This window comes from Sphingobacterium faecale, from assembly GCF_016746095.1.
In the GTDB taxonomy this organism is placed as follows: Bacteria; Bacteroidota; Bacteroidia; order Sphingobacteriales; family Sphingobacteriaceae; genus Sphingobacterium; species Sphingobacterium faecale.
In genome coordinates this window covers 1-57,671 of record NZ_JAERTY010000017.1, presented here as the reverse complement: position 1 = coordinate 57,671, position 57,671 = coordinate 1, and the positions used below count along the sequence as shown (strand labels likewise).

Annotated in this window: 47 protein-coding genes (1 of these 47 running past the window's edge); 26 read left to right on the top strand and 21 right to left on the bottom strand. The window is 40.5% G+C overall.

The features are described 5' to 3' along the window. The 3 genes from JKG61_RS22115 to JKG61_RS22105 all read left to right on the top strand — a co-directional run. Positions 1-550 carry the end of a hypothetical protein gene (locus JKG61_RS22115; RefSeq protein WP_202105184.1) on the top strand. 1,448 nt of this gene lie to the left of the window's left edge, so 550 of the gene's 1,998 nt are visible here — the last part of the coding sequence; its start codon lies off the left edge, out of view; it ends in the stop codon at positions 548-550. A gap of 270 nt (positions 551-820) precedes the next feature. Next, positions 821-2,116, top strand: a complete 1,296-nt coding sequence (locus JKG61_RS22110; protein WP_202105183.1) for a purple acid phosphatase family protein — start codon at positions 821-823, stop codon at positions 2,114-2,116. Positions 2,117-2,696: 580 nt separating this feature from the next. After that, the gene (locus JKG61_RS22105; RefSeq protein ID WP_202105182.1) at positions 2,697-5,228 is read left to right on the top strand and encodes a tetratricopeptide repeat protein; all 2,532 of its coding nucleotides are present in this window, start codon (positions 2,697-2,699) and stop codon (positions 5,226-5,228) included. Positions 5,229-5,432: 204 nt separating this feature from the next. Here the strand turns inward: JKG61_RS22105 and JKG61_RS22100 are convergent, their stop codons facing one another. Genes JKG61_RS22100 through JKG61_RS22080 form a run of 5 tightly spaced genes read right to left on the bottom strand, consistent with a single transcriptional unit; the run spans position 5,433 to position 14,624 of the window. Further along, a complete protein-coding gene (locus JKG61_RS22100) occupies positions 5,433-6,926 on the bottom strand; it encodes a xylulokinase (protein WP_202105181.1) in 1,494 nt (497 codons plus the stop codon). 10 nt (positions 6,927-6,936) lie between these two features. Beyond that, positions 6,937-8,601 carry a glycoside hydrolase family protein gene (locus JKG61_RS22095; RefSeq protein WP_202105180.1) on the bottom strand — a complete coding sequence of 555 codons (1,665 nt, stop codon included), beginning with the start codon at positions 8,599-8,601 and terminating at the stop codon, positions 6,937-6,939. A 27-nt stretch (positions 8,602-8,628) separates the two neighbouring features. Next, entirely contained in the window at positions 8,629-9,402 is a 774-nt protein-coding gene (locus JKG61_RS22090) for a hypothetical protein (RefSeq protein WP_202105179.1), read from the bottom strand. A gap of 39 nt (positions 9,403-9,441) precedes the next feature. Then, positions 9,442-11,256 carry a RagB/SusD family nutrient uptake outer membrane protein gene (locus JKG61_RS22085; RefSeq protein ID WP_202105178.1) on the bottom strand — a complete coding sequence of 605 codons (1,815 nt, stop codon included), beginning with the start codon at positions 11,254-11,256 and terminating at the stop codon, positions 9,442-9,444. Between the two features lie 20 nt (positions 11,257-11,276). Further along, positions 11,277-14,624: a TonB-dependent receptor gene (locus tag JKG61_RS22080; protein ID WP_202105177.1), complete on the bottom strand. Its 3,348-nt coding sequence runs from the start codon at positions 14,622-14,624 to the stop codon at positions 11,277-11,279. A 182-nt stretch (positions 14,625-14,806) separates the two neighbouring features. Here JKG61_RS22080 and JKG61_RS22075 point away from each other — a divergent pair, with 182 nt between their 5' ends. The 5 genes from JKG61_RS22075 to JKG61_RS22055 all read left to right on the top strand — a co-directional run bounded on the left by JKG61_RS22075 (position 14,807) and on the right by JKG61_RS22055 (position 20,461). Further along, positions 14,807-15,379: an RNA polymerase sigma factor gene (locus JKG61_RS22075; RefSeq protein ID WP_202105176.1), complete on the top strand. Its 573-nt coding sequence runs from the start codon at positions 14,807-14,809 to the stop codon at positions 15,377-15,379. A gap of 4 nt (positions 15,380-15,383) precedes the next feature. Next, positions 15,384-16,367, top strand: coding sequence for a FecR family protein (locus tag JKG61_RS22070; RefSeq protein WP_202105175.1), 984 nt, complete (start codon positions 15,384-15,386; stop codon positions 16,365-16,367). Between the two features lie 10 nt (positions 16,368-16,377). Then, entirely contained in the window at positions 16,378-17,943 is a 1,566-nt protein-coding gene (locus JKG61_RS22065) for a glycoside hydrolase family 32 protein (RefSeq protein WP_202105174.1), read from the top strand. A gap of 51 nt (positions 17,944-17,994) precedes the next feature. Next, entirely contained in the window at positions 17,995-19,311 is a 1,317-nt protein-coding gene (locus tag JKG61_RS22060; protein ID WP_202105173.1) for a sugar porter family MFS transporter, read from the top strand. Between the two features lie 160 nt (positions 19,312-19,471). Beyond that, positions 19,472-20,461: a transglutaminase domain-containing protein gene (locus JKG61_RS22055; RefSeq protein WP_202105172.1), complete on the top strand. Its 990-nt coding sequence runs from the start codon at positions 19,472-19,474 to the stop codon at positions 20,459-20,461. Positions 20,462-20,472: 11 nt separating this feature from the next. Here the strand turns inward: JKG61_RS22055 and JKG61_RS22050 are convergent, their stop codons facing one another. From JKG61_RS22050 to JKG61_RS22015, 8 genes are all read right to left on the bottom strand, one after another. Then, entirely contained in the window at positions 20,473-21,519 is a 1,047-nt protein-coding gene (locus JKG61_RS22050) for a hypothetical protein (RefSeq protein WP_202105171.1), read from the bottom strand. 508 nt (positions 21,520-22,027) lie between these two features. Beyond that, entirely contained in the window at positions 22,028-23,683 is a 1,656-nt protein-coding gene (locus tag JKG61_RS22045; protein WP_202105170.1) for a redoxin domain-containing protein, read from the bottom strand. Beyond that, on the bottom strand, positions 23,676-25,109 hold the full coding sequence (locus JKG61_RS22040) for an FG-GAP repeat domain-containing protein (RefSeq protein ID WP_202105169.1): 1,434 nt from the start codon (positions 25,107-25,109) through the stop codon (positions 23,676-23,678). The genes JKG61_RS22045 and JKG61_RS22040 overlap by 8 nt, the downstream gene beginning before the upstream one ends. Positions 25,110-25,146: 37 nt before the next feature. After that, a complete protein-coding gene (locus tag JKG61_RS22035) occupies positions 25,147-26,532 on the bottom strand; it encodes a RagB/SusD family nutrient uptake outer membrane protein (protein WP_202105168.1) in 1,386 nt (461 codons plus the stop codon). Between the two features lie 9 nt (positions 26,533-26,541). Further along, positions 26,542-29,826: a SusC/RagA family TonB-linked outer membrane protein gene (locus JKG61_RS22030; protein WP_202105167.1), complete on the bottom strand. Its 3,285-nt coding sequence runs from the start codon at positions 29,824-29,826 to the stop codon at positions 26,542-26,544. Positions 29,827-30,046: 220 nt separating this feature from the next. After that, the gene (locus tag JKG61_RS22025; protein WP_202105166.1) at positions 30,047-31,192 is read right to left on the bottom strand and encodes a FecR family protein; all 1,146 of its coding nucleotides are present in this window, start codon (positions 31,190-31,192) and stop codon (positions 30,047-30,049) included. Positions 31,193-31,350: 158 nt separating this feature from the next. Continuing rightward, positions 31,351-31,956 carry an RNA polymerase sigma factor gene (locus JKG61_RS22020; RefSeq protein WP_202105165.1) on the bottom strand — a complete coding sequence of 202 codons (606 nt, stop codon included), beginning with the start codon at positions 31,954-31,956 and terminating at the stop codon, positions 31,351-31,353. Between the two features lie 239 nt (positions 31,957-32,195). Continuing rightward, positions 32,196-32,981 (bottom strand): lipase family alpha/beta hydrolase, encoded by a 786-nt coding sequence (locus JKG61_RS22015; protein WP_202105164.1) that lies wholly within the window; start codon positions 32,979-32,981, stop codon positions 32,196-32,198. A 441-nt stretch (positions 32,982-33,422) separates the two neighbouring features. Here JKG61_RS22015 and JKG61_RS22010 point away from each other — a divergent pair, with 441 nt between their 5' ends. Next, entirely contained in the window at positions 33,423-33,776 is a 354-nt protein-coding gene (locus JKG61_RS22010; RefSeq protein WP_202105163.1) for a hypothetical protein, read from the top strand. Positions 33,777-33,825: 49 nt separating this feature from the next. Beyond that, a complete protein-coding gene (locus tag JKG61_RS22005) occupies positions 33,826-34,095 on the top strand; it encodes a DUF6088 family protein (RefSeq protein WP_317192431.1) in 270 nt (89 codons plus the stop codon). A 174-nt stretch (positions 34,096-34,269) separates the two neighbouring features. Here the strand turns inward: JKG61_RS22005 and JKG61_RS22000 are convergent, their stop codons facing one another. From JKG61_RS22000 to JKG61_RS21990, 3 genes are read right to left on the bottom strand one after another with little or no spacing between them, the layout of a single operon-like run. After that, the gene (locus tag JKG61_RS22000; RefSeq protein WP_202105161.1) at positions 34,270-34,908 is read right to left on the bottom strand and encodes an alpha/beta fold hydrolase; all 639 of its coding nucleotides are present in this window, start codon (positions 34,906-34,908) and stop codon (positions 34,270-34,272) included. 11 nt (positions 34,909-34,919) lie between these two features. Continuing rightward, positions 34,920-35,237: a hypothetical protein gene (locus JKG61_RS21995; protein WP_202105160.1), complete on the bottom strand. Its 318-nt coding sequence runs from the start codon at positions 35,235-35,237 to the stop codon at positions 34,920-34,922. Positions 35,238-35,250: 13 nt separating this feature from the next. Then, on the bottom strand, positions 35,251-35,595 hold the full coding sequence (locus JKG61_RS21990; RefSeq protein WP_202105159.1) for a hypothetical protein: 345 nt from the start codon (positions 35,593-35,595) through the stop codon (positions 35,251-35,253). Positions 35,596-36,060: 465 nt separating this feature from the next. On the opposite strand from JKG61_RS21990, the gene JKG61_RS21985 reads away from it, so the two are divergent. The 10 genes from JKG61_RS21985 to JKG61_RS21940 all read left to right on the top strand — a co-directional run bounded on the left by JKG61_RS21985 (position 36,061) and on the right by JKG61_RS21940 (position 49,796). Beyond that, entirely contained in the window at positions 36,061-36,270 is a 210-nt protein-coding gene (locus JKG61_RS21985; protein WP_202105190.1) for a PD-(D/E)XK nuclease family transposase, read from the top strand. After that, positions 36,267-36,464 carry a hypothetical protein gene (locus tag JKG61_RS21980; RefSeq protein WP_202105158.1) on the top strand — a complete coding sequence of 66 codons (198 nt, stop codon included), beginning with the start codon at positions 36,267-36,269 and terminating at the stop codon, positions 36,462-36,464. The genes JKG61_RS21985 and JKG61_RS21980 overlap by 4 nt, the downstream gene beginning before the upstream one ends. A gap of 261 nt (positions 36,465-36,725) precedes the next feature. Next, entirely contained in the window at positions 36,726-37,325 is a 600-nt protein-coding gene (locus JKG61_RS21975; RefSeq protein WP_202105157.1) for an RNA polymerase sigma factor, read from the top strand. A gap of 66 nt (positions 37,326-37,391) precedes the next feature. Next, on the top strand, positions 37,392-38,546 hold the full coding sequence (locus tag JKG61_RS21970; protein ID WP_202105156.1) for a FecR family protein: 1,155 nt from the start codon (positions 37,392-37,394) through the stop codon (positions 38,544-38,546). Positions 38,547-38,768: 222 nt separating this feature from the next. Further along, positions 38,769-42,218 carry a SusC/RagA family TonB-linked outer membrane protein gene (locus JKG61_RS21965; RefSeq protein ID WP_202105155.1) on the top strand — a complete coding sequence of 1,150 codons (3,450 nt, stop codon included), beginning with the start codon at positions 38,769-38,771 and terminating at the stop codon, positions 42,216-42,218. Between the two features lie 8 nt (positions 42,219-42,226). Continuing rightward, positions 42,227-43,741, top strand: a complete 1,515-nt coding sequence (locus JKG61_RS21960; RefSeq protein WP_202105154.1) for a RagB/SusD family nutrient uptake outer membrane protein — start codon at positions 42,227-42,229, stop codon at positions 43,739-43,741. Between the two features lie 2 nt (positions 43,742-43,743). Beyond that, the gene (locus tag JKG61_RS21955) at positions 43,744-44,820 is read left to right on the top strand and encodes a hypothetical protein (RefSeq protein ID WP_202105153.1); all 1,077 of its coding nucleotides are present in this window, start codon (positions 43,744-43,746) and stop codon (positions 44,818-44,820) included. Beyond that, the gene (locus tag JKG61_RS21950; RefSeq protein ID WP_202105152.1) at positions 44,817-45,971 is read left to right on the top strand and encodes a TlpA family protein disulfide reductase; all 1,155 of its coding nucleotides are present in this window, start codon (positions 44,817-44,819) and stop codon (positions 45,969-45,971) included. Before JKG61_RS21955 ends, JKG61_RS21950 begins: the two co-directional genes overlap by 4 nt. Positions 45,972-46,146: 175 nt before the next feature. Then, positions 46,147-47,727, top strand: coding sequence for an Ig-like domain-containing protein (locus JKG61_RS21945; RefSeq protein WP_202105151.1), 1,581 nt, complete (start codon positions 46,147-46,149; stop codon positions 47,725-47,727). Positions 47,728-48,014: 287 nt separating this feature from the next. Further along, positions 48,015-49,796, top strand: a complete 1,782-nt coding sequence (locus tag JKG61_RS21940) for a hypothetical protein (protein WP_202105150.1) — start codon at positions 48,015-48,017, stop codon at positions 49,794-49,796. Between the two features lie 306 nt (positions 49,797-50,102). Here JKG61_RS21940 and JKG61_RS21935 read toward each other — a convergent pair whose 3' ends face one another. The 3 genes from JKG61_RS21935 to JKG61_RS21925 form a co-directional block, all read right to left on the bottom strand. Then, a complete protein-coding gene (locus JKG61_RS21935) occupies positions 50,103-51,197 on the bottom strand; it encodes a DUF695 domain-containing protein (protein ID WP_202105149.1) in 1,095 nt (364 codons plus the stop codon). Positions 51,198-51,272: 75 nt separating this feature from the next. Continuing rightward, positions 51,273-51,668, bottom strand: coding sequence for a hypothetical protein (locus JKG61_RS21930; RefSeq protein ID WP_202105148.1), 396 nt, complete (start codon positions 51,666-51,668; stop codon positions 51,273-51,275). A 247-nt stretch (positions 51,669-51,915) separates the two neighbouring features. Then, positions 51,916-52,611, bottom strand: coding sequence for a hypothetical protein (locus JKG61_RS21925; RefSeq protein ID WP_202105147.1), 696 nt, complete (start codon positions 52,609-52,611; stop codon positions 51,916-51,918). Positions 52,612-52,621: 10 nt separating this feature from the next. Here JKG61_RS21925 and JKG61_RS21920 point away from each other — a divergent pair, with 10 nt between their 5' ends. The 4 genes from JKG61_RS21920 (at position 52,622) to JKG61_RS21905 (ending at position 55,587) form a co-directional block, all read left to right on the top strand. Beyond that, entirely contained in the window at positions 52,622-52,945 is a 324-nt protein-coding gene (locus tag JKG61_RS21920) for a hypothetical protein (protein WP_202105146.1), read from the top strand. A gap of 53 nt (positions 52,946-52,998) precedes the next feature. Beyond that, complete coding sequence (locus tag JKG61_RS21915) at positions 52,999-53,451, top strand: hypothetical protein (RefSeq protein WP_202105145.1); 453 nt, start codon at positions 52,999-53,001, stop codon at positions 53,449-53,451. 522 nt (positions 53,452-53,973) lie between these two features. Then, complete coding sequence (locus JKG61_RS21910) at positions 53,974-54,576, top strand: DUF6088 family protein (RefSeq protein WP_202105144.1); 603 nt, start codon at positions 53,974-53,976, stop codon at positions 54,574-54,576. 3 nt (positions 54,577-54,579) lie between these two features. Next, positions 54,580-55,587, top strand: coding sequence for a nucleotidyl transferase AbiEii/AbiGii toxin family protein (locus JKG61_RS21905; protein ID WP_202105143.1), 1,008 nt, complete (start codon positions 54,580-54,582; stop codon positions 55,585-55,587). Between the two features lie 91 nt (positions 55,588-55,678). On the opposite strand, the gene JKG61_RS21900 is transcribed toward JKG61_RS21905, so the two are convergent. Continuing rightward, positions 55,679-55,849 (bottom strand): hypothetical protein, encoded by a 171-nt coding sequence (locus JKG61_RS21900; RefSeq protein WP_202105142.1) that lies wholly within the window; start codon positions 55,847-55,849, stop codon positions 55,679-55,681. Positions 55,850-55,916: 67 nt separating this feature from the next. Here JKG61_RS21900 and JKG61_RS23375 point away from each other — a divergent pair, with 67 nt between their 5' ends. Further along, entirely contained in the window at positions 55,917-56,042 is a 126-nt protein-coding gene (locus JKG61_RS23375; protein WP_202105189.1) for a type II toxin-antitoxin system HicA family toxin, read from the top strand. Positions 56,043-56,082: 40 nt separating this feature from the next. Further along, positions 56,083-56,484, top strand: a complete 402-nt coding sequence (locus tag JKG61_RS21890; RefSeq protein ID WP_202105141.1) for a type II toxin-antitoxin system HicB family antitoxin — start codon at positions 56,083-56,085, stop codon at positions 56,482-56,484. 393 nt (positions 56,485-56,877) lie between these two features. On the opposite strand, the gene JKG61_RS21885 is transcribed toward JKG61_RS21890, so the two are convergent. Beyond that, positions 56,878-57,671: hypothetical protein (locus JKG61_RS21885; protein ID WP_202105140.1), on the bottom strand; the 794-nt coding region annotated here is incomplete at its 5' end.

The window sequence follows — 57,671 nt, the reverse complement described above, 5'->3', positions numbered from 1 at the left end:
TGCACAAAGGGGCATAGGTAATATACTAGGGCAGACCGTATCAATGTCAGATATTTCAGAATATGCTGGTGTTTATAAATTTACGGATACACCTAGTGGAGCAGGAGATGAAGTCATTTTGAACGGTCCTTTTGGAGACGCACGATCTTACCATTGGGGACAGGATAGAATCGGTACAGGGTATATAAATGGATATACAGGAAGCGATGTTATTATTTACAGTACACATTCTCAAAACTATAAAGCCCCCTCGCCCCAAGGAATGTGCTTCTTTAGACACAAGTCAAAAAGTTTCTTCTTTGTTGGGGACGGTGGTTTTTATCTGAATGAGAAGGTGATTGCTGTTACCACTACTCATGAAGACCCTTTCCGAATAAACCCTACAACTGTGTTTCCTATTCTACAAGGTTACGGCTATCCCGGTGCAACAGGTTCGCCTGCAGCAGGTACCAGTGCTGGTGGTTTTCAGATTGCGAATAGTATCGTATTTGGGAATATAATATCTTGGATGCTAAATAGGGCGCATTATCACGGGATTAACAGAAATTAGTAGTTAGTTGTTTTAAATAGGTTAGTCTCTTTTCTAAGAGATTTCTACTTGAAGTCGCAGAGCGTGGCTTCAAGTTTTTTGTTTTAGGTTTTTCTGTAATTTCACCTGCTCATTACCAGGAAAAGTTAGACCTATTCATTAAACAGGACGGATCAATGTTCGGTATAATCTTCAGGATAACTGCCGACACGTAGCCCAATGTGAGACTGTATTAACATCTTTTCGTTCTCAGTATATGATTTTATCAATTTTTTAAACGATATTGTACATATGAACCTTAAACAATTATTCTTGGTACTAATACTTTTTTTAGGACTTCAGAAAGCTAATGCACAACATAAAATATACACCGTTATTGCTAATCCAGGGCAAAACGCCTCGACAGAGATCCGCCTCAATTGGCATCAGGAGCTAGGTAGCGGCAAGTCTTACATCACCTATACGCAGACAACGGATAAGAACTGGAAGAAAGCCGTAACTATTGAGGCTGATCAATCCCTATGTTCCGTATTTGATAGTATATATTCCAAAAGACCCAATGGAGAAGATTTCTACGAAGATGCAAAGTTCGTACGTAATACCGTCACTTTACAGGATCTAAAACCTGGCACCCAGTATCAGTATAAACTGACTTCGGGTACGATCGATGTAAACAACGACAAGGATATCCGGATGTTCAGAACAGCACCCGGATCCGATCGCTGGAACATGGGGGTTATCTCGGATATACACGTATATGCACCGTTACCCGATAGACAAAAGGCGGGCATGTCCATGATTCAACAACTTGAAAAACAACATAAGCAACCATTTGATATGATGCTCCATGTCGGTGATCTATCCGCTTGGGGAGGCAGCTATTCCTTTTGGCCGACACTATATGCCGATTCTACCTTTAGCCGGTACGTATGGGCAGGAGTTAATGGAAATCATGATGATATGACGAGACAGCACGCGCAGAGTAATGCTTTTTTTCGTAACGTCAACAATAATCCGGACAATGGGTATGGCGATCAATTAGGCGTGTGTTATTATTTTACCTATGGTAATACATTGTTCGTAATGCTAAATAACGAGGCTATGAAAAGTGAAGAGGGCCTTACAGAAGCACAGCAATGGATGAAAGCAGTTGTGAGAGATAACCCATCAAAGTACTTGGTCGTCGTTTCCCATTACCAATGGTTTATGGGAGGAGATGGTCGTAGTTCACAATATACAAGATGGAAGCAGCTATTCGACGAGTTAAGAGTCGATTTAGCCATCAGTGGCAACAACCATATTTACGTACGTACCAATGCACTATATGCCGACAAGGAGACCGATGGCAGCAGAGGAACAGTCTATATACAGACGCCTTCCGCTGATAACGAACGTGGACAGGCTATGGGGGCATTGCAGTACAATCAGGATCTTATTAGATCACGGTGGACAGAAGGGCCTAATACTGTAGGCGCTTTAATAATGAGCGCTAATAAAAAGCACCTTAAACTCACACTTTACGATCGTAATGGCAAACCTCTGGATCAAGTCATGGTTAAACCCAAATCACACAGAAAACGTAGATAAGATTAAAGTTCCAATAGCTTTTTTGCCTTATCGCAGTCTAATCTATGCACTCATTCTATAATAGAATTCACCTCATAGATAGGGGAGTAGCATCATGGGGAGGAATGGCGTTGAGTTGATCGATCAAGGGTTTTATATTCATCTATTGTGGAGGTGAAGCCCTTTTCTAATGGCAAAGAAAGCCATCTCTTGGGAAGACGGCCTTCTTACGCACGCACTAACCGATTTTATATTGTTTACATATAATGTACAAGGTAAGTAAACGTATTAGAAGTAAAATACGGTTTCCCGTAATGTATAAGTATTTTATTACCGATGGCGTATCGATTATATTCCAATTTAGAGAGCAAGGTTGTAAAAGCACCGATAGTCACGCATATTTAAAAAGATGTTTTTAGTTTATGGCATGGTTTTAATACATCTTATTCTGACGGGTTAGATGGTGACCCCGTAATTCGGGCTAATTGGCAGATTGTGATCGGAATTTTTTAGCTTTGGATATCACACGTTAGGAAGATTATGCGATCATTATTACCACGTAAAGGATTAGATGGAGAGATATCAGAAAAAAGGAAGAACAATGGTACTAAAACTAAATATACGCTTTAAGAAACATGTGCTTACCGGTCTTTTGTCAGTTTTGCTACTTGCCGGGTATGCGCAGGAACAGATAAAGCAACAGGGCGAAAAAGGACAGATTGTTGAGCAAAAGGCAAATAGCCAACCAACAGTTCTAGATTCTATTGAAATTGTACGCGACTACCGTCCCATGCTAGCTGATGCGGTCAAGATCCGCCGCAGTCCGGATATGAAGATCGAGCGCAAAGACCTAGAGGCCGAATTACGCCAGGTCGTTGCCAGCATCTATTTTGATATGAATGATTTTAGACGGCCTTTTCATAGTCCATTGCCCGAAAAGTACCCCAATGCAGCCCGCAATAATATCGATAATAACAGGATTGGTATTATGGCCTATCACGCCGGCGAGTACGAAAGAGCCACCTCCATTCTGAAGAAAGTAGGACCATCCGATGCTTTTTATCAGAGTTCGATTATTGCATTAGGTAAGATTGCCCAAGAGACAGGGGACAAGCAAGGCGCATGGGCTGCGTTTTCCAAAGCTTCAAAAATGGATTTCGATCAGGAACTGAAAGCAGATGCCCTTTATAACTACGCCAAGATCTTAGGTGGGTTGGATTCCATCCAATCTGCCGTGCCGCCCCTTCAACAATATCTCGCGCTGAAATACGCTAACATTAATCTGCAAGCAGATCGAAACGAAAATAGCGAAACACGCACCGCTGAAATTTTATCCGGTGGCAGTAATTTTGAGACAGCTGTGTATTTGTTGGAATCATTTCCCACTCGAAAGCAGAAAGCAGATGCGGTCTATCAGAAGATAACTTATTATCGGGGACTGGAGTTTTATAACGAACGCGCCTTTGAAAACAGCATATCCATGTTGATGCGGGCAGAAAAACTGCCAATAGATATCGAAATGGCAGCGTTGGCAACCTATTGGAAAGCAGAAGCCATGTACGAAGTACGTAAATACAGCGAGGCGGTCGACAACTTTTCCAGATTTCTCAGTCTGCCTGCTGCACGAAACACCGATGTATACAATTATGCCAACTATGCTTTGGCCTATTCGGCTTTCCGGGTCCATAGATATAGCATGGCAGCCCAGTATTTTGAACGTTTTTTGGCCACCACCGAAAGTTCCTTAGACAAAAATATACAGTATGATGTGATCGCTCGTTTAGGAGATTCCTATTTAGCGACCCGAAATTATCAACGGGCCAACCAATACTATGACCGGCTGATCAACAGCAGAGCTCCCAACCAAGATTACGCCTTGTTCCAGCACGGTATTATTCAGGGCTTGCAGGGCGACAACGAAGCCAAGCTCAACACCCTGCGCTCCGTCGTTGAAAAATTTCCGACCTCAGACTATGCCGATGACGTAGCATTCGAGATACCCTATGTCTATTTCCTTGCAGGCAATTATGACGACGCGATCAAAGGATTGGAAAAGATGATCAAAAAATACCCGCGCAGCAGCTATGTACCGAGAGCACTCCTGACCATTGGACTTGTACAGTACAATCAGGATAACTCCGAAGCCGCGATGTCCACCTTCCAGAAAGTGGTGACCGAATTCAGTACAACTAGGGAAGCAGCACAGGCCATGCGATCCATTGAAAATATCTATCTCGATCAGGGCGATGCGACCAGTTATATTCAGTACGCCCTCAGCAACAATATCACCGATCTCAGTCCCGCAGAGCAGGACAATCTAGCATTCAAGGCAGGCCAGACCCTCTTTTCCAGAGGCCAATACGGACCTGCAGTAGAGGCGATCAATGCCTATTTTGATAAATTTCCTAAGCCTAGGCAAGAAAAGCATGCGCGCTATATCCGTGGGGTCAGTTTATACCATACGGGTCACCCCAGAGAAGCGCTGAAGGATCTCAACATTATCCTCAACGATTGGACAAGCCCCTATACAGAGAATACACTCCTTACCGCTGCTGCATTATACCTGAGTCTGAAGGAATACAATGAAGCTATCGTACACCTCAAGAAACTTGAGCTCAATACTGATTACAAAGACAACTACGGATACGCCGTCACCAATCTGATGATTTGTTATTTCGAGATCGGTGACTTAAAGCAGATGGATAAGTATGTCAAACTAATAAAAAACTATGATCGGGTATCTGATGAAGAAATCGCCACAGCACACTTGTATATCGCTAAGGCCATGCTACAGCAAGCAAATAAGGAATCTGCACTGAAGGAATTGAATTTGGCTGCCCTAAAAAGTCAGTCAGCAGCCAGCGCAGAGGCGCGGTATCGTGTAGGGCTATTGCAGTATGAAAACAAGGAGTACGATAAAGCCCAAAAGTCCGCTTTTGATGTGATCGACAACATGGACTCCCATGATTATTGGGTCGCCAAGAGTTTCATACTCCTAGCGGATATCTATGCACGCAAAGGCAATACTGTGCAGGCCAAGAGTACGTTAGAAAGCATCCTTGAAAACTATGAAGGCGATGATGATGTCATTTCCTCGGCCAAGCAGCGTTTGCAGCAATTGAAGAAAAAGTAAGGGACCTACCGTAGGATGAAATCGCTATTTCTCTTTCCTGGGCTTATTGTTAATGCCAGTCGCATTCAGATAGGGGGCTTTAGTTTAACTTTGTACTTTGTCTAGGAGAGTAAGCCTAAATGTACGGTCTTTTCGATGAATTTAAGGATAATAATTGTATAGATGATTTCAATCTAATCATAGAAGGGGGGATTGGTACAATAGTTAGTAATTATTTGTTTTTGTGGTAAGTATAGATAGCCATTTTTCATAAACCTCCCTACATTTTTCTGTTTCATTTTCTATAGGAGATATTGAAGCCATTTTTTCTAAAGCGGAAAATGCTTCGTCGTAACTAGCGTAATATTGTAAACCATATCCTGCAGCACGTGCCGCACCTGTAGCCCCATCCGTATCGAATAGGTCAATAGTTATCCCACTTATATTAGATAGCGTTTGTACAAATAGGGGACTGAGAAACATATTGGCATAGCCTGTTCTCAACGAAGTGGGAGATATCCCAATCTGGCTCAAGATGCTTATACCATAGTTCATGGCAAATGAGATCCCTTCTTGTGCGGCGCGCAATAGATCTCTCCTGTCCTGGTTGTTGAAATTAATGCCATGAATAGAGCAGTCAAGATGCTTATTCTCTAGCATCCTTTCTGCGCCATTCCCAAAGGGGATGATAGAAATACCATTGGCTCCTATTGGCGATTGCATGGCCAGAGAGGTTATATCATTGTAAGACATTGTCCCCAATCCTAAGTTTCGCTTCATCCAGGAATTCAAAATACCAGTGCCGTTAACACAGAGTAGCATACCTAGACGAGGATCTTTTTTGGTATGATTTACGTGTGCAAATGTATTGACCCTTGATCTGGTATCGAAGTCTAACGTTCCCATTACGCCATAGACAACGCCAGAAGTACCCGCGGTAGCGGCGATTTCTCCAGGTTTTGTCACGTTTAGTGATAGTGCATTGTTTGGTTGATCTCCTGCGCGATAAGTAATCGGTGTCCCTATCTGAAGGCCCAGCTCCTTGGCTGCGGTATTACAGATGGTTGCTTGCTGTCCAAAAACTGGAATTATGTCTGGGAATAAGTTTCTAGCTATTCCGTAATGTCTCAGTATATCATCAGATATTTGTTCATATTTAAAATCCCAGAATATTCCTTCAGACAGACCTTCCACAGTTATGCCGGTTTCCCCAGATAATTTCATAGCGATATAGTCGCCCGGTAAGAGAAATTTGTATATGCGTTCATAAATTTCAGGTTCATTTTCTTTTACCCACGCGAGTTTTGAAGCTGTAAAGTTTCCCGGCGAGTTAAGCAGATGAGATAGACATCTATCCTCGCCAATAGCCTTAAAGGCTTTCTCTCCATAAGAGATGGCGCGGCTATCACACCAGATTATTGAAGGACGTAACACCTTAAAATCTTTATCAATAAGAACAAGCCCATGCATTTGCCATGTTATACCGATAGCTTTGACTTCGCTACCATTTATTCCTGCTTTATGTAACACCGCTTTACTGGCCGATTTGAGGTTCGACCACCATTCTTCTGGATTTTGTTCCGCCCACCCGTGTTGGTGAGCGATGATATCCATTTCGTGTTTTGGATAGTAGTCAGATGCGGCTACCAATCCATTATCAGCCTTTACCAAAGATGCTTTGACAGATGAACTGCCGATGTCATACCCTATAAAATACATATTCAAAAAATTACCAAAGTTCGTATGTTTCGATATCACGGACAGTAATTTCTCCTGAATTGGCAAACAAACCCGCTAAATAATTTTTGCCGTTACTTAGTCCCGAGTTAAATGCCAGTTCATCATTTATGTACAGCTCGAATGTGTCTCCCATCAAAACCATTCTGTAGGTATATATAGAGTTCGCAGAAAAATCATAACTTCTGATGTTCGTTACATCCCAGATATTACTGGTCAGGTATAGTCTGTTTTTATCTGGCTCAATAACCAAGATATGAGGGATATCATTTAATCCGGGAGCAGTAAGATTTTTACTTAGGATAATACCGTACGATTTACAGGAGCTGTGATCTACGGTGAATACCAACTCCCTATTGTCCATGGCGCCTTTTAGTAGCATTCCCTGCCAACTGTTGTTTGCTGTCGTGCAGGACAGTACAGTTCCATTTTGAGTCCAATTACCTCCTTTCAACGGCCACCAGCCAAACGAAGTGTTAGGCTGCGAATGTATCTCAATATTTCCCGACGTCGGGGCCCTGCGTATTTGCGGCATCAGATCGGATGCGTATTCCAATCTAAGTTTATTGTTTTTTACAACCACGTTCTTAGGGAGGGATAAGACCGAGGGACCATTGTTGACATCCACGTACATCGCGCGTCTTTTACCTTTGTACAGCAGACTTCTCATGCTGTACCCGCTATTTATCGAGCCACCCATCACCACGTTGTCAGAAAAATTCTCCGAAAAGAGACCATCAGGAGTATTTGATTTTGCATATATTATTGCTCTGGATATATACGGATCGGAAAACAAGTTAATACTTCCATTGTTTTTTCCTGTTGTAAGCGTCATATACCACACTCCATCCATTTCAAATACATCTATCATTTCAGGCATAGCTATACCATCGGGTTGGTAAGCTATTCCCTTCTGCATCCAGTTTATTAGATCGGTAGAATAAGCAACCCCTACTACTGTAGTGGGGCTGCCTAAGGTACTTCTGTTTGCCGCCGCTATAAAGTATCCCCAAAAGCCATTGCCGGAGGGATCTTTTATCACGACCATATCCCGACAATCAACGATATCGCCCCATAGTGGGTCATTACTTCCGGTACCCTGTGCATTGAAAGATATAAACCATGCTGGATCAGGTTCCAGAACAGGGTTGTTTGCATGCAATTGCCAGTTATATAGGTCCGTAGAAGTAGCCAGTCCGATACGTTGCATGCCCCATTTGCGCATGGTATAGTACATATAGTATGTTCCATTATGTAGTATCGTGCATCCCGTATATCTGAAATCCTGATCATTGGTATAGACTCCGCTGTGCAAGTCTAGCACCTCTTTTTGTTCATTCCAGGTTAACAGGTTACCGGAAGTAGCATGGCCAAAACCCCGAAGGTTCATATTTTTGCCACCATAATCAATATCATCGCGCGTATATTGGAGGTGAAAAAGATGTATCGAGTCATCTTTAACAATAGCCCAGCTATCCCACATATTGAAAGCATATGGACGGTACTTGATCATATTGCTTGACAAAGGTAATGAAGGAACTGCGGGAGTAACATTTCCTCCATTAGTCTTTTCTACTTCAGGAATGATCAGCTTATCGCTACAGCTATAGACAAATATCATAGCTAGTAGGGTATAGGATTTTGTAATCGTATTCATATCTGTTTAATTCAGTTTTTTTAGGTACTATACGCCTTTCTTATAAAAAAAGATAGCATCGATTTGAAGAGTTGTTCCTCCTTTACCGCCACTTAAAATCGTTAAGAGATTTTCCGAGCCTTCGACAGAAGTTCTTTCGCATATCTGGTTGTAATTCCATTTATTGCCCAGATCGGACAACTTGATTTCTATTTCGTGCCATTTTCCATCTCGCGGTATATTAGTTCTATAGTCCTCCACGCTTTCGCCTGTCATCATATTTTCGCCGATAGTAAAGCCAAATTTTTCATAAACCGATGCATCAGAGTTCGGTTTGTAGAATCTAAAGCCGTGGCTTTCATTGTCCACACTTTTCATGGCTATATGTAAGGTATAGGATTGATCTATTTCAGTAAAATCAAAAGCTTCGTTTGCTGTCGTATGCCATGCCAGTACACTCCATCCGGCCCCTTCATTTACATCATACCACATCCAATGATCCCCTACACCATAGAAGTTTTGACCCATTGTACTTTCGCTTTTATTTGTCAGACCATTCCATATAGCGTTTCTTATACCATTACTTTTATTTGGCCGGTAGTCTTTGAGTATCTTACCTTTTATTTTTTCAGCTGTTGCATCATCCAAAAATAACAGTACATAGTTGCTTCCTTTCAGTGATTCATGCAATTGATCCTGAGGACTGTCATCTTCCTTATATTTAATATAATCTGTCGATGGAGGGGTTAGGGCCTTGTCTTTCTTACAGGATAGCAATAACATCCCCATTATAATAGAACAGATAGTTAAGTGTCGAGTCATATTGTTAAAAATTATTCAGTTGATAATATGATTTGTAGGTTACCATCTGGGGTTTTGTACCAGATTAGGGGACTTGTTTATATCTTCTTGGGGAATTGGCCACAGATAGTGTTTAGGCGATTCAAAAACGCGCTTTTCCACTTCAGCTCTTTTATAATAGGCTGGGTCATTCAAAGCACCTCCCTCATTTATGCTCATTCCAGTAACCGGTCTGCTTTCCGTTTTTTCCGCGATAAGTAGACGTCGCACATCGAAGTAACGAAATGCTTCGAATGCAAATTCTATTCTTCGCTCATGGATGATAGCTTCTCTAACCGCCTCAGTATTCATCGTCCCATAGGGAAGTAATCCCTTGCCCGAGGTGAATCCTGCACGTTTACGTACTTTATTTATGTAATCAATTACTTCATTATTTGGACCGCTGTATTCATTTAGAGCTTCCGCATAGTTAAGATATATTTCCGCTAATCGAAAGTGTATATATGCTTTATCGCGGGCTTTCCATTTCGATATATCGGCATCCGGATCAGCCATTTTTCGTTGTATATATCCGGTCACACAGTAGTCAAGGTTACCTTTCGACCGCCCGTCTCTTCCCGAATACCAAAGCTCTACAGGTCGGCCTTTCCATATAGAACCACTAAAGTTTATGGAGGCATAAAAGCGAGGTTCTCTATTTGCGTACATATTACTAATGCCGCTAGGGTGGTAGCCTTTCGGATGGGCTGCTGCGAAACCTGTTTCCTTATATCCTGATGAAACGTTGATATCAGGTACTATAGCAGTGATATAGCCTTTTATGGGGCTCGATCCATCTGCCATTTGGTAAGCATCCACTTGTGCCTGTGTGGGGCAGAATGTAGAATACCCTCCGTGTCCCAGTGGGGTTACCCCCCCTTCAAAAACTACTTCTGGTCCTATGTTACGCGCAAATAGAACCTCCTTGTTATGATTATTTAAAAATATTCCCTCATAGCTTTTCATAGGGTCATTATCGGGAGCATAATATAAGCCATAGCCATTTATTTCCGCTTGATCCACACATTTTTTAGCAGCCTCATAGGCTGCTTTCCAGCGCTCCTTATCATAGTCCGGTACAAGGCGTTTGCCGTCATTATTTTTAAGATCAGCATACATAGGATTACCGTTCCAAAGTGGACTGGCCAGATAGAGTAGGGAGCGAGACTTTAGTGCGAGAGCAGCTATACTGGTGGCTCTTCCTTTCTCGCCGGCCACAACGTTGGGTTCTAGCAATGCTGCTGCCCGATCACATTCCGATGCAATAAATTCAAATACCTCATCAATTGGGGCTCTCATCAGTGTCGTAAAATCATGGTCCGGTCTGAATGGTGTGTCATACAGGGGGATAGGGCCGTGGGCCCGTGCTAGTATAAAAAGAAAGTATGCCCTCAGGAAAATTCCTTCTCCTTTCCAACGGTCTCTTCTTTTACTGTCCATAGGGACATTATCTATATTTTCAAGAAAAATACTAGCTTTTCTCAACCCTTCATTAGTATGTCCCCAAATAACAGTCTTGTCCCAGAATTTTCGGATATCACTGGGGCCCCAGGCGCCAGAGTTTAAGTTATTTGAAAAAGCACCCGAGTAGGTTATTTCCATTTCATCAGAGCCGCCTACATATGGGTTTTGTGTAAAGTCATCATTGAGTGCTGCCATCAGCGGAATACTTGAATATACCGATGAGAGAAACCGAAAGGTGTAAGCCTCATTATTGAAAACATGTTCTTGGTCAAGAATCTCTTCAGGTTCCTTGTCTAGGTACGAATCGCATGAGCTTATCAGTATTAGCATAGATAGTGCAAATGCCTGTATTAGGATAAATATTTTATTCATATCATATTAAATGAGTGGTGTTAAAATCCAATTTGTAATCCCAGATTGAAACTTCGTTGCAACGGGTATCCCCCAGTCCCATTATTCGATTCAGGGTTCATGATTTTGATGTTGTCTAGCGTTACGAGATTCATCCCGTTTAAGAAAAACCGGGCATTGCTGATGCCAATTTTTTTGTTAATATTGTCGGGTACATAGAAAGCAATTTCAGCTGTACGGAGTCTCAAGAAGCTGGCATTTCGCATATATAGCGTAGAGCGACGGTTATTATTAGGACTGTTATTGTCCGATGCTGCAGGGTATTTGGCATTCTCTCTGTCATCCGGTTTCCATCGGTTTTCGTAGTATTCCCTAAATATATTGTAGGTTCCCAATCCGTCAGAAAAGGCGTATATCCCTTCACCTTCTATAAATAAACTTGTGTTTGATACCCCGTTTAAAAAAGCACTGATTTCAAAGTTTTTGTAACCGATTGTAAATCCCATGCCCGCTACCATTTCCGGAGTACGGGGATTACCAATGGCTATTTCGTCGTACGTATCGATTATGCCGTCTTTATTGATATCTAAGTATTTGATATCTCCAGGTTTAATAGTTGTTTGAAAATAGGTCTGGTCAGGCGAGCTGTCGATATCATCCTGATCTCTAAAGAACCCATTGGCCACAAGGCCAAAATGTTGGTCTATACGTTTACCTATTCGCGATTGATAGCTCCATTTGGGCTTTGCTTCATCATTTTCTAAAACCTTGTTCCTGGCAAAGGTAAAGGTGCTACGAAGCGAATAGTAAAAATCACCAGCGCGCTTTCTATATTCGATCATTCCGTCTATACCTTTATTCTCTACTACGCCGAGGTTGGCATAGGGTAATACAGCACCGTTTATACCCGATACCTCTGGGATAGCACCATCTCTTTTCAGTAATATACCTGTCCGATGCTCATAAAAGCCATCAATTTGAATCTGCAATGCATTGTTGAACAAATACATATCCATTCCCATGTTTCCTTTAGTTGCCACTTCCCATGTTACGTTTTGATTTCCGATTTGCATTTCACTAAGTCCTGGATAGGGTGTCTGGCTCATCCCAAAATTGGCATCATGTACTGATTTCGTGTATATGTTTTCAAACAGAAAGCGGCGTCCTCCAATTTGATCATTTCCGACCTGACCAATGGATCCACGTAGCTTAAGGTAGCCCACTGGAGATTTTGTTGACCAGAAACGCTCATTGGATAGTATCCATCCTGCCGAGACAGATGGGAAGAAACCATAGCGTTTGTCCTTAGGGAAATTCTCCGAACCATTGTAACCCATATTAAATTCCAACAGATAACGTTGGTCATAACCGTAGTTTATCCGTGCCGCAACCCCTTGTCTTCTATAGGGCAGGTTATATCTTGAGTTATCAGTTCCTAGATTTACGTGCTCGTTTCTATTCGCTAATAGCAGCCCTCCGATACTATGTTTTTCGATTATTCTATCGTAGTTTACAGCCACCTCTGTGTATACAGATCTACCGATCCCTGAATAGGAATTGTCGCCGTGTGCAGTCTGGTACCCCATCGGTTTATCTTCCCTAAAGATGGTATACAAGTCGTTTCCTTGATTATCTTTGCCATCATATCTTTTTGTTTCAAACTCTTTACGGTGTAAGTTTGCCACATTTGTATAATGGTCATAGGAGAATGTTCCTTTTATCGCCAGCCCCTTGGTGATCAGATCAGAAAGATCCCATCGGCTCCCAAATGTACCCTGTAGAGAATTTCTGTCATATCTAGCATATCCTGCATTAGTAGCGAGCCCCCATGGATTGTTGTTTAGATAGGAGGTTCCTCCCGACATAGTCCCATCGGGATTTATCGGAAAGTATTCTATTGGTGATATTTTACGCATAGCCATAAATATCTCATCACTAGATGCTCCCGGATAATAGTTGTGTTGGATTATTCCCCCCAATCCCAGATTTAGTTCAAGATTCTTTGCCACCTGTATGTCGACATTCGATCTGAAATTGTAGCGTGATACATTCGCGTTCGTCCTGTATGTCACATTTGGGTCTTCGTGATATATTCCCATTTGTTTAGTATATCCGACACTGGTAAAATACTTTACAAAAGTATTGCCTCCAGTTACACTCAGGTTATTAATACTTTGTGATGTATTCTTTTTCAGAATGAGATTTGACCAATCTATATTCGGATGAAAATAGGGATCAGTCCCATCTTTGTAGAGTGAGATATCCTCAGGTGTATACTTTGCGGGCTTATTGGCATTAGCTAGCGCTTCATTGACCAATTCTGCGTACGCCGATCCATCAATATATTTAGGTAATCTCAATGCTGACAGTACGGCATTTTCTGTTCGGAAGGTGACTTTGGGCTTTCCTTCAATCCCTCTTTGCGTAGTTATCAGTATTACACCGTTTGCACCTCTCACTCCGTATACGGCTGTAGCAGAGGCATCTTTTAACATAGTTATACTTTCTATCTCATATGAGTTTATTGTATTTATATCGCGTTCGATTCCATCCACTAGAGTCAGTGGGTTTCGGTTTTCCCAAGTCCCCATCCCTCGTATCAATAACTGTGAAGCATCATTCCCTGGTTCGCCCGATACTTGTTGAGTTATTATTCCCGACATGCTTCCTGCAAGTGTATTGGATAGAGAAGGAGTTGCAGTAGCGCGTATGCCTGACATCGAAGCAGATGATACAGAGCCTGTCAGGGATATCTTTTTCTGCGTTCCGTATCCTACTACTACCGCTTCGGTCAGTTCAGTCACCTCTTCCTGCATAGTTATGGCTATCTCTGTTTTTCCTTCGAGTTGCAGTTGAGTAGGCTTAAATCCTATTGATGAAAATTCCAGTGTCGCATTTGCATAAGGCGCTTCTATTGTAAAGTATCCTTCTGCATCAGTTGCGACCACAGTAGCAGACCATTTTAGCGCAACTTTTACATTCGCGATTGGTTTTCCTTGCTTGTCAGTTACGCGACCATTTATTTTGGACGGAGGGGGCGGGCTTTCGACTGGTTTAATTTTTCCTGCAGGAGTGCTCTTGTTTAGTATTATATGTCTGTTTTTTATTTCATACTTTATTTCCTTTCCTTCAAATATCTTCTTGAGTGCTTCTTTTAAAGAAACTACTTTAATGTTTATGTTGATCTTCTGGCTGAGGTTCAGTTCGTTGTCGTCATAAAAAAAAGAGTAATCAGTCTGTTCCTCTATTATCTTCAAAACTTGCTTTATGGTGGTATTATTCGCATTGATAGTAACCTTTGCTTGGCTTTGGGCATAGATACAGTCATGAAAGAGCATCAGTAGAAAACTCAGGAATAGACTTATGGACATGAATCGGTTTATCATCATAGTGGTTTAAAATAGAATTAGTCATATAAAAATAGAGTGCGCTATCTTGAAGAGCACTCTAACCATAAAGAAGCAGTATCCGAGCGATATGCCTAAGCGAAAAAATAAAATATATTTTAGGCACTCTTAGGCATACTGTTATCATTCGGCTTCTTTATATTTAAAGATTAACGATAACCGATTTGGAACAAGCTATAAACTTAAAAGCTCTCTTTGCTCAGATTGCCAAAAACAATCCCAGAGCATTTCAGTTATTTTTCGATTACTCCTATACACAGCTCTATCGCTATACATCCTATTATCTAAAAGATCCCGACGAATGCAAAGATGTAATTTCCGAGGTTTATTACCGTTTATGGCAGAATAGACACAAGCTGGCTAATCTCAGTAACATTGACAACTACCTGTTCATCTGCGTACGTAATCAGGCACTCTATCATCTTCGGGAATCGAATCGTTATCAAAGTATAAGTTTAGAAGGTGTCACTAGCGAGGAGATGATAGATAGACGTAATCCCGAGGGCGATCTTCTCCACTCAGAGTTCCGGGATATTCTGGAGCTTGCGATAAATTCATTGCCGCAGCGGTGTCGTCAGGTCTTTTTTCTGGTAAAGGAAGAAGAAATGAAATATCGTGATGTAGCAAAGTGTCTCGATATTTCAGAAAAAACAGTGCATGCTCAGATGTGTATTGCGCTAAAGCGGATATCGAGAACCATTAGGGAGTACAAGTTAGGGATACAAATAAAAAGATAAGACAATGAGGAGGTTAGATAAAGATATATGGAGCGTTTTGAGTAGAGCTCTAGCGGGCGAATCCGACGATGAAGACGATTCCATTTTAGATGAATGGTTGTTGGACCGCAATAATAAAGAGGTGTATGACACCATTCAGCGTATTCGGTACCGTGTTGACATGGAGCCTGGCATAGCTTGTAAAGAACAAGTGTTAGAGGATGTAATGGGTAAAATATATGACAATACTTCACCTTCAAAGTCCGGTCACTTTCGTGTTTTAATATTTTCTCTCGCAGCGGCCGCTATTATTCTGGTTACTGCTACGATAAGTCTATGGCTATATAGGACAGCCCAGCCCATATCCATTGTCGAGTTTACCTCAGGCAGTGGAGTTTCTAAAATAGTGTTACCTGATGATACGCGGGTGACCTTAAACAAAGGAAGTAAAGTATCGTATTTATCAGATTTTAATAAAAAAGAACGTAGGTTATCTCTAAAAGGTGAGGCCTTTTTTGATGTCACCCGTAATCCTGATAAGAAGTTTATAGTATCTACTGATCGCGTAGATATCCATGTTCTCGGTACCTCCTTCAATCTGGTAGCCTATCCTGATAGATCCGAAGTCACTACCACCCTGTATACCGGCAGCTTGGAGATGCAGGACACACATAGTGGAGATTTTGTACGGATAAAACCTGGGGAGGAAGTGAATTATAATAAGCAGACTTCCAGGATGATAGTGCGTCAATTCGATGCCCTGAGAAAATCTCATTGGTATCGGGAAGCTATTGTATTCGATGCGGCACCTTTTCATGAAGTTTGTTCCGTTCTGGAAAACACCTTTGGTGTCACCATCAATTTTGATAACCGGATTTTTAGCAGTAAAAGATTTACTGGCCGCTTCAATCACCAGGAGAGCTTAGAAGAGATACTTAGTATAATTCAGACTAGTGTTCCTTTCCGTTATATAGTATCTGATAATATCATATTTATAAACCAACCCTAATACACCTACTATGAGACATCTCATTTTTGCTATATGTATACTAGTTGTCTGCAAGACTGCAAACGCACAGTACGATCCGGTTATTGACACACTGGCAAAGGCAGCGAGGCAGCTACGGGATCTAAAAAGTTCCGATCCTCATCGTCCTATTTTTCATTTTGTAAATCCAGATGGATATGGACAGCCGTTTGATCCCAATGGAGCTTTATTTTGGAATGGCAGGTACCACATGGGATATATCTATCAAAAAGAAAGAAACGACAAGTGGGAGCATCTTTGGGGGCATATAGCTTCGACCGATTTGTTACACTGGCAGATTTACCCCGACATGTTGACGGTCGTTGATGGTGATGCCGAGAAGGACGGTATATTTAGCGGAGGATCATTTCTATCGCGGGAGGGAATCCCACATGTATCGTATCATGGCTGGGGAGCCAATAGTAATATGGCCGCCTATTCTGTAGATCCTGATTTACGAAAATGGGTCAAGTCCGAATTAAATCCCCTGCTTTCGACTCCCGTTTCATCCGATTCTAGCGCCAGTCCATATACCGCTTGGGATCCTGAAATTTGGTATGATAATACAGAGGATTGTTACTATCAGATATCCGGAGGTAATCCTGCTACACTTTTCAAATCCAGAGATTTGAAGAACTGGATTTTTTTAGGTGATTTTATAGAGTCTGACAAACGGCTTAATCTAGATTTTGAAGACGTGTCCTGTCCTGATTTTTTTAAAGTCGGAGACAAGTATGTTCTCCTTTTTATCAGTCACATGCGAGGCGCTCAATACTACATAGGCACATTTGCCAATGATCGTTTTACCGTAGAAGGGCACGGTCGTATGAATTGGCCGGGAGGAACATTTTTTGCCCCCGAGCAATTGGTGGATGATACAGGGCGCAATATTTACTGGGGATGGATTATCGAGCGTAAGCCAGTAGGGCAGGAGTGGAAATACGGATGGTCAGGCATATTGAGTCTTCCGAGAGTGTTTTCTCTTTCAGAGAATAATGAAGTCACCATTGCGCCTGCCGAAGAGTTGCGTACACTACGATACAACCACTATAATCATCAAGGAATCAAGTTGACTGCGGGTACAAAAGAGATACTTACAGCAAAAGGAAAATCCTTGGAGATAACGGCGAGATTTGAAAAAGGAAGCGGTACGTTTGGTCTCAAAGTATTTGCATCACCTGATGGGCGGGAACAGACCATAATAAAGTATGACACCAAAACCGAAGAATTGATAGTCGACTTTAAGAACTCTTCAATCCATGCCCCAGTGCTCATGCCTGACTATTGCATTAAATACTATCAACCCAGTGATTTTGTCGAAACCTTAGTATCCCAACAACGCGTACCCATGAAGTTAAAAGAGGGAGAGCCTCTCTCGCTTCAAGTATTTATCGACCGATCTGTCATCGAAATATTCGCTAACGGTAGAAAATGTGTCACCCAAGTGGTGTACCCCCAGCTCATGGATAGTGAGCAGATTATACTATTTTCTGAGACTGGTGCAGTAGATGTCGAAGATATTCATGTCTGGCACATGGCTGCTACCAACAGTTACTAGAAAGGTGAACGTCTTCCATGCAAAAAAAACAAACTACTAATTAATAAAAAAATGAAACCTAACTCCCGAATTTTTCTTTGGTCATTGATTGTAGCTCTAGGAGGTTTTCTCTTTGGGTTCGATACAGCTGTAATCTCCGGTGTCGAGCAGTCTATCAAAAAAGTTTTTGATCTTTCTCCTTTAACTCATGGTTTTGCAATATCTTCAGCTTTGATAGGTACAGTCCTTGGCGCTCTTTTTGCCGGTCGACCTGCCGACCAATGGGGACGTAAACCCATATTGTATATAATCGCAGCTGGCTACGCCATTTCTGCAATTGGGACAGCGCTTGCTCCGGATTTGTTGCTCTTCATCTTATTCCGTTTTCTTGGTGGTATAGCGGTGGGGGCATCCTCCGTAGTCGCACCTATGTATATATCAGAAATAGCACCGGCTCACATGCGCGGCAAAGCTACTGCATCTTTTCAGGTCAATGTCATTGTCGGTATATTGATGGCATTCATTTCAAACTATCTACTCAGGGACCTTGGTGTTGACGCTTGGCGCTGGATGCTGGGTATCCTGTTCTTTCCATCTGTACTTTATCTTATCCTTTTATCTATTGTTCCTGAAAGTCCTCGTTTTCTAATCTCAAAAGGGCAGACAGATTTAGCTCAGGTTATCTTAAGTAGAATAGGATCACAGATCGAAGATCATGCTCTGAGCATTGTTGATGGCCATTCCGATATTACGGAAGATAGGCTGTTCTCTCGCCGTTATATTAAGCCTTTGATGATCGCCTTTTTAATAGCGGCTTTCAATCAGTTTTCTGGTATCAATGCAATACTATATTTTGCACCCCGTATTTTCGAACTATCAGGCGTTTCTATGGGAGGAGCATTTTTTCAGCCCGTTATTATCGGTTTGACGAATGCCATTTTTACACTTGTAGGATTAGTTTTGGTTGATAGAGTAGGGCGTAGGCCATTACTTTTTATCGGATCATCAGGCATGTCGATTTGCTTGGCTATTGTCGCTGTCATCTATTTCGGACAGAGCTATTCTCCATGGCTATTAGCAGCTTTAGTCGGTTACATTGTGTTTTTTGCTATTTCGACAGGCACAGTGATCTGGATTATAATATCAGAAGTATTTCCGGTCAGTGTTAGGGGGAAAGGACAGTCATTTGGGAGTTTCGTTCATTGGTTTTTTGCTGCCCTTATTACTTTTATTTTTCCAGTTGTTCTGTCGTCATATGTATTTGGTGCTGCATGGATGTTTGTATTCTTTGCAGTGATGATGGTTTTGCAGGCACTTTTCGCTTATTTCTATCTGCCGGAGACCAAGGGGCGGTCTCTAGAAGAGATCAGCAGAGAGCTAGAGATGTGACGGAGATCCTTTTATTAATATATTCCATGTTTTATTGCAGTACAATCGAACACAACCTTCAAAAAATAAAAAACATACACCCAATTTTTCACGGGGTATCCGTTATAACTCATAAAATTAACTAGATTTGAGCACGATAATTAATTTTATAATCTTAATAATGTTTAGAGTTTTCCTTTTTTTGTTTGCTTTGTTACCGTTCCAACTTGTCGGTCAGACTATAGAGATAGATTCTATTCTGGTCGAAAAGTTTTCTACTACTGATCTGACGACGGTACCAACGGCGAAGGATCTGGCCAATCGAGTCTCCACTTTTACAGCTGACAAAGCCGAGCAGTTGCAGCTTCTACTTCTTTGGGCATATAAAAATATGGAGGCTGATTCTGTGCGTTTTTTTCACGGTGGTCCTCGTGTTGAACCCGCAGAAGCATTTAAGAAGCGTAAAGGTCTCTGTGAAGATTATTCTGCAATAATGGATGAGTTTTGCCAAACATTAGGAATCCCCCATCTGCGAATCGAAGGTTACGTGCGGGAATTAGACTTCCAGCCAAAGACGGTTTTTAAAACAGGCAATCATGTTTGGAATGCTGTATTTGTTGGTTCAAACTGGGTGCTGTGCGATTTATTTTGGAGTACTTCCAGTATGAAGTCTAGCAGTGATCCTGTTCCAGGATTTGAAAGAAAACTTAATACAAAATACTATTTGTCCCCCTCCGCTAATTTTAGCGAAACACATTTACCCCTTGATCCAGTATTCCAACTTACCGATCATCCTATAAAGCTAGAGGCATTTACGAATGTAGCGATAGGTATTGATGAGCAAATAGAAAGAATGCCTTACTGCAACTACCTTGACTCTATCTGTAATATACAAAAGCTCCCTCCCGAGGAAAGGGAATTAAATAAGGCTAAAAATGCGTACTTATACAATCCTCAGAATTCTAATGTGCTTATTGCTGCCTATTATAATCATGCCGTACCTGTCCTGAACAACCGTTCGGCCAAAAAGGCCGAACTTCTTCGCGTCAAAAAGAATTTAATTGCAGCAATTGAACTTCTCAAGATCTCCGACGATAGCGCTATACAATCACTTACAGAGCAATGCAAAGAAGGAGTTGCTTATGCCGATCAACGGTTAAAAACACTATAGCTAAAAAGTCTTTACTTTTCCACAGGCTCCTTCGTGATGAGTATACGATAAGCAAGCCCCTTTGTTGTACTAAGTGCTGTAGGCTTGCCGTTTTTCCAGACGGTAGGTATGCCATTTAGAAACCCCGATACATACATATCTTCGCCATCTATGTGTATGTCACGTGATTCCGACCAGGCATTGTCGGCCGAAGACCATACTTCTTTTCCATTTTTCCAATAGGTTGCATTTCCAGATCCCTCACCGAATTTTAAACCCACAGAATGCATGATCTTTCCATCAGTAATTATTCTCGATATTAGTATGTTTTCTTCTTCATGCCTAAAGCGGGTCGCCTGCCCATCCTTATTCCATACGGTTGGAGTAGCGATATGCGTATCATCTAGGCGCTCTTCACCTGTGATAAATATCTTGTCGTCATATTTATAAAGACTTGGCTTGAATATATAATTCGTTCCATCTGTTATCTGTAGTGCTTTACCATTTTTCCAAAGCATCACTCTGTCGAATGTGCCCCTGTTGGAAATTGTCCCCAATACATAACAGTTGTCTTCTATCACTTCTATACCGTGAAAGTCGCGGAAAAATGAGTTATCTGGAATTTCTAAACGTATAGGGAGTTCATTGTTTTTCCAAAATACCGGAGTGCGATCCTCTATCGTTCTGCCCGCCATATAGGTGCTATTATCCGCTATGTTTATCTCCGAAATTGTATATTTTTTGCTTAGCTCTGTCAAGTCCACCTGCATACCATTTTTCCAATAAATAGCAGTTCGATCCTCTCGGTAAAAACCATTCTCTATTCCCACGATATAGATGTCATTGCCACTGGCCATTATACGTTCCAGTTTTATGTCCTCATTTCCTAATATGGTTGGTTTGCCATCTTTCCAATACACAGCAGACTCGTTTTCGTCGTCTGCACCAATGATATGGACGACAGATTTCATTTCAGGCGTTGGCGTGTTTTCTTTGTCTTTACTACAGGAAGTGGAACTTAGCATTATTGTCGAAATTGCTAAAATATATAAGGCAATTGTTTTTTGGATGGTTTTCATATCTATAGAATTATTAGCATTTTTTTTTAAAAAGAAACTCATGAATCGTGAATACAAGTAGATGGATATTATAATAGGTAGAAAACAAATATTTTCCAACCCTGCATATAGCAGAAACGCTAATGTAGCACTTGTTTATCAAAAAAAGCGGTTTTTTCACTATTTGTCCACCTTTTGTCCACCCCGTATGATGGGGATAGGGTAGTTATAGCTAACCAAGCAGTCAATTGTTTTACCTATTTTTAGGAATCTGTTTATAATTGATTATGATGATTAGCGCTCTTTTATTGGTATTACTACTTAATTTCTTTACTGTTGGCTTGTTTAGTCAAACCACGACGCTAACGTTTGAAATCAAAGACGGTACAGAAAGCAGTATCGATCTATATACATTTTGGTGGTACGACTTTTTTGTAGATAAATATCGAAAAGCAAACAGCCTTCGAATTATTTAAACGAAGGCTGTTTATGAACGAACCAAATTTCTATAGCGCTAAAATGACCTATGCTATTTTTCTTTTAATTGCTCTTTAAGTAAACTTTCTAATACCGCGCCACGTGCCTTCTTATGGATAATAGCTCCTTCTTTGTTCAATAGCCAAGCAGTAGGCAAAGAATTGATGCTATACTGCAATCTGTAGGAATCGCTGGCGAATCCCTTTCCCTCAAAGCGTTGTGGCCATTCAATTGCATATGATTTTAAAGTTTCTTTTGCTTTATTGCGCGCATCTTCTTGCTCCAGGCAGATGCCGATTATTTCAAAACCTTGATTACGGTATTTGTCGTATATCTCTTTTAAGTGGGGAAGTTCCTCCAAACAGGGCTTACACCATGTTGCCCAAAAGTCTATTAACACCACTTTTCCGCGTAGGCTTTTTACATCAACCTCTGCGCCATCCAGTGCAGTGAATCGCATATCTAGAGGAGTATTTCCTGCAGTTACATCGGTGATTAGTATGTGTTCCCTCGCCGCTTCGTACAAATGTTTAAGACCTAGATGCTCATCTTGTCCTCCTGCGGTTTCCTGTTCAATCATTTTCCAATACTCCGTTGCTACATCAACTGAATAGCCGCTAAGAGCTGACAACAAATCTTTGGCACGTGCATCAAGATTAGGTTGATCGGCGTAAGTATGCATATGTAACAACAACTCCTGAAATATTGACGACCAGTAAGTTTTTTCACTTATATCATCGGATTTTGCATGAAAGAAGCGAGCCTTCAATCTAAAATCACGAGCTAATTGAGCAAAAGCAGCCTTCTCCTTATCCGAAATTGATGAATTAGCTGAATGCAGAACATAATCCACCATAGCTTCTCCTTCCCTTAGCCATTCATTACGGGCTATCGTATCGATTATGATGGACTGCAAGAAGACTTTCGGATTGACTTCCTTCCAATTTGAAATACCTTCTAATGTTTCGTTTCTATTTTTTGAAATAAACCAAGGATCTGCCGACATAAATATTCGCATTGCTTTCTCTCTACGAGGATCATCGGAATGGGCTTTCCAAAACTCTAGCGCTAATTGAGAGGTTTGTAAATAACGTTCATTATCATATCTCCTCATTTCTAATGGATTTAAAGATTTATATCTTTCGTATTCTTCTTCATTAGGAAATAAGGCTGTTGACTTTTGAATCTCCTCCCATAAAGAATCCACATGGGAGACTTTTTTTTTGGTGTTTACGATATCTATTATCCTCTCCCAATTTTCAGTCATGGGCGGATAACACATTTCATCATCACATGCTTGATAGATTAATTTTCCTCGAAGGGTAAGCTTATCTTTTGCAATATTTTCATCTACGATGAAGCGTTGGGTAATGATATTCCCCTTTCCCATATAAACCGAGTATTGGCCATTTGGTAGGGGCTCTGGATAGGCCGGATCTCCAACGGCTTTAATACCACTTGCTAGTTGTTGAAATTGCCATTGAAGAGTATGCATACCTTGCCGACTATTTATATCTTCCGACGAATAAATGTACCAACCGGGTTGGATCTCCAGTGTCAGGGTAACCGCTATAGTATCGCCAGCATTAACCTGGTCAGGACTTGAAACAGTATGATTAACTATTTTTGCCTCTTGTCCAATAGTTAATTGATATAAGGATATGAATAAAATCAAAAGTATACACTCCAATTTAATTAACTTAGTCATTACGCTCCTTTTTTCCGAGCATCACATAGATATAGCCTTGGTGAGCTAGATCTTTGTATTCTGCCTTTCCATAATAATGTTCAAATATCCGTTGATAATTTTCTTCTGGAACATTTCTTTGCCGCATCTTTTCCAAATCAGCATCTAGATTTCTTCTGCTTTCGGCAGAAAGCAAAGCATTATGTTTTTTAAGGCTTTTGGTTTCAGATTCCCAATCCCACGCCAACTTCGCATGGAAAACACCATTAGAAACTGCCACACTCGTTCCTATTACCAAGTCCATAACGCCATCATTATTCCAATCTACAACTGCCAGATGTACATATGACCCAGGGAAAGCTTTTCCACCATCACCAGCTTCAAAAAGTGTCACTCCAGGTTCAAAGCGAATTTCCTTTGCTGATTCTACACCTTTAAAGAAAGTAACTACAGGACTCCCATTATGTGCATACATATTCGTAACCAATAAGTCCAGAATTCCATCCTTGTCCCAATCAAAGACCGTAGGTACCATTTGGTGTCCATTATTAGGTTGGCCGCCATTATATGTTCCTGGCTTGCCATCGGCAGGGGGTACTCGCAGAGCTAGACCATTTGTATCTAATAGCAGTTCTCTTTTACCAAATACCGGTTCTGATTTAGTTCCGATGTTTTTGCTGATTCTTAATGTCGAGCCGCCTGTGATCATGTCTATTAAACCATCGCCATCAAAATCTCCAAAATCTGCAACCGAGTAATTCCAATAATACCAACTTTCGGGATCGGTCCATGGGACAGAATGATTTGAATTTCGTCTACCAACCATATGATCACCAAATTGCGGAATATGTACTCCAGGTAAAAATCCATCTTTTTGATACCTGTTCTCTTTAGTTCCCTTGAACCAGGTAATGAATCCATTTTCATATTGTCCAGTAAGCAAATCTGTTAGCCCGTCACCATCTAGGTCTATTAGTTTCGGAGTAAAACCCAGACAACACCAAGTCGAAATAGATAGAGGACCTGTATTATATGGGTCAATAGGCCTGAGGTAATTATAAAAGTCATTGAACTTAGGCTCTTCTTCAGTTCCGATATTCTTATACATTCTAACAAAATGGCCAACCGGAATACCGTTATCTTCTAGCCTACTAGCAAATTCACCAATTAGCAGATCTTTCTTCCCATCACCATCCACATCATAAAATGCAGGGGAGGCCCATCCCATTCCTTCACCTTTCACAGGTTTAGTCTCACCTAAAATCAATTGTGGTCGTTCCAGTTTTGGAGCACCTTTAATGTTGGCAAAACGCAGCTCAGGGAAACTTGTAGGGGATAAGCGTGCCTTTTTGGCTCCCTGTTGTGCTTGAACTGTAGATAGATTGTAGCAAATTAAAGCAATAATCTGTATAAGTGTAATATAGTTGGATTTCAATAAAATCTTCATGTCTATTTATTAAATAACGTTATAATAGGGGTAATATTTATTGCTGGTAACCTGTGTTCTGCGGCAATAAGTTCGGGTTCATTAATATTTCTGCCTCAGGTAGGGGTAATAGAATATTTGTTGGTTTCCAGGAGGGTTTTACTAACTTAAGCACCTCATCTGCTTTTCCCCATCGTTTCAAATCAAACCAGCGATGCCCGTGTTCCGCCAATAGTTCGACCCTACGTTCCTGCACGAGAGCATCTAAAAATAATTCTTTCGTAAGATTTTGTTTTGGGTTTAATTCGGCACGGGTTCTAATCTCATTGAGGTCGTCGGTTGCTCCATCAATGTCATTCAACATGGCTTTAGCTTCTGCTCTAATTAGGTACAGTTCCGCCAACCGGAAGACCGTAGAATATTCAGGAGAAACATCTTTCCAAGTCCTTTCTTTATATTTATTAGAGAATAACCACCGATCGGATCCTTTTGTCAATACACCGATCCACTTTTGACTACGTAGATCTCCAGCTTCCATCATGGTTTCAACTCGTTTATTCAACGCAAAATTTAGGGGAGGACCAGAAAGTAAAACATGAACATCGGCCTCACGTGTCGAGCGTCCTTCTGTTTCGGGTTTTAATTGTAATATAGCTTCCTGACTATTTCTTAGGAAAACTTTATCTAGTGGTAAAAGGCTAAAAAGTGAACTTTTAGAGAGCACTTCATTACTACTTGTTAATGCATTGTCCCACTGTTCTAGGTACAGGTAACATCTCGCCATCAACGCATGTACAGCATATACATTTGCTCTTGTTCGGTTCGCAGCGTCAAACTTGTCCGATAATAATATCTTTGCTTTTCCCAAATCATCTAGTATATGTCCATACATTGTTTCTATAGACAGCTTAGAGACCTTGCTGTTCGCTTCATGATCTGTAATCTCAATATAAGGAACCTCTCCAAACAGATTTATCAAGTAGAAATAAACCAATGAACGGACAAATAGCACTTCTCCTTTCAATTGGTCTTTTTTCTCAACAGACAATCCCGTTGATGCTTCAAGACCGTTCAGCACAGTGTTGCACATATATATAGTTTGGTAAGAATTGTCCCAGATGGATTTTACAGTCGCGTTAGATATAAGAATCTGATGTTTTTGAAATAAATCCAAGCTACCTCCAGCAGCAGAATAATTGTCTAATTCATCGGCGTACAAGCCCATTAGTATTCCCATGCCATTGAAGCTACCAGCTACCATTACGTCTTCTCTCAATCTGGCGTATAGCGATGTTACAGCCGAGTTGGCTGATGATTCATTGGAGAACATTGCCTCTTCGGTTACTTCTCCGAAAGGGGCATCGATTTCTAGAAATTTCTGGCAAGAACTAATTGATACGCTGATTAAAAAGCAGCATAGTATATATATAATATTAAGTTTCATTTTTCTGAGTTAAATGTGCAATTCAATTCCAAAGACGAGTTTACGCAAAGCAGGCAGATAGTAATATTGTTCTGGATCAGCTCCCTCAAAGCTTGTAAACGTTAATAGATTTTGTCCTTGTATCATAAATTTGCAATATCTGTTTTGATTTCTAAACTTCGTTTTATACGATATGGCAAGATTTTTAAGACGTAAAAATGATGCGTCGGATATGGCCTGGTCACTTATGGAGTAATTCGAAGCTCCAATATATGCTTTAGAATCTGAACCTGTAGAGAAGCGTTGGAAACTGGCTTCATCTCCTGTATTTTGCCATCGGCCTTCCATCACAGCTGCTGGCTGATTATACATTCCTCCGGGAATTAATCCTCCGGAATAAGCATTTTGTAACATCCGGTTAACAAACTGAAAAAACACATCGGCAGACCAATTTTTATAACTCAGTGAATTTGCGATTCCACCATGAAATTTAGGATTTGAATAGTCTACGTAGACCTTTCGGTCTTCAAGTGAAGTAATGAGATTGTCATTATTATAATCCCTGAACATAAAATATCCGGTTTCAGGATCGACCCCTAGATAGTTATAGCGTTTAGAGATTGTCAAAGATTCTCCTACGACATAGGTATTAGCATAAGTAGATCCTACTAAGCCAGGAAATGAAAGAAGTTTATTTTTAGGTAAGGATAAGTTAACCGAAATATTCCAATACAGGTTCTCTTTTTTCATTGCGACTCCTGATACATTGAATTCCAATCCGGTGTTTTGAACTAAAGCATCTAGATTACGTTGGATTGACCCGAAGCCCGTAGTGCCGGGGAGCGAGTAGTTGATGAGTTGATTAGAGGAACGATTGTTATAATAGTCCGTTGAAAAAGTCAAGCGGTCTTCAAAAAAGCTTAAATCCAATCCTAATTCGAATTTACGATTTGCCTCCCATTTAAAATGATTGTTTCCTAGACGCGTAGGAGTAAAACCCACAGTTCCTGAATATCGGTTACGGTTTTCGATTTTATAGGTTTGAAGATATTGATAGTTTCCGATCTGATCATTACCAGTAATCCCATAACTTGCACGGATCTTACCCAGATTCAACCACTTATAGTCAAGCTGTTCCGAAAAAATCCACGCAGCACCTATCGCACCAAAATTTCCAAATTTGTTACCAGGGGCAAAGCGACTCGATCCATCGCGTCTTCCTGTTAGGTTAATAATGACTTGTTCTCTAAATTTGTAATTAATGCGTCCGAATAATGATTGGTAACGGTATTGCGAAGACGTATGCTCATAAACACCCACTTGCGAAGCCGCACTTAAATTGTTTATTAAACTGTTGTCAGGAAATCCTATACCATATTGCACCAGATTTTCATTATTCTGATCTTGAAATGAACCTCCAAATAACGCGTCAAATTTAGATATACCTACTTCTTTCCTCCACCGTAGCTGGGGTTCAATTAGCCATCCTCGCTTTCCAGTCTCATGAATGGTAATTTGCGAATCTGCCGATGTTCTTCCCGAGGCTGGATTAAACCATGTATGAGGCCTAGCGCTATTATCTTTCTGTTCAGCAGTATTATATCCCGTATTTATCTTAAACTCGAGATTTTCCATCAATTTGTAAGACATAAGCCCATTTGCCCGTAAACCATTAGATCGTTGTCTATACTGTTCATTCATTTCTGCAAGCGGGTTTTTCCAAGTACCGTTTTCCCAGTTTAAATTCCCACTCTTATCGTATAAATCAGGAGCATTCGGAGGCAAGTTATAAGCTTTAAATGACGGATCCGTTGCTGGTAAATAGTTGTTCTCGCTGTTGTAACCTAAGTTTACTGTTACCGAAAAACGCTTATTTTTACTAGTGTGAGTGGTGTTGGATTGTACAGTAGCACGGCCATAGTTGAAGTTTCCTGGAAAAACAGTTGTTTCATTTTGATAAGCAGCACTCAATTGGAAATGGGTGGATTCATTTCCCCCATTCATACCTCCTTGTAAACGATAATTTCTGGCTGTGCCACCAATCAGTACCTTTTGCCAATCGGTGTAGCGATCCGTATCCCAAGCTCCGTTCACATCATATGCATTTGCCGGATATTGGGTTATTCCATCATTAGCGTATGCCTCTCTTCGCATTTCTAGGTACTGCTCCGTATCTAGAAGATCGAGTTTACGGGAAATTGAAGCAATACCTGTATTCATTAAAAAGTTTACATGTGTATTACCATCAGCAGCACCATTTTTCGTCGTAATCAAAATTACACCATTTGCCCCTCTTGAGCCATAAATAGCTGTTGCATCCGCATCTTTAAGCACTTCGATAGAAGCGATTGTTGATGGGTCAATAGCATTTAGGGGGCTAATGTTACCTGCTCTAAGAATCATGCCAGTATATCTAGATCCTAAGCTTTCTGCATCCAAAGACACACCATCGACTATGTACAGAGGGGCATTTCCAGCCATTATACTGTTCTGACCCCTTATTTTTACGTCAAACCCACCACCCGGTGTTCCCGAATTTTGAGTAATGTAGACACCAGCCATCCGTCCCTGCAATGCTTCCAAAGGATTGCTTACCGGTTGGTTCTCAATTTCCTTTGCTGTTATTTTTGCTATGCTCCCTGTTTTTTCCCTGTCTTTTACCGTGTAATAACCCGCATTGATTAACACTTCTTGTACGGTCGATTGCATTCTTTTTAATACCAGCACCCCTACATTGTTCGAAGCAGGAACTTCTAAACTCATATATCCGATATACGAAATACTAAGTCTACTGGCTTCGGGGACATCCTTGAGAATGAATTCACCTACATTATTTGTCTGTGTAAACAGATTTATGTGCTTATCTTTCAAATTCACAACCCGTACAGTAGCCCCCACTAATGCTCTTCCTGTACTGTCTGTTATCTGACCTCGGACTTCAGGAAGCTGGATTTTTTGCAGTTCATTTTCTGCTTCGGTAGCAGGACTTTTTATATGCTTATTTACCTTGTTGAAATCCCTCTTCCGGATAAGGATATTGTTTTTATTAATTTTATACGAGTAGCCCGTATTTTGTAGCGCTATCTCGAGAACTTTTGTCAGGCTGGCATTTTTGACATGTATGTCGACTATAGTTTGCCGTATTTCTGGGCTATCGTAAAAATATAAGAGGCCAGTCTGTTCTTTAATAGCCTGCAATACTTCCTCTAAGCTAATGCTTTTCTTATTCAAAGTGATGTTTTGACTGAAAACAGACGTAGCACTCACTTGAATAATGCCAGCAACCAAGAGGAAGATCATTAATTTTACACGCATAATAACTCGCTTATATTGCGTAATAGAATTTAAGTCCATACTTTTGTAATGGTTGGGTGTGATAACTTTGTTGATTAGTAAAATTTGTAAAGGGATGACCCGATCGATCTGCCGGATAGTGTTTTCGAAGGCCCTATCCGGTATTTTATGGGATTCCCTTACCGCTTAGATAGTTATATATACTATCAGTTCTCTGTTTCTTTACGTTGGATATCTCATCTTATTCTTGGTTTTGATTATTGGATAGTATTATGCGACGCCCTTCGATATGGTATTGTAGACCGAAGAATTCGAGCATGGTTAGTATTTCTGAAGCATTGCTGTCTCGGGGTATTTCCCCTGTAAATTGTTTTTTTGTCTTTGCTCCCTGATAGACGACTTCCACGTCATACCAGCGTTCCAATTGTTTCGCTACTTCATCTATGTCTGCGTCGCGAAAGTAGAAGATGCCATCTTTCCAAGAGGTAAAGCGTGCTAATTCTACTTGGGTTTTATGGAGTGTCCCGTTACTATTTACAGCCTGTTCACCGGGGCGTAGCAACATTGAATTTTCGCGGCTAAGATTCCGGTTTTGAGGTAACGAAAGCCGGATAGACCCTTCCACCAATGAGGTTCTGTTTTCTTGATCTTCCGGATATGCCGAAATATTGAATTCTGTGCCGAGAACCTCCACCAGCTGCCCCTTACTTTTTACAATAAAGGGTATTTTGGCCCCTTTGCGCTCCGCTTTGGCAATAGCAAAATATGCTTCTCCTTCTAGCTCCACACTCCTTATACTATCACTAAACTGACTTGGATAGTAGAGGGTTGTATTCGCATTTAACCACACTTGCGAGCCATCGGGTAGTATGACTCGATAGGTTCCGCCCTTTGGAGTCTGGAGTTTCAATTGCTGTACATCTTTTAATTGGGCGATAGCACTATGATCCCCATTATAGCTTATGCCATCTTCGTTGATCAAGATAACTCCTTGTGTTTCATCGAGCGTTATACGTTCACCGCTTGCGAGTTGCAGTGTTGCACGTTTACCCCCTGGTAGGAAGTCTGACTCTGTATAGACGGGTTGTGGAGTAGTTTGGAAAAAGCGGACGTAAGCAAACGTTAAACTTAACAACAGTATTGCAGCTGCAGCACACCTTGCCAGACGCGGATAGAGACCGATATTTTTGGCCTTTTTGGTCGTTAGCTCGGACTGGATCTTCAACCAGGTTTGTTGCTTTATCGCATGGTACCCTTCCGGCACAGTTCCTGAGGGTTGGCTTTTCATATATACATTATACCAGCTCAGGAGTTGTATTTCCTCTTCTGGCGTACAAGTGCCTTGTTGATATTTTTCTACTAATTCTTGGAATGCGATCCTGTCCATACTGTTTTCTCTTTATAGTACATTGTCGTACTTTTTTCAATCTTGATGTAATTTTGAGCCGATTTTACATCTCCTTTTGCTCTTTCTGATTCTTGCTATACGTTTCTTTCTTTACCATTGTTTCTTCAGAGGGATAACCGTTGCCGAAGGCTTTGGTATCACGCTAAAAATAAAATAAATAGTAAGATGTTGATTGTCAGTATGAAAAAATAGTTTTTTTGCTTGATATATTGCCGCAGTCTATTAAGTACCTTGTTCAATTGACGCTTTACCGTGTGAGGCGATATCTGGAGTAGTACAGAGATTTCCTGATGGGAGAGTTGTTGTACACGGCTCAGTTCGTAGACATGCCGCATGGCTTCAGGCATTTTCGATACTTCTATATCGATTTCCCTGGCTAGTTCTTGCTCAATATAAAACATATCCGGAGCTAAATACTCCTCCTGAACAAAATAAACAAATGATTCGAGATGATTAGTTTTGACTTTCTCTTTAGCTAAGGCATTCAATACCCGGTTACGGACTAAAGTATGTAGATATGCAGCTAGCTCCGTGTTAGGCCGTAGTGTAGGAGCCTTTTGCCATAGTGTCAGAAAGACTTCTTGCAGAATATCCTGACACTGATTTTCATCTTGCAACATACGAAAGGCGTGACTCAGCATAGGCGCCCAATAAAGTTCGTAGACAAGATTCATTCCCACGCTGTCTCTCTGCTGAAGTCGTTCCAAGAGAGTCAGATCCGTATGTGTTTTTGAGTTAGGCAATGTCTTGGTTAAATTGGTGGTATCCGCACAAACATATAAAAATATTTTAGTTTTTTATACCCCCATTGTTTTTATTTGTAGTCAACATGCAGCACCCATTCATGCTCGCCCCAGCTGCCACATCACTCCTTCAAACTCAAAAATAACCACCTTAAGAAGTATAGATGACATGGCTGAGAATACATTCGACCAAATCGTGGATAAGTACATAGAAATGGACGTAAATCATTATTGACTCTTTATAGTCCGATACTTTTCAATCCGTCAGCAATACCCAGGTAGACCTGTGGTATATTTAGATTTCCGATTTTCATACGGCCTATATCTGTAATACCCGCATGAGATATGCCTTTTGTTGTCTTTATATGTTCAAATTTATCACCCCATTTAGTATTTTCTAGAGGTACCATTCCATCATTCTCTCCAGCGGTTCTTTTCAGATATTTAAAGGTAAGGGCATAGAACAAATCATCTTGCGGAATATTCATTGTTGATGCTATACTTTGATAGTACACTTTATCGCTATTCTGATTCTCTGCATTGAAAATCTGCATATTACCAGTGCTTATATTTCGGATCAGTTCAATCGGGTCGGGAGAGTTTCCCCCGAAAAGAAATGCAATTTTCTGCACGATCTTTTTTGTAATCGAATCATCAGAAAGATACCTTTCAAGAAAGAAATCAGCAATCGGAGTCCCCATATGAGGAGTCGATATAGTCGTTAGGGACGCAATCCTGTTGTCTTCATTTAGCTTCGAAATTAAGTGACGAGCATCTATTCCTCCTTTAGAGTGCGCTATCAGATTGAATTTTTCCACATCGCTTCTTTCTACTATTTCTTGAAGAGACGATTTAAGCATTTTTGCGTTATTTGTCACACTGCCCCATGGATCAGTGTTTCCGTAATAGAAGGGGATGTTGTTTTCTGAGAAGGTTTTCGGAATTCGGCCCCAGAATAAACTGTTATCCCTAGCCGCTGTTCCATGAATCAAAACTATAGGATATTTTAATTTTAGATTTTTCATTTTCGGTATATTATTCCTCTCATTTTCACATCAGGATTTCCTATAGTAATTAATGATCCTAATATATCCAATATTTAATTGCATCACAATAGGAGAGAAGGAGCTATCTCACTTTCCCTACCGTATAGCCGATTTTATCACCTTTCAAATAGGGAAGGTTTCTAGAGCTTATCTTCTAGCTGATCGATGTCGGTAAACCTACAGGCATCATTTCACGTTATTAGGACCGCGTCCGACTATTGGCGGATCACTTCCTGCCCACGAAAGACGACTCCTTACTATCGATCAGTTTTGTGTTTATTGCGTCATTATTGCTAGGTAGTACTGTCTCTTGGGTATTGCATAGATTGATGTGAAGCATACATTACTTCCAATATATGTATTTCGATCATGTGATATGACAGAATAACGGATGGTTTTCGTATATTCAGCTCATTAATTATGAGAACCACCGATACCTATCCTAGAATATTTGGATTGTCCTTTCCTAAATACAGCAAAGGGGAAGGTACTAATTACCCAAAATTTGCAAGATTAAAATCAACGCTATTAATTCTAGCGAACTTAGCAGCATTAATTTTTGGAGGAGTTATAGCTACAATAGGTTTATTCTATAGTGTCAGCGCCTTGCTTTTGTTGAATAGACCTCACAACAATCTAACACATGCTACTTACATACGTAGATTCAATACTTCGATCATTTTCTTAGTTATCTCGATATTAAGTGTCCTTGTCTTCAGTATCACGTTTGAACTACTTAAGCCATATACAGCCGTTTTCTGGTTTGGTAGCTGAATTGATGTGTTCCGTCTGAGATCATCCATGTCAAAGCGAGCCTACGTTCGTGGATGGTCCCGCCATTTGCAAAGTGAAAATAGGAAATCGAACCATCAAATTTAAACGCACTGTTCCTAAAAGCTTTGCGATAAAAGACGAGTTACAGCATCTTATTGTGCAGGCCTTTAAGGAGAAAGGGCAACAGGATATTACAGAAGATTTTTTAGAGACCATCAAGAAAGCTGTAATAAAGCTAGATGAGAAAGTGATGAAAAATCAAGTTGTGTATACACCTGTATGGATTCACAAACAGATCAATAATCTTTATCAGTCTTAATGTATGTGGATTAACCTAAGCGTTGCGTCCGACTACAGGCGGATCACCTTCTGGTCACGAAAGGCATATATTCTATTCATCAATACCTCATCTGCGAGGTTCGTATCTACTGCGCTTGCTGGATGCTGTTCCATAATCTAGCTAAGAACCTATCTATTCAACAAGATTTGTTTTTCATAAAATGCTCTTCAACAAAACTTCTATTTCCTTAGCATGGGATATGGTCATAAAATGTCCTGCATTCTCGATTACATGCGTTGGTTCAATATTTTTGATAGGAATGATATGATCCTTATCGCCATGTATATGTACTATATTTTCAGGTGAAGCATCATTCTTCCAGTGTACGATCTGGTCCATTGCCCATTTCAAAAAAACGGGATCCGTATCAGCCAGAATCTGTTTAAGCATTAAGCTCTCTTCTGGAGACGATATGCCAAACAGATAATCACTGAATCGACTATGGTGCTTCAAAATCCGCTCCGGTACGAGTCTATGTAGGTTTAGGCTACCGAATATTCTATTGAACCGGGGTAATTCCTTATGCCCTTTGGCCGATGCAAGTAATACAATTTTGCGCACATCTCTAATTTTCGCAATTTCCATGGCTATCATCCCACCAAACGACAGACCGATTATAGTAGCATTCTTTTCCGTAATTACTTCAGCTATTCTTTTAGCATACGACATCATGTTTTCTTTGGCACGAGGAGCTATCCACTCCAGATGAGTCACATCGTAGCCCGTGAAATCTATTCTGTCAAATACCCTGCTGTCCACGCCAAGGCCGCTCAAAATATATACTTTCTTCATTTCCTTTTCATCTATTTCACCGCTCTCCATTCATGCTCAATATTCTCCATCAACAGCGCATTATCAAACTGTATACTTCCTTCCGGAAAGATTGATCTGTCGTCAAAGAAGCTCGATTTTACATTCAACACCTCTAGAGGTTCTACCTTCCATTGATAAGTAACCAGTTCCCACCTCTCGAATCCGTTTCCATTAGGCGAATAACCGATTGATCCATTAGCAAAGAATGAAGAAGCATTTTCGAGGGAGTTGAATATCGAATTATTGGCAAAACAGTCACTGCGTAGTGCATTCACTTCGATAATTCCACGGATAGTAGGTACTAGCATATCTTATTAAATTCTATTGGTATATCCATACTGTCAGCATACTCACTGATACTGATATAGCCAGGCACGTCTTAAAAAAGTTTATCATCGTCATTGGTCTCAGCACATTGAGTTTAATCAGTATAAATGCACCTAGGGGAACAGTCAAGAGTGAAATTCCAAATAATATACCCAAGAATAAAGTATTTAACCCTTCCCATGTTAGAAGTAATAGTCCGAAGGATATGGCTAGTCCAATAGCCAATATCCAGTTACATGCACGGTTCTCCTTACGGGTATCTTTACCCGAAGACTCAGGCGATGAGCTATTCCTATTGAATAAAATTTGCCCGATAGTCTCCAATATTTCAAACAGCATAGTCTGCAGTTAAATTATTCCCTAATATATCCAATATTTAATTGCATCACAATAGACGAGAAGGAGCTATCTCACTTTCCCTACCTTATAGCCGATTTTATCACCTTTCAAATAGGGAAGCTTTCTTACAACTTATCTTCTAGCTGGTCGATGTCGCTAAACCTACCGGCATCATTTCACGTTAGTAGCACCGCGTCCAACGACTGCCGAGTTACTTTCTGCCCACAAGCGACGACTCCTCACTATCCGTTTATACACGGATATAAACGGTTAACTTACGGCTAATAATTTTAGTTTATGGAGGTTTGCTTTATGAATTAACATACTATTTCAAATTAAACTTCCATATTATGCAGAGACGAATTAAAACAAGAAGCAAAACAAGTCGGTACATCGAAATTCTTACCGATTATTTGTGAGAGTAAGTTTTTTAAGGTACTCATGAGGTCATCCGACTAGGTCGGAATCGGTTTTGGCTGGAAATACTATTTCGGCCGGGAGGAGAACAAAATCAACCTAATCAATTTTCTGAACAGCCTATTGGAGGGTGAGCATGTTATTGCAGATCTCCATTATGCTAATGTCGAGGAAGATGGCGAGCATAGCAGTGAGCGCAAGGTCGTCTTCGATCTACGCTGTATAGGGGATGGAGGTGAGCACTTCCTGGTGGGATGACATACATATCCAGCTTATATCGCAAACGCGATTATAATAATACCATAGCTTTTGCAAAAAGGGAGGCAATGGCTGAAGGCGAACATAAAAAAGCCCTTGAGACCGCCCGTAAGATGTTGGGTAAGGGCTTTTTAAAAGAGGATATTCAGGAGATCACAGGCCTCAGTATCGAAGAAATAGAACACCTGAAATAGATACCCTCAGGGTCATAAATACAAAAAAGCTGAACACCACGTTCAGCTTTTTCTATTATGCTATCTAGCATCCCTCACGATAGCCTATTAGTCAAGATTCCCTGCGACCAGTTAGAGGTTGAGTCCATCGCCATTTATTAACAGGTAAAGAATGGAAAGTGTTTTTATTCAGTAGATTGATCTTGCCTAAGGTGATGTGTGGTTTTTATTTAAATAAATATTCTATATCTTAGTGTCTTCGAAACTGACCTTTATAGAACATTGCCTACGGAAAAATTACATTTCGATATTACGCTTCTTCAACGACTCAAAGAGGGAGATCAAGGGGCTTTTGAACTTTTGTATACAAAGCATGCGAAGCCTGTTTATTTGAAAATAAGACGTATGGTTAAGGTTTCCGAAGAAGTAGATGAGCTCTTCCAGGAGCTTTTTGTACGGATCTGGGAGCGTCGTGAGCAGATAGATATACAACAGCCATTTTCAGCATATCTCTATCGTATAGCTGAAAATATGGTGTATGATTTTTATAGAAAGGCAGCTCGTACTGAAAAGCTCCGTGATACCCTGCGAATGACTAGTCAGGAGAGCTATGATCAGATCGAACAGACATTATTCAAAAAAGAAGCCATTACACTATTGCACGAAGCAATAGCGACTATGCCTCCTTTACGTAGACAAGCCTTTATACTTTGTAAAATTGAAGAGAAGAGTTATGAGGAGGCAGCAGATATTATGGGCATATCGACCAACACTGTCCGTAATCATATAGTCAAAAGTATGCATACACTCAAATCTTACTTTCAGGATCAAAAAAATTCGGATTCAGCTATACTCTTATTCCTTATTTTATCGTGCTATTAATATTTTTTAAATCAGAGTAGTCCTTTTTTTATAGTGGTGCGTATACCCTTATAAACACACCTATAAATGGATTCGAAAAAATATATCGAACATATATACCGACGGTTTTTGGATGACAGAGCTACCCCTGAAGAGGTAGATAAGCTTTTGCAATACGTAGAGCGATCGGAACCAGAAGACGTGCAGCATTTAATTCGTATGGGATGGAGTACCAGTGTCGATTCGGATTTCGAAATCGATGTTGCGGGGTTTTATGCCCAGATTCAGACGCGTTTACAACCTAGGGATATTAAACAAAAATCAGTGCGGCTAATACGCCACCGAAGATGGGTGCCATATGTAGCGGCAGTATTATTGTTTTTTGTATTGGGAGGTTATTTCTATATATGGAGGAGCCAAGAGTCTGTAAGTACTGAAGAGCTTACATATACTAACGATGTGTTGCCTGGTGGTAATCGTGCACAGATTACCTTCTCTAATGGTGAGCGCTTAGAGCTGGATTCAACCCAGTCTAGCTTAATGACAGTGGATGGAAGTTATGTTTATTCTGATGGAAAAGCAGTGACCTTGCAAGCTGCGGAGTATGCCACAGTCCAAACGCCAATTGGTGGTACGTATCAAGTCACATTACCTGATGGAACAAAGGTCTGGCTTAATGCGGCTTCTTCCATAACATATCCAACATACTTTACTGGAGGAAAAAGAGAGATTGAAACAACGGGAGAGGTTTATTTCGAAGTGGTCCACGATGTCAAGAATCCTTTCATTGTGCTTAGTAAGAATCAACGTATCCAAGTGTTGGGCACAGCTTTTAATGTGAATAGTTATAATAAGAAACTTGTTACTACATTGGTAGAGGGTAGAGTTTCCTTATCAGCTGTGGATGCTGATTCTAATTCCAGTGATGCGGTGTTTCTTTCGCCTGGACAACAAGCTGTTTTAATTGATCAAAAGGTAAAGGTTTCGACCGTGGAAGTGTCTGAATATATTGCTTGGAAGGAAGGGATGTTCCGATTTAAAAGTACTCCTTTGCCGGAAGCACTGCAGCAATTAGAGCGTTGGTATGATTTAGAAATAGAATATTATGATATACCTAAGGAGATTCTCGTGCACGCTTCGATCAAGAGGGATAAAAAACTGTCTAGCATTTTGTATGCACTCGAAGAGATAAGTAATGTAAAGTTTAAAATACAAGGGCGGAGGCTTGTGCTTATGAAATAGATAAACAGAAAAAAGTTTGTCAAAAAAAGCCGAGAGTGGTGGTGCACTCCGGCTTCATTAGAACAAACATAATTGAAACGATAAACCTATATCAATTAACTAGATTGTTTAATCCTAATACACAAATATATGAATAATTACCTTGTTTTCAAGGAAAGGAAAGGCTATGGTTATTGCTCTGCTTTTCTGTTTCGAAGACAAATTCTAAAATTACTAATTGTAATGAAATTAACTGCAGTTTTTGTTTTACTTTTTAGTATCCAATTATCTGCCAGAGTACTTGCGCAGAAGGTGACTTTGAATGTGAAAAATGGTGTGCTATCGCAGGTATTAGAGGAGTTACAGCGACAGACAGCTTGTGACTTTTCTTATAATGAACAGATACTTCGTAAGTCTAAAGTGGTGAATTTAAATTTAAAAAATGTTACCCTTGAAAAAGCTCTTGATAAATTATTTATTGATCAACCCTTTAAATATGAGCTCGTAGATGGAATTATTGTTGTGAAGATAATACAGAAAGAGACAAAATTGAATAATAAAAATGTAGATTTTGTCTTACCTGTAGATTCTAAACAACATCAAAGTATAAGAGGAAGGGTGGTGGATGAAAATGGTAAGCCTTTGGTAGGTGCTTCTGTACAGATAATTGGCACATCAAATGTAACTCAAACCAATCAGAATGGGAATTTTATTTTAGAAACTGATCGTCAAAGTGCCGTTGTAAAGATTCAATTTGTTGGCTATACTACAAAGACCATACACATTAACAATACTGAAGAAGTGAATGTCATATTAGTCCAAACTAAAGAAGATTTGGATGAAGTAGTCGTATTAGGATACGGTACATCGACCAGACGAACGATGACTGATGCAGTATCCAGTGTAGATTCATTGATATTTCAAGAAAATGCAGCATCCAGTGTAGTCGAAATTATTCAAGGACAGGTGCCTGGAATGATGACCATGATGGGAACTGGAGCACCTGGCGAGGAACCTATGGTTATTATGCGCGGAATGTCAAGTTTAGAAGGAAATTTAGGGCCGCTAATTGTTATCGACGATATCCCAATGGATGAGAGTTTTAGCTTCAATGATATCAACCCGAACGATATCTTATCCATAGATATTCTAAAAGGCGCATCTGCCAGCTCTATTTATGGATCAAGAGGCGCCGGTGGTGTATTTATGATCACTACAAAGAATGGCTTCAACTCACCCCCGACTATTGGTTATCGGTTCAATTATGGAAAAGTCACACTCAACGAACCCTTGGAGATGCTCAACGCCGATGAATTTAAAACCTTATTTGCAGAATCGCTTTGGAACCGTGTGCGCGATATGAATATGATCGGGAATAATGCGTTAATTGGAGATATTGCTGCATATTCTACAATCTATCGGACTACGATTGAACAGGGCTTTTGGGGTGAAGAAGACACAGATTGGTTAGGACTGTTATATCAACCAGCAGTAAATGCGAATCATAATCTCAATATAACAGGTCGAGGTGAACAGCTGGGTTATACCATAGGGTTGGGGTATACCGATGAGGTTGGACAAGTAATCGGTTCGGGCTACAAGCGCTATAACCTTGACTTCAAATTAGATTCAAAACAAAGTAAGCTGTTTCAATACGGCATGATTCTTTCAGGCTCTTCGCAAGATCGAGATGAATCTCCGGTAAGTTTGGCAGATGCATTGACTATGCGTCCAGATATGCCGGCTAGAAACGAAGATGGCAGCATTTTCGTTCCCGCCACCGCCACAGGCTACCGAAACCCACTCATTGCATTAGAAGGCACCGATCGAAATTCGCTTAGTCTCACCTATCGAATGGCGGGATACATCCAGGTAACACCGCAAAAGTCTGTGCCGGGGTTGACATGGAAAACCTTGGTATCACAGAACAACAGCTTGTCAAATCGGTCCATTTATTATGCCAGCAACACCGCCATTGGAAGTAATAATTGGAGCACCACACTACCACGACAAGGACGTCGTATTGAAGGACTAAGTAAGACAGGAAAGTTTGAGTTTGACACCAGACTCAGCTACCGTCGCACTTTCAAGAGACGTCACAATGTGGATGGTGTAGCGGCGTTCAATTACATTCAAAATTCTTCTTTCAGTGAAAATCGTACGATTGATAACTTCCCTGAAGATAATGCATTAAACGGGCCATTTCACGGCACCACACCGTTACAGTCGACCGGAACGGCTTGGCGCGCGTCTATGCTTTCGTATGTATTCCGGGCAAACTATAATTACAACAGGGAATACATGCTTACCGTTTCAATGCGTCGCGACGGAACCAGCCGCATGGCACCTAACGCACGCTATGCAAATTTCCCTTCTGTAGCGGGCGCATGGAATATCGGCGAAAACAAGTGGTTCAAAAAGCAAGTACCTTGGGTAGACATGTTTAAACTTCGTGGCGCATGGGGACGCACGGCCAACGCGGCTGTACCTGCATACGGTTGGATGACTACCTTCACTTCTTCCAGCTATAACAACAACACCGGCATTGTACCACAACAAGTGGCGAATGATCAATTGGCATGGGAAACCTCCACACAATACGATTTGGGTATTGATTTCAGTTTATTTAAACGTGGACTGTTAGAAGGAAGCATCAACTACTACAACAAATTTACTAAAGGTGCGTTGAACTCCTATAGTCTACCTCTGAGCTCTGGACTGATCTCTACATCGACCATGGCTAATTTGATTGATATTGAAAACCGCGGTATAGAGCTAGACCTTACCATTCACCCCGTACGTAACCGAACCATTCACTGGTCGATAAGCGGAAATATTGGTCAAAATCGAAATGAGTTGAAGCGTATGGATGCAGATCTAAAACGTCTCAGTGCGCATGCAGCCACAATTCTCAAAGTAGGCGAGCCAATTGGTTTATTTTATGGATATCGTACAGACGGTTTGTTCTCCTCTTGGGAAGAGGTGGCTTATTACCATAGCTTGAATGAATATAATTATTACCAAGCGTTTCATATGGCACCCGGCGAAATTATTCTGAAAGACAATAATGGAAATGGTTGGGTGGAGTTTGGTACCGGTACGGCCAGTTACAATGAGGTAGAACGACAAATATTAGGAAAATCATTTCCGGATTTTTTTGGAGGGGTCTCCACGAGGGTTCGCTACAAAGGATTCACCTTTAGTGCACAGGGAAGTTACAGTGTGGGCGCTTCTAAGAATTGGTCAGTAATGGAAAATCAGTTCCAGTTCTCATCTTCTAATCCAAAAAACCTGTTAAAGCTGAACTTGAACCGTTGGACTCCAGATCGACCCGATGCGCCTTATCCTAAGATGTTGATGAACCCGGAGAATGATACAAGACAGTTTGGCAGAGCGAAGCCGTTAACCTCATACTTTCACGACTACTGGATTTACGACGCTTCGTATTTCAAAATTAACAACGTAAGGTTGTCATATGATCCTCCTACCTCTTTGTTAGAACGCTATGTGCCCGTATTATCTCGCGCACAGATAGGAATGAGTGTCAATAACCTGTTTCTGTTTACCAAGTATCCGGGTGTGAATCCGGAGGCCTACGATCGTGTAGATCGCATCGCTGGACCCGCTATGGACAACTCTATGTATCCAAAAACCAGAACGTATAATTTTTCGCTCAATTTTACCTTTAAATAACAATACGCATGAAACAACAAGTTTATACCTATCTATTGCTTGCACTAGTTGCGTTAGCGAGTGCTTCATGTAAGAAGCTTTTAGAAGAAATACCGGAATACGAATTGGTGGGTGAAAACGCTATTGTCGACCAAAGTACCGCTTTAAATGCGTTGAATGGCACCTATGCTTTTCTGAAATACGAACCATTGGCTTCGGGTACCTATACGTACGCGTTTTCGTTTGAATTTGCCGTAAATGCTGCGCAAATGGCCGGGTTACTTGGTGGCGGGCGGCGCTCCACTTTCGATGAAAGCTTGCGCTACCATTCTGTTGTACCTTCCGATAATAATTTGCCCGCGTTTTACCGTCAAGCCTATCGCATTGTGAACGCCGCAAACAACGTGATTCACTATACGCAACTAATCCCAGCCTCCAAGATCAACGATCCGGTGCGGAAGCAAATCTTGGCGGAAGCACATTTCCTACGTGGATTTGGTCATTTGTGGCTATTGAAATACTATGGATATCATTGGGATGTGTCAAGTGAATATGGCATTGTGGTTCGAAAAGAACCCACCAACCTAGGCAACCTGATTACCGGCAGGTCAAACGTAGCCGATTCATACCAAGCGATTATCCAAGATTTTGAACATTGCATTGAAAATACAGCTGGGCCTTCCGCTTCCGTGTTCCAAGTGTCTAACAGCACCGCGAAAGCCTACTTAGCAGAAGTACTCACCATGCGGCAAGCACCTGAAGACCTGTCTCGTATAATTACCCTGGCAGACGAAATCATCGCCGCGGGGGACTACAAATTAGAAACAACATTTGCAGAAGTGTTTAATCCATCCAACGATTACAAACAAGGAAGGGAACTGATGTTCTCTCGGGCACTGAACCAAGAGGCGTTGGCAGACATCCTCACCAGCACAGGTTTTTTCAGCTACCGTGTTTTTCACAACGCAGTGGGTTCCGGCGGAGTTGTATACTATCCTTCGGACAATACGGGAGATCACTACATCACACTCCTTGAGCAGGATGAGCGGTATGTCCACACTTGGGACTCTGTTACCGTAACCATTGGTAATCCACCCGAAATGAAACACAACCTATCATTTGTGAAGGTGTGGCGTGCAAATGCCAACTGTCCATCCTACCTGATGCGACTGGCACAGGTTTATCTTATGAAAGCAGAAGCTATGTTAAATACCAATGCGCCCGTGAAAGATGTGTTAGCTATTCTTAATATTTTCCGCGAACGGTCGGGCAATGTCCTTTACGTGGAGAGCCAATTTGCCGGTGTAGATGGTCGTCATACCCTCCGTGAAGCACTTGTCAATGAGTATGTATTAGAACTTGGTGTGGAAAATGCGTCGGAATTCTTGGCCATGGTGCGAAATAAAGATCAAGGTGGTTCTCGGATGATTGGTCGATTTAACATACATTTTTCTACAGATGCGAGCTTAGCATTGCCCATTCCCCACGACGAAGTGGTACTTAACAAAGGTGCCGTGATTCAAAACCCTTTAGTACTAGAATAATCATGAAAACACTCATTCATCTAAAACAGTATACATTCGCACTTGTGCTGTTCATTAGCGCGTTCGGATGTAAGCCAGATAAATTCGTTGCCATTGATCGAGACCCGTTCATCGCTTACAGTATGGAGGCTTCTGATATGCCTGTAGTGACGATCAATCCAAACGTCGATGGCAGTAAGAAAATAATTATTTTCGCATCACATCCTGAAGATAGTATAGCACGTTTCAACGTGCGTAATCGGTCCATAGAATTGGACGTAAACAGCCTGAAGTTTCTGATGGTTGACGGTCGAGACCCAGTAACTATCGACGAACAAGGTCAATTATCGAGAAAGGTATCGACCGTGGTGTTTGAATACACCGTTAAGATACCGAAAGAAACCAAGGGAGGGCAGACGTTTACTGGAGAATTTGTCATCACCTCAGGTAGCGGAGAAGAGCGCGTGATCAAAGTTGGTTTTAATTTGGTGTCGTATTTTAGAGCCGCGACGCTATTAACTGTATACAATGGGCGAGTCAAAAATAGTATGAAAGAATACCTGCCTACGGCAAATTGTTTCATCACTTACCAACAGACATCAGCCAGTAGGCCTAGGCCTGACAATCCTTCCCAAAATGAGACTGTGATTACGGGTATTTCCACAGCAGTGGCTAATCCTGCAACGGCTATCACCACCACCAACCGGCCAAAAGTGATTGCACACCTATTTAACGAAATTCACTCACTCGATGAGTCCAGACTTTACTTGGTATCTCCAGATGAGCCATGGATCGCCGACTCGTTAAGAGTACTAAATAAATTTACAGGTACGTATCCCACAGCGCAAATGAACAAGGTCCGTTATGTAGACCTTGGACCAATCAATTTCCTAGACATGGATGATGATGATTTTAACAAAGCTGACTTTGAGAAAGATGGCAAGTCAAAGATTCTATTGAAGGTAGGAAATTCGTATGCGTTTCAGACTGCCGACGGGCGTACTGGCGTGCTTTTCTATAAGTTCGTACACATCTACAGCCCTGAATATTCAATAGGTTCTCCTATAGCATATTTTCACATAGCCGCTACAACACAATGAAGAAGTTTATTTATTTAATGATAGCCATTGCTGGGATGACCCTCCCGGCAATGGCTCAAGTGAAGACTTACACGATACAGTCATCAGTTTCCGGACTGGAAGGAGATAGTTTTACACTCACCATCTGGAATGGGCAGACTCAATCCGTTATCAAGAGAGCTATCCCTTATGTAGACGGACAACTCTATTACCAAGATACCACCTCAGTTCCGCTGTTGGTACGTATTAGTGTACTGAACAATGGCCTGTCAAAGCCTGGAAAAGGAGGTACCTATCCAGTGAAGAGCCAACACATTTGGCTGGTCGCTATGCCTGGTTCCAAGGTAGAGTTGAAAGGTCATTTCTCCGATTTTTCAGAAGTGTTTCCTTACGGCGACCTAGAGAATGACATCCTTCGAGAATTGACGCAATCCTACTTTCCGTTGCTCAATGCAGTCGTGAACATTTCAGTGGAATTAGCCAGAGATGACCATGGTCTTAGCGATGCGGCCATTAAGGTCAAGAAAGAAGAGCAAGCCATTCTTCAGCAACGAGCAGATGCCCAATTAATGGCTTTTTTAGAAAAGCAAGTTTCGTCTATTGCCGGACTGTACTTCCTTAATGACTCTTATCTCCGGAAACGGGTGTCTAATGACCAACTAGTTGCTTTGGTAAACAAGGTTACCTCAGACTATCACACCAATCAATTTTACCGATCATTGCAGCAGCGCGCCGAAGGAGCTGCTTATGATGTTGGAAAACAGATTTTTGAGATCAAGTCGAGCAGCACACCTGATGGTACACTGTTTAATACCAACGTATGGAAAGGTAAGTTTTATTTGATCGATTTTTGGGGCTCGTGGTGTGTCCCTTGTATAAACGATGTTCCACACCTAAAAGAAATGAAGCAAGCCCTTGGCGACCGTGTTGAAATTTTAGGCATAGCGTCAGACAAAGAAGAACGCTGGCGTAAGGCTATTGAACAGCACCAGTTGAACTGGCAACACGTATTAATTGGTGCTGGCGACAATGACTTTGCTAGTCGACTGAATGTTACAGGTTATCCCACTAAAATATTGGTGGATCCCAATGGGGAAATCGTGTACCGCAGCACCGGTGGTGGAAAAACTTCTTTTCAAACCATGGTCGACATCATCAACCAATGGAAATAGGTTTTTAGATCTATTGATTTAAATGTTTGTATTTTAAGTATTTACATTTAAAGTGTGGATGTTTTTAAAGACAAAAACATCATAAATAACTCTATAAATTAATTTGTATTACTTATAACCCGTAGCTGCTAAAGATATGCACGGGTTTACTTATACTTTCAATAACTACAAAAATATGAGAAAGATTTTTTTTTCCTTCTTAGGTATATGTTGTATTCTTCTGATTGCAGCCTGTGCCAAGAATGATACACCTCAAACGGAGATAACGGGACCAGAGAATGACAAGGAAACATCATTACAGCTTTCAATTTTAAAAGGCAACAATCAAATTGCACTACCGGGGGCTTTGCTGTACGACACATTGATGGTAAAGCTAACGGATAAAGAGAACAAACCGGTTTCAGGTAAGACAATTGGGTTTAAGGCATCAAATGCTAATGTCACGTTGTTGACAACAGACGCTATTTCAGATAATCAAGGTATCGTACGTAGCCAAATCGCTTTGGGAAACGTAACCGCTGGCGAATACAAAGATATTGTCACTGTTTTTCTGAAATCTAACGAAAAAATAAAAGCGGAGTTTTCTTTTAAAGTTGAAACAGAAACAGAGGTAGATGTTTGGCTCAACAAGAACCCTAGGATTGCGGAGACAATAAGTTGGCCGGAATCCAATAGCTCTGACCTTAATTACAATGCTTGGACGGCAACTCAGAAAACGGCATTAAACCATTTTTATCAACAAGCAAAAGCAACTTGGGAGAAAGAAGTCTTTGCTCTTTCTCCTCCTGTAAATCAAAATACCGGAGCGTCTACCACCATAAAATTAGACCGCAGAGATGTTTGGCCGATTTACCTCAGCAATATTGCTGTTAGTTTACATTCCGAAATGAATAATTTGTTGAATTGGAGCATACTGGACTATGATCAAGGAGAGTTGAAAATGTTGTTAGATGGTCGCACATTCTTTATACCTGATGCAGCGGCATCGAATTTATATCAGCTAAATGGGGCTAGTACTGCAAGGAGAATTATACCTGAATCCGCATTGTTTTTGCGATCTTTTCTTCAAAAAGAAAAAATCATTCAGAGTGATAAAATTTCAACCATTGGATCGTTATTAGATTGGTGTCACCAACACTTTACTCACTTTGGGGGGAGCTACAATTATGATAATATCCTTGATCATTGGCAGTATTCTGGAGGAGTTCCAATGTCTAGACTGATTAATGGAACAACAAGAATTTCTGATAATAGATTTAACCATTACACTGCTGGTTGTCATGGAACAGTGGATTTTATTAAGCTGGTACTGCGCTCATCCAATATTCCTGTAGAAAGTTTTCGAAGTTATGATAGCCATAGACAGGCGTACTTCTCGACAGAAGGCCTATATATGAGCCATGGTGATGACCCCTATAATTTGCATACATGGGTGACACCTGTGGTATCTCTAAGAGAAACTTTAATAGATCAGCCGACTTATGATCGATGGTTTAATGGCTCATCTAAAGAAAGCGTAGCACGAGGGACTGTAGAATTTGCAGTTAAGCATTTATCTAATATTTTAGTGAATTTACGCGCATCAGAACCAGCCGGAACTCCACCAGCCCAGAGTAAGGTTCTAAAAGAGATGAGTTCATTCTTTACTTTGGAAGAGCTTCTTGAAATGGATTTATGGACTCGGCTTGATGCTAGGATTAGTTCGCTGGGCGGCCGCGATCGCATTCCCGAGGCACTTATTGGTAGGTATAAATAGTAAATTTGAATATGAAACATTTAATAATAACGTTTTCTTTAATTATAGGGATTTGCCAAGCGCAAACTATGGATATACCTTTAGACAGAATAGCGAAAGCTACAGGTCTCCGTATCGAAAAAATAGAACACCTGATATAGATACCCTCAGGATCATAAATACAAAAAAGCTGAACACCACGTTCAGCTTTTTCTATTTCGGCATACTGATTAATTTTTGCTAACTTAACATCTTCAAATACAAATATGTATGTGTTGACAAATAGTGCTCAAATTATCGATAACATTATGGACCAACAATTATTAAACCACGAATCAAAATTAAGAGTATATCTCCATGATAAACCAGAGTTTCCCAATATTGGGAGAGATTCCAGTTCCCCATGTCAGGATCCTGCCGTTGATTTTCAGGAACACATTTTTGGAGATTCTTTGGTCAAATGCCATGCTGTTGTAGGTAAGAATGTCTTGTTGCAACAGTTCATGTGTTATACGGAAGAAGATCAGAAAATATTTACTATTCCAGCACAGCCTGTAGTTAGCTTTCATATACAAGTGTACGGAGATTTCAAGATGAAATTTGTTGAAGAACAAGACAGCAGACCCTATATTGAAGGACAATGCTCTTTATTTTGGCAGAGTGATCATATTCTTTGCTGCGAACTCCCGAAATATGAATCAGATTTCTTCACGTTACATTTTCGGCCCAGTCACTTTTTAGAGATGTCACACCGATTCCCGCTATTGACAGAGTTTGCTGCGGAAGTCGCTTTGTCTCCATTCGGTATACTCGACTTCTATATCGGCAATGCCGACGAGAGCCGACTCTCTTTTATTGATGCTATATTGCACGAAGTCAGGGATTACCATACCAGCGACCAGCGTTATACCCATCTATGTGAATGTCTATTGCTCCAATCCATGGGCTTGGATGTAGAGGCAGAGCCCTTTCCATCCGATACGTTACGGCGGACACATGACAGTGCTTTTTCCGTTTTGGATGACCATGAGCTTACGGACGAACAGAAATTAAGCGTAGAGATTAGCAGACGTTATGTCAAAAGAGATCAGTTGATTGCCGAATTCTATGAGCACAAAAAAGAATTTGAAGAGCGGAAAGAAGAGAGAGCCGAGTTTAATGCAATTATGAAAAAGATTGCGAAGTCTTATCATAGCGTCATGGGCAAGTCTGCTGACAACCTTGCTGAATCCTATTTCTGGATGGCCGAAAAGTTAGCGGAGGAAATGAAAAGATTCGACTTGACCGACAGAGAGAAGGCTACTGTGGTAGAAGCCATCATTGCCTTATGCGACCAGTCCTTTGAACTAAGTGCACCCCATATGGGTCAGCTTGATTTTTACACAAGCTATACCGGACAACCCTATGACGGTGATCTGGCGATGAGGGAGTTTGGCCAAATGCTGGATATGTTTATCCCAGATATTAATCTGCCTTTGGACAAACTGGATGGGACCAGAAAAGGATCAGCTATCCTGGAGCAATATATGCAGGACGAATTTGGATTCAAACCATTATCACATTTTAAAGAAACAGGCGAAATCGACAAAACTCCAAAAGTGGTTGAACTTTACCATCTGCTGATGCAACATATGGTCGATGAACTCACTATAACAGATAGCGGAGATTTAAAAAAAAGCGATCTTATCCGGGTTATAGATCACGCCTATCAACGAAATGACCTTTCACTACTGCTTCTCGTTGAGATTGAGCAATTGACAGGAGATACAGATTATGTAGAAAAGCAAAAGTACAATAAAATATGCTTGTGGGTTTTAGCACTGGAGGAGGCCATCGATGAATGGGATAGTGTAGAATATACCAAAGAAGAGGATCAGCTACTCTATTTGATACAAGTCTATTACGTATCGTCGGACAAAATTAAAGCTGTGAAGCGCAGAGTAATGAAGACAAAGAGAATATATGATGCCATGGTACCCGCTCTTTTGAACGCTGGTTATGCGCTGGGATCTGTTTCGAAGAAAAGTATTTTTATGCTTACCGCAGAGTCATTGATTGCCATGGCTGAAAAACTGAGTGCTAAAGAGTAAAAATCAGCGTCAGCTGCAACAACTCATCAGGATTGAAAAAGCCCCGTCAGCGGCAGCTTAAGAAGATAGAAGAGGGGCTTCAATATTACCACAGTTTATTTTACGAGTGTAGAAATAGTTGAAAATTACCTTTGTTTTATTATTGAGTGTAAAAAACACCCTTGTTATCTAGTAAATGGACAAGAACTATCCGTCCCTGTCAAGACAAAAGAGCGGTGGCTCAAAACTTTAAGAGATGATCATAAAATCGAGTTTCGGGGAGCACCGAGTCGTCCTCGGAGGGGTGATTACCCATTTCTCTATGCGTTAATTCAGCCTAAACCGTTCAAATGATTGCCAATATTTGTCTTTATATATATCATATTCTATACTCAGCTTATCCGAATATTTTTTTATCAAATGGTGTGAAATTCTTGAAGGTTTCCTAAAGTCTTTGCAAGCAAAGTATATTTGTCTTGAATTGTCTGCCGTTTCTCTTCCTATGTAGAGATAGCCGTCAAAGTCTTTTAGTTCGAGCATTATTTGTTCTTCAAATTCGTTAAGAAGTTCATAAGTACTAGCCTCTGGCAAACCATTATTCTCGTCACCGTTATAGTTTATTTGAACCTCTAAAATCCAAGGATGAGACGCTTTGCCGTCCCACTCAAGTAATGTCGAATTGACAATAGCAAATAAAGGTCTGCCGTTTTTAAGTACTGCTTCTAAACTTGCGTATGTATCATTTTCCGTATTGCAGCGAAGTCCGCTATACTTTTCAATAAATTCTTTTTGTCGCCACGTCAAAAAATCTTTGAGTTTATTAATCGGAACTAGTTCTTTTTCCGCTTCCTGTCTGCTGATTATTTTTAGATTATCTATATTGTTTAGAAAATCAAGTTCTCCCAAATAATTGTCTAAGAAAAGATAAGTACCGTCTACTATTTCCTGCATATTGTCTTCTGTCAGTTCATTATGGATTACGCAAAGGTCAATTTCGTCAGGATAAGCAGCATAGTCATTGGAATAGAAGAATAAATTATTGCGGTCAAATTTATACCCTCCCATACTGATTGCTACATTTTCAATATCCATTGCAGGTTTGAGTGCCGTAAATTTCCAACCATCGATTTTAGGGGCATGTGCTACAAGTTCTTCTACGAAAACTATATTTTTCGCATTAGCGTCTGCAGTTAATACTAATTCAACAGTATTGTCGTCATACATCCATGCCTGATAATAGTAACCGTCTTTTAGTTCAGAAAGCTTTGGCGAAAGTTTGTCAAAAAATCTTTCTTCAATCTCTTTATGAGATTTTATCGCATTAAAAAATGTCTTTTCGTTGGCTTGAAACCAATTCCAAAAGTCGACGTTATTTTTAATTGGCTCTTCTTTCTTGCCAAAAATATTTTTAAAAAAACTCATACCATTTTTGTTATTATACCATTTTTCGCAATTTTCTCTATTCTCCTCAAAATTCTCAAAAAATCCATTCTTGGTTTATCTGCGTCTATTGTCCACTCTTACACCATACTTTACATTCTCGTCTGTACTTTTGCCTATACTATCTGTTTCTAGTAAATAGAGATCGTCCCCATTTTTCGGCTCGACAATAAGCATATAGCGGATATTATGCTTGCTTCCTTCCGTGGACGGATCAAATATTATTCGGTTACTATCTAGACGATATGTACCATAAGCGTAATCCACAAATCCTATCGCCATTTCATCCATGATATAAGTTCCATCCATTTCAAAATCTATACCTCGACCATTATAAGACCCATCGTAAAATGCATTCAGCAAAGTAGGCTTTTCAAATGCCTTATCGACATCTCTCGAAATACCGACAACAGCTAGCAGTTCTATACAGCATAGGATTGAAGGTTGAAACATTTTCCAGGTCTTGTTGGCCCGATAATCTCTGCTATCATTTACTAACGTCCATACACCGATTACTAGCCCCGCAATGATAATGATTAGCTAAGCGAATCCATGGAATGGCGATATACTATCTAGTTCCATTCGCAAGCAAGGCGGCCAAAATACTTACTATAACTATCACTGACAATCTTATTTCTCTCATAACGAATTATGGTATTCTTTTCGGTCTTATTAAATTAGCTTTCTATTAATATCTGATTTATTCTTCCCAATTCACTTTGTCCGGAAACATCCTTCCATATTTAAATTCGTCATAACTGTCGTAAAATTCCACTATAGCATAGTTAGATCTTTTGGCTTTATATGTTCTTGATAGATCAATAACAACAAAGCTTTGTTCGATAGTTAGACTGCTTATCTCAAACAAAACACTATTCCCCCGTATATCTTTACATAATGCAGAGACTATCGCATCAGCCAAAGGATGTTTGGTTTTGCCGAAAAGATTGATCCACATAGATTTGTTCGCTTTTACACTACTCGTTATCTGTTTCTCAAACTCCAGTTTTTCTTCTATCGTGATCGCTTCCCAGGGCTCATCGACAAATGGACGAGTAGGAGAGGCACAGATAAAATCTTCAATAATTCTAGTGTCCACTCCAGCCAGATCAATTCGTTTAGGTTCATCCTTCAATTCTATCATATCATCGATAGTTATTCCCCCGCGAGCCAATAAAAACAGCCCGTTTTCCAACTGTACATTTAGATTTAACGATTGCCATAATTTATAATCTACGGGAGACTGATTCCAAAAGTTCCAGACGTAAGATTGAACTTTATCATAATACAGATCAGTAGGACACAAAGTCCCATAAAGCCCCCCCATTATAAAATCACCAACACACAGATCTGTTGTTCCGATTATATCTTTTTCTGCGTAAATTGTTGCTTTCATTTTAAAAGGTATGCTTAATAATCAGTCATCCGAAGATAATTACTTTTGCTCATATTATTTATCATGTGATCAATTTTGTGTTTATACGGCATGGATTGCTTACAAAGGAAAAGGCCTAGGCAAGTTACTTATCAACGATAGTTGGTTTGTTAAAGATGAAGAAGAAGGAGAGATGATCTCGGGCAACGCGATAGTCGACATCAGCCATGTTCAGTTCGAACAATTTACCGACCAAGAGATAGAGCAATTAACACAGATACCTAATACCCAGAAGATTGTTCTGACCCTTAGCAAAAAAGGAGTAAAGAAGAGACAGTACCTAATCAAGGAATAAAGAGAAGAAAATTCATGTTTTGAATAACCGATAGTAGCCCTCATATACGAACGATGAAAAATAAGCATATATTCCTATTCATTTCAATAATAATAGTCTTGTTTGTCGGCTGCAGTACATCAAGTCGCGATAAGGTTGATGATCAATTGTATCTCATCCATATCGGCGAATCTGACAAAGTGATTGAAGACGTTTTAATTTACGTAGACGATGATGGCGTGAGAGGAGATATCGATTCCAGTTTTTTGACAAAGTACAAAGTAAATAGGAATGATTTTGCTGCACTCAGTGACTACGTTTCAGAACAGAATACAAACCAATCAGCTTGTCTAAGCTGCGGGCGAGGCGGTTTTCAGATTCGCCTGCTAACCTCGGCAGGAGAAATAAGATATGTAATAGATGATACATTTTCCACAGATTTCTATAGCGGCTTGTTCTCACTGATTAAATCAAATAAAGAGCTGAAACAATCTATCAACACATTTGTTGAATTATGTAATCCATAAAAGACTAACATATGGAATGTCTTGTTACAGCACCCCTCCCTCATTACATTTATGAGAAGGGTGGGAAGACCTATCCAGTTCCTTATCATGGTAGCAAAGAGATAGGGAGGAGGCATCTTCGCCAATGCCGCTTTAGAGAAGATTACAGGCATCAATCAGCGTCAGCTGCAACAACTCATCAGGATTGAAAAAGCCCCGTCAGCCTCAGCTTAAGAAGATAGAAGAGGGGCTTCACCGTCTGGCGGCAGAACTACAGGCCGTAGAGTTGGTCTAAGTTCATTTTTTTGATGACCGTGAGTTACGTGCTATTTGGGATGACGAGCAAAGCAAATGGTGGTTTTCGGTATTGGATAATCTTTAAATGAAAGAAAAATCCTCATGTATAAGTACTTTAAAGGATGTAATCAGATTTAGAAAAACTGTATAGTTATTTCAGGACAAGCCACTAAAATATTAATCCCGAATACTATTTTTGCTGTAACAAATATTTGCTAAATTTGTTACAGTATAATGTTTTTTTAAATGATGGAAACATCTAGAAATAAGATAGAAAACAAAATTTTAAAATCGTCGCGTGGCGAGTTGTTTTTCGCTGAAGACTTTAAGAGTTTTGCTACGCCAGAAAATATCCGGCTCACCCTTTTCCGTCTGGAGAATGCTGGTCTTATTGAAAGACTGGCTCATGGTATCTATATCAAACCAAAGAAAGATCCTTTACTGGGGACAGTATATCCTAATATTGGCGAAATTGCAAAGGAAATTGCTAAAAGAGATAGAGCTCGAATTGCTCCAACAGGTGTGATGGCCCTGTATTTACTAGGGCTTACGACACAAGTGCCGTTAAAGGCCGTTTATCTAACTGATGGCTCGCAGCGTGAAGTGAAAATAGGAAATCGAACCATCAAATTTAAACGCACTGTTCCTAAAAGCTTTGCGATAAAAGACGAGTTACTACATCTTATTGTGCAGGCCTTTAAGGAGAAAGGGCAACAGGATATTACAGAAGATTTTTTAGAGACCATCAAGAAAACTGTAAAAAAGCTAGATGAGAAAGTGATGAAAAATCAAGTCATATATACACCTGTGTGGATTCAGAAACAGATCAATAATCTTTATCAGTCTTAATGTATGTGGATTAACCTAAGCGATGAGCAAAAGCTTCAGATTTTGGAGCAAGTTGAAAATGCGATTGGATTGCCAGCGTTTGTCGTTGAAAAGGATTGGTGGGTATGTATTATCCTAAAAGCAGTTTTTCAATCCAGATATGCGGATTCCATAATATTCAAAGGTGGAACATCATTGAGTAAGGCTTACAACCTCATAAATCGTTTTTCGGAAGATATAGACTTGATCATTGACCATCATCTGTTAGGCTTTGATCAATTGGGGTCTAAATCCCAAATAAAAAAATTGAGGAAGGCTTCCGGTGGATTTATTATTAATGAATTTCGAGAAGAGCTCGTCAGCCAACTGGATCACCTTGGTGTTGATCGAGAACTATACGAAATAAGATATAACGATCATATAGATGATACGAGTGATCCGAATACATTGGAGATCCATTATCGAAGCGTTGTCCCCACGGATAATGTTTATATTCAGCAACGGATTCTTTTGGAAATGGGTGCGAGATCGTTGACCGAACCCTTTGAAATAAAATCTGTTATATCGTTTCTTGATCATCATTATAGAGATCTTGATTTTACTGAACCTTCCTTTGGTGTTCAGGTAGTTATTCCTACACGTACATTTATAGAGAAAGTCCTGCTGCTGCATGAAGAATTTTCAAAACCAGTCGATAAGATTAGAACAGATCGATTGACCAGGCATTTATATGACTTAGATAAAATTATGGATGCCGAATACGGTGAAATGGCTATCGATGCTGATGAGTTATTCAATACAATAGTTCACCATCGGAAAACCGTTACGCCATTGAGGGGAATGGATTATTCCAATCATGTGAAAGGGAAATTGAGTATCATACCACCAGACGCTATCATGGCAAAGTGGGAAGCTGATTATAAAACAATGCAGGAGAATATGATTATTGGAGATAGTCTGAATTGGAGTGAGTTATTGGGCAGGATATGGGAGATTGAGAAAAGGTTTAATAGAATTATTTTAATACCATAAGACAGAAGAATTATTTCATGCAGTAGACGACACTATTTTGCTCAATGAATTTTGGGTAAGTAATTCCCTTGCCGACGGTCGTTATATACCTCTAATCCCCATTACCACAAAATCTGTTTATAAACTCCCAGTCCAGCACCGAGCCGTCCTCTTTCAGTATCCCCATGTAGATACCATCTTTCAGTCCCACCTGCCATATCGCCGAGCCCGACAGATCCTTTTCTGTGATACCGCTTTCTTTCACAAAAGCGATAAAATCCATACGGCTACTCTTTTATATTAAGTTTGATCAGCTATAAAATTGAAATTTAATGACAAGTCCCTGTTAAATAATAACCTCTCTCCCTCATTACATTTATGAGAAGGGTGGGAAGACCTATCCAGTTCCTTATCATGGTAGCAAAGAGATGGGAGAGGGCCTTCGCAAGAAAATTATGAAGGATCTGGAGCTTTAATTAGCTCCCGATCCCCGTGATATAGGAAAGGAGCAATACTATGAAAATTCTAAAAATCATTATCGAGCGCAGCGAAGACATGTTCAGTGCCTATGCAAAGAATGCCGAAGGCATCTATGGGGGCGGTGATACCGTCGAGGAGGCCAAGCAATCCATCTTGGATGCGATAGCTATCATTACTGAAGAGTTTACTCCCGACAATATACCATCTATTCTCAAGGGCAAGTACGATATCGTGTACCACTTCGATGCAGAGAGCTTTCTCAACTATTACAAAGGCATCTTCACCAATGCCGCTTTAGAGAAGATTACAGGCATCAATCAGCGTCAGCTACAGCATTACTCATCGGGATTGAAAAAGCCCCGTCAGCCTCAGCTTAAGAAGATAGAAGAGGGGCTTCACCGTCTGGCAGCTGAGCTACAGGCTGTGGAGTTGGTTTAGAAATATCACTATTCCACTAATAAAGAAAAATATGAATCCAAATAAAGAATAGTAATTGGCCTGTTTAGTTTTCAAATACTCTTCATTCTCACGAAAGTTCATTTTAAAAGGAAAATTGAAAATTGGCAACCAGAATATATAGAAAAGTATCTTTTCTTAAGATCTTCCTCTTTAATATCCATGACTGCTGGTCTCAAAAGTTATGTGCAATAGCACACCTGTAATATCAAAAATAGTAAACTTTCAGGTATGGCAGTCCTGTCATCAACATAATTTAAATCAAGTCCGTATTCCAGTTGTACAGCTTATGCAGGCGGTCGCGATAGGGGCAAGGTATTGGACGATCTTGTCAAGGTCAAATTGTGGCATATAATTTTTGTGTTTGAAGAGTAATTACAAAACCACTCGTTCTACCATTTCAAATCCCGTTGTCTTTTTAAATTTCATATTATGAACAAAGTTACGCATGCTGTCCGATGGATCTATTCTATCCATGTTCAGCGCTTCCAATGTATCTCTTGGTATTTTGACTGAAAGGATTACCTGTTTCTCCAGATGTCCGGTGGCTGGGTTCAATAAATCACAGAGTGCATTTACCCGCGTATATTCAATAGGTAACAGTCCGAATAGCTCCCTCGCCACCCTTAGGGCGACACTGCATACATGATCCTGATACAGCTGGTAGTAGTTTGTTTTAGACATACTTTTCTTCGATAGCTTTCCCGTTGATGTCTGCCTCAGTTCATAGTCAGGGACAATGTCGATATCCCTAACCGTCACTTCTACATCAATACTATTTGTATCAAACTTGATTTCCGCACTGGAACCTAGCTCAGATACCTCAGCCAATGGATCAAAATAGTTGAATGCCTCTACATAAGCCTTTAGGTTGCGGTCTAGTACACCCTTTGCCAGTGATTGGCGCTCTTCCCAGTCGCTCAGTTCCTGATGATATTCATTCAATGCGATTTGGTGTTGCTTTTCATCTTTAGATCTCGATTCAGCGACTAGATTTTCCAAAACCTTTACTTTTCCTGCCACTTTTCCCAGCATTTTATCGATGACAGTTGGTTTGAAGTTATCCAATAGCTTTTGAGCGATAGCTTCCTTAGTGTCCGAGTATTCAGGTTGCACAGGTTTTGGAGTGTTCCGTATAGCGTTCCAGTCTATCGGATCATTGGCCTCCC

Coding starts and splice junctions, on each gene's coding strand:
- JKG61_RS22110 (WP_202105183.1), top strand. CDS start 821: ATGAACCTTAAACAATTATTCTTGGTACTAATACTTTTTTTAGGACTT.
- JKG61_RS22105 (WP_202105182.1), top strand. CDS start 2,697: ATGGTACTAAAACTAAATATACGCTTTAAGAAACATGTGCTTACCGGT.
- JKG61_RS22100 (WP_202105181.1), bottom strand. CDS start 6,926: ATGTATTTTATAGGGTATGACATCGGCAGTTCATCTGTCAAAGCATCT.
- JKG61_RS22095 (WP_202105180.1), bottom strand. CDS start 8,601: ATGAATACGATTACAAAATCCTATACCCTACTAGCTATGATATTTGTC.
- JKG61_RS22090 (WP_202105179.1), bottom strand. CDS start 9,402: ATGACTCGACACTTAACTATCTGTTCTATTATAATGGGGATGTTATTG.
- JKG61_RS22085 (WP_202105178.1), bottom strand. CDS start 11,256: ATGAATAAAATATTTATCCTAATACAGGCATTTGCACTATCTATGCTA.
- JKG61_RS22080 (WP_202105177.1), bottom strand. CDS start 14,624: ATGATGATAAACCGATTCATGTCCATAAGTCTATTCCTGAGTTTTCTA.
- JKG61_RS22070 (WP_202105175.1), top strand. CDS start 15,384: ATGAGGAGGTTAGATAAAGATATATGGAGCGTTTTGAGTAGAGCTCTA.
- JKG61_RS22065 (WP_202105174.1), top strand. CDS start 16,378: ATGAGACATCTCATTTTTGCTATATGTATACTAGTTGTCTGCAAGACT.
- JKG61_RS22060 (WP_202105173.1), top strand. CDS start 17,995: ATGAAACCTAACTCCCGAATTTTTCTTTGGTCATTGATTGTAGCTCTA.
- JKG61_RS22055 (WP_202105172.1), top strand. CDS start 19,472: ATGTTTAGAGTTTTCCTTTTTTTGTTTGCTTTGTTACCGTTCCAACTT.
- JKG61_RS22050 (WP_202105171.1), bottom strand. CDS start 21,519: ATGAAAACCATCCAAAAAACAATTGCCTTATATATTTTAGCAATTTCG.
- JKG61_RS22045 (WP_202105170.1), bottom strand. CDS start 23,683: ATGACTAAGTTAATTAAATTGGAGTGTATACTTTTGATTTTATTCATA.
- JKG61_RS22040 (WP_202105169.1), bottom strand. CDS start 25,109: ATGAAGATTTTATTGAAATCCAACTATATTACACTTATACAGATTATT.
- JKG61_RS22035 (WP_202105168.1), bottom strand. CDS start 26,532: ATGAAACTTAATATTATATATATACTATGCTGCTTTTTAATCAGCGTA.
- JKG61_RS22030 (WP_202105167.1), bottom strand. CDS start 29,826: ATGCGTGTAAAATTAATGATCTTCCTCTTGGTTGCTGGCATTATTCAA.
- JKG61_RS22025 (WP_202105166.1), bottom strand. CDS start 31,192: ATGGACAGGATCGCATTCCAAGAATTAGTAGAAAAATATCAACAAGGC.
- JKG61_RS22015 (WP_202105164.1), bottom strand. CDS start 32,981: ATGAAAAATCTAAAATTAAAATATCCTATAGTTTTGATTCATGGAACA.
- JKG61_RS22010 (WP_202105163.1), top strand. CDS start 33,423: ATGAGAACCACCGATACCTATCCTAGAATATTTGGATTGTCCTTTCCT.
- JKG61_RS22000 (WP_202105161.1), bottom strand. CDS start 34,908: ATGAAGAAAGTATATATTTTGAGCGGCCTTGGCGTGGACAGCAGGGTA.
- JKG61_RS21995 (WP_202105160.1), bottom strand. CDS start 35,237: ATGCTAGTACCTACTATCCGTGGAATTATCGAAGTGAATGCACTACGC.
- JKG61_RS21990 (WP_202105159.1), bottom strand. CDS start 35,595: ATGCTGTTTGAAATATTGGAGACTATCGGGCAAATTTTATTCAATAGG.
- JKG61_RS21980 (WP_202105158.1), top strand. CDS start 36,267: ATGACATACATATCCAGCTTATATCGCAAACGCGATTATAATAATACC.
- JKG61_RS21970 (WP_202105156.1), top strand. CDS start 37,392: ATGGATTCGAAAAAATATATCGAACATATATACCGACGGTTTTTGGAT.
- JKG61_RS21965 (WP_202105155.1), top strand. CDS start 38,769: ATGAAATTAACTGCAGTTTTTGTTTTACTTTTTAGTATCCAATTATCT.
- JKG61_RS21960 (WP_202105154.1), top strand. CDS start 42,227: ATGAAACAACAAGTTTATACCTATCTATTGCTTGCACTAGTTGCGTTA.
- JKG61_RS21955 (WP_202105153.1), top strand. CDS start 43,744: ATGAAAACACTCATTCATCTAAAACAGTATACATTCGCACTTGTGCTG.
- JKG61_RS21950 (WP_202105152.1), top strand. CDS start 44,817: ATGAAGAAGTTTATTTATTTAATGATAGCCATTGCTGGGATGACCCTC.
- JKG61_RS21945 (WP_202105151.1), top strand. CDS start 46,147: ATGAGAAAGATTTTTTTTTCCTTCTTAGGTATATGTTGTATTCTTCTG.
- JKG61_RS21940 (WP_202105150.1), top strand. CDS start 48,015: ATGGACCAACAATTATTAAACCACGAATCAAAATTAAGAGTATATCTC.
- JKG61_RS21935 (WP_202105149.1), bottom strand. CDS start 51,197: ATGAGTTTTTTTAAAAATATTTTTGGCAAGAAAGAAGAGCCAATTAAA.
- JKG61_RS21930 (WP_202105148.1), bottom strand. CDS start 51,668: ATGTTTCAACCTTCAATCCTATGCTGTATAGAACTGCTAGCTGTTGTC.
- JKG61_RS21925 (WP_202105147.1), bottom strand. CDS start 52,611: ATGAAAGCAACAATTTACGCAGAAAAAGATATAATCGGAACAACAGAT.
- JKG61_RS21920 (WP_202105146.1), top strand. CDS start 52,622: ATGCTTAATAATCAGTCATCCGAAGATAATTACTTTTGCTCATATTAT.
- JKG61_RS21915 (WP_202105145.1), top strand. CDS start 52,999: ATGAAAAATAAGCATATATTCCTATTCATTTCAATAATAATAGTCTTG.
- JKG61_RS21910 (WP_202105144.1), top strand. CDS start 53,974: ATGATGGAAACATCTAGAAATAAGATAGAAAACAAAATTTTAAAATCG.
- JKG61_RS21905 (WP_202105143.1), top strand. CDS start 54,580: ATGTGGATTAACCTAAGCGATGAGCAAAAGCTTCAGATTTTGGAGCAA.
- JKG61_RS21900 (WP_202105142.1), bottom strand. CDS start 55,849: ATGGATTTTATCGCTTTTGTGAAAGAAAGCGGTATCACAGAAAAGGAT.
- JKG61_RS21890 (WP_202105141.1), top strand. CDS start 56,083: ATGAAAATTCTAAAAATCATTATCGAGCGCAGCGAAGACATGTTCAGT.